A 57,671-nucleotide genomic window follows, 5' to 3' on the forward strand; every position below is an offset into this window, starting at 1 on the left:
GCGGATGCAAAGGTAAGAACTTTAAAGCATATCTTCCAAATATTTTCGGAAGTTTTTTTTCATTTTTTCTTTTTCCTGTATTTTCAAATCCTTTAAACAAGGATAAGAAAAGCAAAACAAGAAAAGTTCTTTTTCTTTGCGAGTCGGACTGCAAAGATAAGGAGAATTATTAATAAGTTCCAAATGTTTTTCGAAAAATATTTTTATCTCTTTTTATTTCTCTGTGTCACCTTCCACACTTCTGTTTCAGTATTTCAATCTTACCACTTTCCTTCTCTTGGAAAGCGGGTGCAAAGGTATAGGATTTAACAATACAAGCCAAACATATCTATCATTTTTTTTAATAAAAATGAAACTTTTTTGTAACTTACTGATTCATAAATGCATTTCGCATGAACAATTTTGAAGAAAGGAAAAAGAGAGAAAATAACTATACATTATATATATACGTGCGCGCGAAGAGCACGAAGAAAGAGAATAAAAACATTTTATAAGCATGCCGGATTGGGTGGTGGCGGTTCTGTCAGTATAGTCGCCGCATCAAAGCAGGGACATTGTTTCACCCACTCTTCCGGCTCTATCTCCCCGTTATGGTTCAGGTCGGGGCTCAGGTCGCGGTGACCGCAAAGCCGGGAACCGGGATAATCCTTCAGCAGCAGCAACACAAGCACATGCAGGGAGTGCTTTTGGAAAAGGGTGCGTGTATCGGCAGGGCGACCGCACTCGTCAAGACCGCCTTCGTAACAGACACCGATGCTACCTGCATTCCAACCCCGGACATGGGCACCAGGCAGGGACAAGGGACGCAGGGACTTGATGTCACCGTTCTTGCGGATATAAAAATGATAACCTGCGCCGGAGAAGCCCCGGCGCAGGTGGTCTGTCGTCAAGTCGTGCTCCGTATAGCAGCGGTCGCAGCGGGTGGCGGAACAATGGACGACGATAAGATTGATGAATCTCATGAGAATTAAAAATTAGAAATTAAAAATTAAAAGTGAAGGAAACCCGCTACACTGTCATGGCATGGGCGCTCAGGGCACCAATAAGCGCGGAGGCTACAGCGATTATCACTTTCAGAATCTTATCCCAAACAGATGATTTTGTACTCATAAAATTAAGGATTAATAGTTAAGAATTAATGGTTAAGGATTAGTGATTAAGGATTAAGGGCTAATGATTAATGGTTAATCATTAGGGATTGATTAGCGATAAGCGATTTGCTTGTGTTCATTAACCATTAATCACTAACCCTTAATCATTCCTTCTTTATCCCAGCGGATTTTCGCCCTGGTCGCCGTCGTCGCCGGAGCCGCCTCCGGAACCACCGCCTTGATTGCCGCCGCCGGAGCCGCCCTCCTCGGGCTTGTCGAGCACAAAGCCCACATTCGCCGGGCTGCGGGTCACGGCGGTACTGCCGTTCACCAGCTTCAGCTCCTTGTCGGGGATAAAGCGGATATTCACCTTCGAGATATTGCGCACCGTACATTTGTCCGAGGCCTCCATGCCGGGACAGCGGAACGTCATGTGGAAAGTGCCCAGCTGGTTCAGCTTCACCTTGTCGCCATTGGCAAGGTTGCCTTGAATCTCCTCCACCAGGGCTTCGATGACGTGCTTCACGTCGCCCTTCGTCATGGCACAGTTTTTCTGAATGGAGGCGGCAAGGACATCGATGTCCACGGTGCCGCAGGTCTTGGGTTTCTGACGGAGATAGTACAACATGGGCGAAGCCGGGTTGCTCACGATTTTACGGCGCTGGAAGCGCTCTACAATTACATCCATAAATTTAAAAAGTTAAGGTTTAAGTTAAGAAAAATGAGTTATAAGAGAGAAGTGGGTAAGGGAAGGGATAGGGCGCCCGAATCAATGATTATTCCTTTTCTTAAGCACATTACAAAGATACAACATTAAGAAGCGGAAGTCAAGTGTTTTGCCATTTTTTTTACTACAAAAAACACGGAGACACAGAGTTTTTCAAGCAATAAGAAAAATCTCCGTGTCTTTGTGTCTCTGTATTCTATAAATTTCCATCCATCACTTTGCATTCCTCGTCAGCCACTCCAATGGTGGTATGTAGTCCACCAGTTTTGTCATGCTTTGGTTATGATGGAAATAGACTTCACCGGTTTTGCCATTACGGTGCTTGGCTATGATGACGATACCCAGGCCATCGGTGGGATAAGTACTCTTCTTATCGACGGTCTTGCCGTAGAGGGCAGGGCGGCAAAGCAGCATTACCATATCCGCATCCTGCTCTATGGCGCCGCTCTCGCGCAGGTTGCTCAGGGTGGGGCGATGGTCTATGCTACCGTCGCTCGCCCGGTTCAGCTGACTCAGCAGCAGTACGGGGATATCCAGCTCCTTGGCCAGCAGCTTTGCCTTGCGGCTTGCCTGCGCCACTTCCTGCTCGCGGTTGCGGTTTTTCTGGTCACTCCTCATGTCACATAGTTGCAGATAGTCCACAATCACCATGTCACAGCGATTCTTGCTCTTCAGCAGGCGGGCGGAAGAACGCACGCGGTCCATGCTCGTCATCGGATGGTCGTCTATCAGTATGGGCAACCGCGACAACTCGGCAGACGCCTCATGCACCTGCCTCACCTCGCCGGGTGTGAGCTGACCGCTACGCAGGTGTTGCGGGTCTACCCCCTCCGTAGCTGCAAGCAGCCAGCGGTCTCCCAGGCGCTCGCCTTGCATTTCGAGGCTGAAGACCACCACATGACGCCCCGCCATGGCAGCGGCACGGGCCAGGTGGAGGGCAAAGGCCGTCTTCCCCACCGACGGACGGGCAGCAAGGATGTTCAAGTCGCCGCGCTGCCAGCCCGCCGTAACGTGGTCCAGAGCGTCAAAACCCGTAGGGATACCCGTAATGCCGTTGCATCCGTGCTCCATACGCTGCTCCACCTCGGCCAGCGTGTCGTCCATCAGCCGGTCTATGGAGCGAAGGTGGTCGGCTACGCCGCTCTCGTCCTCCAGCCCCTCCAGCAGTCGATGGGCTTCCACCAGGATGTCGTCAATATCCATCGACTCGTCGGCACTGAACGCCAGCAGTTGCTGGAATCCCGTACGCATGATACGCCGCGTGTGCAATTGCCTAAGGATGAGCGCATGATACTCCAGATGAGCACTGGAGCTGACCTTCGAGCTGATGCGTAACAGTTCGTAAGGCCCGCCCACGGCATCGAGTTTGCCACGGGCTGCCAGTTCGTTCTTCAGCGTGATGGTATCTATGGACTTTGCGCTGCGATACATCGATTGCAGGGCGGCAAAAATTTCCAGATTCTTCTCCTCGTAGAACATCTCGGGACGAAGTTTGTCCGCCACCAGAGGCATGGCAGCGCGCTCTATCATGCAGGCACCGATGACAGCTTCTTCGAGGTCACTGTCGTGGGAAAAAGTAGTTTCAGTCATCATATTCATTTTCAAAAGATTTGTCCGCCAGATAGGTGGCGGCTTGTTTACAATATTTTTGGTTGTTCAGATGGTCGTAATATTCGTCGATGTTGTCCAGTGCCCGCTGTTTCTCGCCTGCCGTCAATTTTTTCCATTCGCGACGGGCCCGGCCGATGTTTACCTTGGGATGCTCGGTGATGTCATGAAACTTTTCCCAGAAGATGCAGAAGTCCTCTCCCACCCCAGCCACCGGCGCTGCCTTCTTCTTCCGCGGGGCTGCTTTAGGACGGGCATTGCCAGTAAGGAAATCATAATCGGGGATACGGATGTGCATCACGTAGGGGTTGGCCACCCGCTCCACGATGCCGGCGTCGAACATCTTGTTGAAGAAGTAGCGCGTACGGTTGCGGGGCCACCCCAATATCTCCATCCAGCGGGCCAGGGAAAGTACGGACTCGCCACGTACACAGTCGAAAAGGTGTCCCCTGACGTTGCAGGTCACCGTGCTGTAGTTGACGTGTGTCAGCACAAAGACAAAGGCTTCGAAGGCATCGGCGGCTTTCTCTCCGGCTTTCATATTCATTTGTTCCTCAAACAAGGCTTTGGGGAAGAGGAGATAGCCTTTCTTCAGCATCTCCGTTGTCATGGGTCTCATTTCTTTTTCCATTTTTGTCTATTCTTAATTCGATAATGCGACAAAGGTAAGGGACCAGCCAGGGGGATACAAATAAGCAGTTAGAATCGGCTAAAAATTAATGAAATACATAAGGTGGCGAGAGAGGGGTTCACCTCATCCTCCACCACCCTATATAATAATATACTAAAATAATCAGAATGTATTAGAAATACATTCTCTATTTCGCATATTTTTTAGAGACCAGAAGATACGGATTTTTCACGGTCATATCCTTCACGTGGTCGGGCATCCCCCAGTAGCTCAGGAGGATGCCTATCTGTACGGGGGTGAGGTGGGCAGTCCTGGCGGTATAGCCCTGGTCCGTCAGATCCTTCAGCAGGCAAGCGTGTTCCGCAATGGAACGGCGCAGGGCCTTTACAGCCGAGCAGGCATACGCGTAGTTTGGGTAATAGGCCACTGCCACATCTGCAATGCGATGGCATCCCTCGAGCAGCCATTCAAAACTTTGTTCTTTTATCATTTTGCATATATTTATTAATAAAACATGTTGCAAAGTTAGAATGGGAGGGAAAACTGGGAAAGTTCGAGTGGCAATAAGAAAACTTGCTCAAGAAAAATGAATGTGTCAAAACGGTTGATGACACACCCTCACTGTCTTATTGATAAAAGCAACACTTTCATACTATAATAGTAAAGCACACATTTTGTGTATTTCATGCAACTTATCGGTCAGCGATTTTTCTTTAAGAGAGACAGCCATATTATATCTCGCCTGCCTATTAACGAGGAGTTCCGCACTAATCCCTAAGGCTGCTTCTACCATAAGAGCGAAGTCACTGGTTACATCTCCCTCTCCCTCTTGAAGTACCCCAGCACCGTGGCCGGTGTAAGACAGCAGCGTTCTACGCTTTTCAGGCGGCTCTGAAAAGTATATCGGGAGCATAGCACAAGGCAGAACCAAGTATAGTTCAAGCTACGGTGCAAGCGGTGCTGAAGGTGGTCGAAAAAACGGGAAACACGGGCAAAGAAGCTAGCGATACGCTCGCGGGGGACAAAACGGGAAGGCTGTACGGCAGCATTGCGGGAGCGCTTGGCGGCACGTTCCATCTGTGCAAGGGTATACTCCAGTTGCTCGATGTCATTGCGAGTGTTCTCCATGGTTTGTTCCAATTTCTCGCGTCGTGCCTGCTGCTTGGTATATCGTTCTTTTCTGTCAGCGATTCGGTTTTTGAGGTCTTCTGCGGTGAGGTTTATTCCTTTGTTCTGGATTGATTTCATTATAAACGTCTGTTTTATAGTTGTTTGTCTGTATATAAGTTCACGAAAACACATCATCCGTCTGCACCGAATACATAATGCATAAAGGGCAAACGGATGATATATCAGGAGCAAATGTACGATGAATATTGCAGATAAAGTTCTTAATGACCATTAAGTCTTGTTATAAAACATGATATTATCTACTGCAAATTTGGAGATTATCAGAAAACACGTACCTTTGCAATGTGTTTTTCATAGTATTAGATTTAAGGTTAACAAAAGATTGGCTGTCTGGGATAGATAGCCTTTTTTTATGCCCGCACCATTCGATTCATCCAATTAGTATCAATTCACTTTATACAACTTTTTAACCCACCAAAAGTGTTTTTAAACCCCAAAAGTTGTAGATTATAAATACTATGTTTATATTTGCAACATGAAAAAAGCGCTCGAGAAAATGTAGTATCTACAACTCGTCTGTGAAGTAGGTGGCGGTTGTGATATAGACAGCGTTCATAAGACAAACAAGCAAGCAATCTACAACAATAAAAATATGAAAGTTAGACTTATGACGAAAGTTAGTGCTGCAACCCTCATTTCAGCAATTGCCTGCAGCATATTCACGGGATGTACCGAAAAAGACCTATACAATCCCGAACGTGGAAAAACAGAACTAAAGCCGGAGAGCGAATACTTTGACTTTGCAACAACAGCCCAGGTAGCTTTTGACGTGAATTATGGAAAAATCGCAGGAGGCGCATTAATAGAGGTGTTTACAGAAGACCCCATCACCTATCAGACAAACAACCTCTACTCCATCAACGGCGAAGCGGTTTTTAAAATCTTTGCAGATGCAGACGGACGCTTCACCGGCAACGTAGAACTGCCCAAAGCGACAGAAAAGGTATATATCATCTCACAAAGTTGGGGAGCCCCCATGTATGTGGAAGCAGATGTGGAAAATGGCAAAGTGGTGGTAGATATGACCGAAAATAATGCCAACACCCGCTCAACTGCCATGACACGTGCAAAATCCAACCTGACTATCGACCTAAAGGATAGGAAGGAACGGGTATACTCCATCGTTGGATGGGGACAATCTCACGGTGAGATTATTGATAATAATGACATTGTAACTACGGGAAATTTCAATGACGGAACTTTAAAGCAGTTACAACACACACTGTGGAAAGGTTATGACAGCAAACCCAGCAATCTGGACAACAGAGCTTTGGTGAGCGATACAAAGCATGTGAACACCACCATTGCCCAAGCATATATCAACAACCAGGGACAACACGTAACGATTACCGATGCAGAACTGTATCTGACCTTCCTGACCGAACGTGCCGGTTACCTGACTTCCATCGGCTATTATTACTACAAGACCAATGAAATTCCCAACAGCCCTGACAAGGTAGACAAATTCATTATCATTCCCAATGCATCCATTGCAGGAGACGACCCGTATACCGGATGGTCTGGAAGTGGTAACAAATATTCCCGATATGACGCTCCCATACAGAAGAATACAAAAATACAACTTCTGTATCAGGACGAAAACGGTAATGTCTCCACCAAATTCCCGGCAGGATATACCATAGGATATTTCATCATCCCCAATGGATATACCCCCAATAAAGGTATCGACTACTCTATAAATTATATATATTCCAATAAAGAATGGAACAAGATATATGCAGGCCAACAAGCTCGCTTTATCTCCCTCTCCACCAGCAACGGCACGGTAGTCTACGGAGTAGAAGATGGCGATGATACCAGCTACGAAGACATACTGTTCTGTATCGATGCCAACCCCAATGAAGCCATTCAAGACCCGGACCGTCCGGTCATAGACCCGGAAGAGCCTACGGTGACGAGCTCCGAAACAACCTACCGCACGTATGCCTACGAAGACATCTGGCCCAATGGCGGTGACTATGACTTGAACGACGTGATTATCGAACACAAACGGGCCATTTCATTCAACAGCAACAATTATGTGCTGAAGGTGGAAGACACCTTTGTACCCGTACAGCAAAGTGGTGCCGCCACATACTCCAACGCATTTGCCGTGCAATATGTGGCCAGCCAGCGAGGCAGCATAGAACTGCCTGCCGGAGCAGTCGATGAAACAGAGACCTCTTCTGTCATCCTATTCCCCGATGCAAAGTCTGTGCAGGGCAACGAATTTACCGTAACCCGTACATTTGCAGACAACACATTGCCTAAGAAGAATCTGGAGAGCGACTTGAACCCGTTCATCATTGCCCAGTATACAGCCGGAGCCGACAACCGGACAGAAGTGCATCTGCCCAAGAAGAAAGCGACCGGTAAAGCCAACGCAGAGCAAATCGGAGCCGAAGACGATGCCTACTACATCAACAAGGACGGCAAATATCCATTCGCCATCATGCTGCCGGCCACAACCGGCACGGAAGGCCCCATCCGGTTCACTCCGGCAAAGGAAACCGTACGCATCGACCTGGAGTATCCCGATTTCGCCAAATGGGTAGAGTCCAATGGTGCCACCAATAATGACTGGTATCTCTACTACCAGTCGTCCAAAGAGTGAAATCCTACGACATTGCTTAAAGAAGAGCCGCGCAATAGTTGCATTTGCGCGGCTTTTTCATGCATGACCATTACCGTTATGAAATTATTTTTTCTACATTTGCATCCGCTAAAAGGAAACAAAACCGCATCAGGCTGAAAAAAACATGAGGAATACATCACCCGCCGCACCTACCATCCGCTTCCGCCGCTGGAGCAGAAAAGCCTACGCTGCATTTGCCAGCATAGGACGGTGTGTCACCATCGGTTGCCTGCGCAAAAGCGTGGCAGACAGCTCTCTGTCCAAACAGAAGACTGCGGGAACCGCCGGACATGCCGGATGCGGGGAAGAGAGTACCTGGAAAGGAGAAACGGAAGGAAGGGAAACCGACACCGGCATTCCGCTGGGTAGCAGCAGCGTCCTGACAAGTATCCTCACGGAGCCGGGAACGAACCGGCACATTCTTTTTGAAACACAATTCATCCGCCCCTGCGGGAATACGGGCGGACAAGACACATATAGCCTGAAACAAAAGAGAACAAGAGGTACGGATTACCGGAAGCCATGCAGCAGAATGACGAGCTGCACCGCCCCGGCAATCCGTACCTCTGTCTTTATCCATGAACATAACCCAAGAAAGATATGACCCTACAGAAATTAAAGGAACAAGTGCTGCGCGGCAGCCACATCAGTAAGGAAGAAGCCGAATGGCTGGCTGTGCAACCCGACAAGGAAGCGCTATACGAAGCTGCCCACGAGATAACCCGGACCCGAGCCTCGGAGGAGTTCGACATGTGCTCCATCATTAATGCCAAGTCCGGACGATGCCCGGAAAACTGCAAGTGGTGTGCACAGTCGTCGCACTACAAAACCCAGGCAGACGTGTACGACCTGGTGGACAAAGAAGAATGCCTGCGGCATGCCCGGCATAATGAAGCCCAGGGCGTGGCACGTTTCTCGCTGGTGACCAGTGGACGGAAGCCCTCCTCCAGAAACATGGAGAAACTGTGCGAAGCCGCCCGGCACATGCGCCGGCACTCGTCCATCCAGTTGTGCGCATCACTGGGACTGCTCAACGAAGACGAAATGCGGGCACTGCACGACGCAGGCATCACCCGCTATCACTGCAACCTGGAGACAGCCCCCTCCTACTTTCCCCAACTGTGCAGCACGCACACGCAGGAAGAGAAGCTGCGCACCCTGCAAGCCGCCCGCAACGTAGGCATGGACATCTGCAGCGGCGGCATCATCGGCATGGGCGAGAACATGGAGCAACGCATCGAATTCGCCTTCACACTGCGCGAGCTGGAAGTACAGTCCATCCCCATCAACCTCCTGAGCCCCATCCCCGGCACACCGCTGGAACGGCAGGCACCACTCAGCGAGGAGGAAATACTGACCACCATCGCCCTCTTCCGCTTCATCAACCCGACAGCTTTCCTCCGCTTTGCCGGAGGACGCTCGCAACTGAGCAAGGAGGCCGTGAAGCAAGCGCTGCACATCGGCATCAACTCCGCCATCGTGGGCGACCTGCTGACAACGCTCGGCTCGAAAGTGTCGGAAGACAAGGTGCTGATAGAAGATGCCGGATACCGGTTCTGCGGCTCGCAGTTCGACAGAGAGCACCTATGGCACCCCTATACCTCCACCACCAACCCGCTACCGGTGTACAAGGTGAAGCATGCCGAAGGCGCCACCATCACCCTGGAAAGCGGAGAAACACTCGTAGAGGGAATGTCGTCGTGGTGGTGCGCCGTCCACGGGTACAACCACCCTACACTGAACCGGGCGGCAGAGGAACAGCTGGGCAAGATGTCGCATGTGATGTTCGGAGGGCTGACACACGACCCTGCCATTGAACTGGGCCAGTTGCTGCTACCGCTCGTCCCGCCGTCCATGCAGAAGATATTCTATGCCGACTCGGGCTCGGTGGCAGTAGAGGTGGCCTTGAAAATGGCCGTGCAGTACTGGTATGGCAAGGGAAAGGCGAAGAAGAACAATTTTGTGACTATCCGTTCGGGCTATCACGGGGATACATGGAATGCCATGTCTGTCTGCGACCCGGTGACGGGCATGCATTCGCTGTTCGGGGCATCATTGCCGGTGCGCTATTTCGTGCCGCAGCCGCGCTCGCGCTTCCACGGCGAATGGGATGAACGGGATACGGTGGAACTGCGGAAACTGGTAGAGGAGCATCACGAGGAACTGGCAGCGCTTATCCTCGAACCTGTGGTGCAGGGCGCTGGCGGCATGTGGTTCTACCACCCCCAGTACCTGCGCGAAGCGGCACAGATATGCAAGGAACATGGCCTGCTGCTGATATTCGATGAGATAGCCACGGGCTTCGGACGGACGGGAAAACTCTTTGCCTGGGAGCACGCGGGTGTAGAACCGGACATCATGTGCATAGGAAAGGCCATAACGGGCGGATACATGACGCTGTCCGCCGTACTGACGACGAATGAAGTGGCAGATACCATCTCCAACCATACGCCGGAGGTGTTTATGCACGGACCCACCTTTATGGGGAATCCACTGGCATGCGCCGTGGCGTGCGCTTCGGTGAAGCTGCTGACCTCGCCCGAATACGACTGGCAAGGCAAGGTGACTCGCATCAGCCGGCAACTGCAAGAAGAGCTTGAACCGGCACGCCGATTGCCGCAAGTGACGGATGTACGTGTGTTGGGAGCCATCGGGGTGATTGAGACAAAAGAACCCGTAGACATGGCGTGGATGCAAAAACGCTTCGTTGAGGAGGGAATCTGGGTACGCCCGTTCGGAAGATTGGTATACCTGATGCCTCCGTTCATTATAGAGCCGGAACAGCTGAGGAAGCTGACGGGAGGGTTGATGAAAATTATAAGAATGTGCTAATATGCTAATGTGCCAATTGGCTGCGCAATGTTTACGCTGCGCTATCACGCCGCAGGTCATTGGCATATTAGCACATTGGCACATTAGCACATTAAAACCACATTGGCACATTTTAAAAGAATTATGAATGCAATAGAATATATGCAGCAAGAGCTGCAAACATTGAAAGAACACAGCAACCTGCGCCGCCTGCCGCAACTGACACACGAGGGACGCACGGTTATAGCCGATGGCCGGCATATGCTGAACCTTTCGTCCAACGACTACCTGGGCCTGGCTGCCGACCGCCAGCTAAAGGAAGAATTCCTGCAGACACTGACACCGGACACCTTCCTGCCGACTTCCTCCTCCTCCCGCCTGCTGACGGGGAACTTCGGGATTTACGAAGAACTGGAGACGGAACTCGCCACACTTTTCGGCACAGAGACAGCACTGGTGCTCAATAGCGGCTATCATGCCAATATGGGGATTCTGCCCGCCGTGAGCGATGCACAAACCCTAATACTGGCAGACAAGCTGGTGCATGCCAGCATCATCGACGGCATCCGCCTATCCACCGCACGCTGCATCCGCTTCCGCCACAACGACCTGGTGCAACTGGAACGCCTGCTGGAACAACACCATGCAACATTCCGGCAATTGATTATCGTCACAGAAAGCATCTTCAGCATGGACGGTGACCAAGCCGACCTCACGGCATTGGTGCGTTTGAAAAAAAGATACTCCAACGTACTGCTCTATGTGGACGAAGCCCATGCATTCGGCGTAAGGGGACTGCGCGGCCTGGGCTGCGCCGAAGAAACCGGATGTATCCGGGATATAGATTTCCTCGTGGGCACCTTCGGCAAGGCGGCTGCGTCTGCCGGTGCATACATCGCCTGCTGCCGGACGATACGCGAGTATCTCGTCAACCGGATGCGAACCCTTATCTTCACCACGGCATTGCCTCCGACAAGTATTGCTTGGACACTGTTTATCGTACGGAAACTTGCCGGAATGCAGGACCACCGCGAGCATCTGGCAAGAATCAGTCGGACACTGCGCGAAGCATTACAAGCCAAGGGGTACGGATGCCCCAGCGCAAGCCATATCGTCCCACTGATTATTGGCCCCAGTGCCGACACCGTGCTGTGCGCAGAGCTGCTGCAGAGGCATGGCTTTTATGCACTGCCGGTACGCCCGCCCACGGTGCCCGAAGGGACATCACGCATCCGCTTCTCGCTGACGGCAGACATACGGGAAGATGAGATTGGAGAACTTATACCCCTTATTCCCCTAAAGGAAGAGAGGAATACTAACGCTATACGATTCTAAAAACAGATGAAACAAAGTTACATTATACACGAGCATCATCCCCGGCTATTGCTGTTCTTTGCCGGCTGGGGAGCCGATGAGACGCCTTTCAAAATGTATCGTCCGGTAGCCAGCGACTTCATGGTGTGCTATGACTACCGCACACTGGATTTTGACGCCTCCGGACTGGAAGAATACCGCGAAATCAACCTCATCGGCTGGTCTATGGGGGTATGGGCGGCTTCGCAGACCGTGCCACAGCTCTCATCGCCAGGTACGTCCGGCGAAGGTATCCATATGGCAAACAGCATCGCCATCAACGGAACGCCCTACCCCATAGACCAGCATATGGGCATTCCACCCGCCATCTACCACGGGACATTGGACGGACTGACCGGGGCTTCACTGCACAAATTCCTCCGCCGCATGTGCGCCAACGGAGCAGCCTTCAAAGCTTTCCTGGAAATCACCCCCCGCCGTCCGCTGGAAGAGTTGAGAGATGAGTTGACGGAGATTGAGAAGATGTACCACACACTGCCTGCTGCCACCTTCCATTGGCAGCAGGCAGTAACGGGAGGCAACGACCGCATCATTCCACCAGCCAACCAGCTGCAAGCCTGGGAAATACTCGGCACCCCCGTACTGCAAACGGAGGATGCCCACTACCAGGAAGAGTTATTCAGACATTACCTGCAAGACCTATGGACAAGCCACTGAACCCGATGGACAAACAACTGATAGCCGCCCGCTTTGCCAAAGCCCGGAATACCTATACCCGGGAGGCCCGCGTGCAGCAACAAGTCGCCGAGAAGATGATGCAGCTCATAAAGGAACCATACACACGTTTCCGCCGTGTCGTAGAGTTTGGCTGCGGAACGGGAAGCTACTCACGTATCCTCCTCCACACCTTGCAACCGGAAGCTCTGCTGCTGAACGACTTGTGCCGGGAAATGGAGGAGTGCGTCAAGGAACTTTGCGACGGCACTACCGTGCAGTTCGTCCCCGGTGATGCCGAAGCCATCGACTTCCCCGGAGAAACCGACCTGATAACCTCGTGCTCCACCCTGCAATGGTTCAACGACCCAGGTGCTTTCTTCACCCGCTGCCACCAAGCACTGGTGGCAGACGGCCTGCTTGCCTTCAGCACCTTCGGCGCCACAAACATGCACGAAATACGCCAACTGACTGGGCACGGGCTGGACTATCTCTCCGTTGAGGAGCTGCAAGCCCTGCTGTCTCCCGGTTTCGATATTCTTCATGCCGAAGAAGAGGTGATATCCTTGCCCTTCCCCACTCCCCAGGCAGTGCTGAAGCATCTGAAGCAAACCGGAGTCACGGGTACGGAAAAAAGGATATGGACGCGCAGCCGCCTGCAATCCTTCTGCAAAGAATACACAACCCGGTTCAGTGATGCCGCAGGCAACGTAAACCTGACCTATCACCCCATTTATATCATCGCACGAAAAAAAACAAAATAATGGAAACAAAAAACATCTACTTCATCAGCGGCATTGATACAGATGCCGGAAAAAGCTATTGCACCGCCTGGTACGCCCGTGAGCTTATGCAACGCGGCCTGCGCGTCATCACCCAAAAATTCATCCAGACCGGCAACACCGGTCATTCCGAGGACATCGACCTGCACCGCCGCCTCACCGGAACCGGCTACCTGCCGGAAGACAAAGAGGGGCTGACCATGCCCGAGATATTCTCCTATCCCTGCTCTCCCCACCTCGCCGCCCGCATAGACAAGCGCCCGATAGACTTCGAAAAAATAGAGCGTGCCACCAGGGAACTTTCCCATCGCTATGATACCGTGCTCGTAGAAGGCGCCGGCGGTCTGATGGTTCCCCTTACCGAAGATTTCCTGACGATAGACTACATTGCGGAGAAGCAGTACCCGCTTATCTTTGTCACCTCCGGAAAGCTGGGCAGCATCAACCACACCTTGCTGAGCTTCGAAGCCATCAAGAACCGGGGCATCGCGCTCGATACGGTACTCTACAACCTCTATCCCACGGTAGAGGACAAGACTATCCAGGAAGACACGATGAAATACATCAAGCAGTATTTGTCCAAGCACTTTCCCGGAACAAAGTTTGAGGTAGTGCCGGAAATTGTGTAAATTTGCAGCACATAAACGTCCTACTGCACATGGAAGCATTTACATTAGATTCAACTGAAATTATCGTACTCGCTACGGCGGGTGGTCTGTTCCTTATTCAAATTATCTACTACCTCTGTCTCTACAACCGTATTCATGCGCGCAGCCGTGCCGTGAAGCAGGGAGACACGCACTTCACCCAGGAACTGCCCCCCATATCCGTCATCATCTGCGCCCGCGAGGAATCCGAGAATCTGCGCCGCAACCTGGGCGCCGTGCTGGAGCAGGACTATCCCCAATTTGAAGTCATCGTCATTAACGACGGCAACACCGATGAGAGCGAGGATTACCTGACCATCCTCGAGGAGAAATATCCCCATCTCTACCACAGCTTCGTGCCCGATTCCTCCCGCTACATCAGCCGCAAGAAGCTGGCCGTGACGCTTGGAATCAAGGCCAGCAAATATGAATGGCTGGTGTTCACCAATGCCAACTGCATGCCCCAAAGCAACCAATGGCTGCGACTGATGGCACGCAACTTCACATCACGTACCCAAGTGGTGCTGGGATACAGCGGCTACGAACGCGGCAAAGGCTGGCTGCACAAACGGGCGGCATTCGACAATCTGTTCACTTCCATGCGCTATCTGGGATTTGCCCTGGCAGGCAGCCCCTACATGGGCATCGGGCGTAACCTGGCCTACCGGAAGGAACTCTTCTACCAACAGAAAGGATTCTCCGCACACCTCAACCTGCAACGGGGAGACGACGATTTGTTCATCAACCACGTGGCTACCCCGGAGAACACGCGGGTAGAAACGGATGCCAATGCCATTGTGCGCATGCAGCCGCTTCTGCGTACCAAGGACTGGAAAGAAGAGAAAATAGGCTACGCCTCCACAGCACGGCTGTATCATGGAATGCAACGCTGGCTGGCCGGTTTTGAGACCCTGACCCGCCTGGCATTCCACGCATCCTGGATAGCCGCGATGGTCATCGGCATTCTGCACTTCCACTGGCTGGCAGCAGGCGTCGCTTTTCTTTTGTTCCTGTTCCGTTTCACCATGCAGGCAGTCATTGTCAACAAGACTGCCCACGACCTGGAAGAACAGCGCAGATATTACTTCACACTACCGGCTTTCGACCTATTGCAGCCGATACAGTCTTTACGTTGGAAATGGTACTGTCTGTTCCGCAAGAAAAGCGATTTTCTGAGAAAGTGATTCTCTTATTCGTAACGGATGGAAGTTGCCGGATGGATGCGTGTAATCAGGAATGATGGGCCCAGCAACATCAGGACCGAAGCCAGCAATGTGCCGGCATTCAGCAGCAGGAACAGCCAGATATTGAAAGATACCGGAACAGTAGCCATGTAATAGGTTTCAGGGTCGAGCTTGAACAAGCCGGACCAGCGCTGCACGAAATAGAACGCAAGGCCGATTATGTTCCCCCAAAGCATGCCTTTCCCAATGAGGAAGACCGAAAACCAAAGGAAGACTTTACGGATGGTAAAGTTATTGGCTCCCAAAGACTTCAGCACGCCTATCATGGAGGTACGCTCTATGATGATAATCAGCAGGCCGGATACCATGGTGAAACCCGCCACCCCAATCATCAGAATGAGAATGACCCAGATGTTGACATCCAAGATGCCCAGCCAGGCAAAGATTTGGGGATTGAGCTGCTCTACATTACGGACGCAATACTCGGCACCATAGCGGTCGGGATTCTCATCCGTATCGGCAGCTATCTCATAGGTGGTTTCTTCCAGCTTGTCATAATCGCGTATTTCCAGCTCCACACCGCTCACCTGGTCCGGCTCCCAGTTGTTCAGGCGATTCACCAGATAGAGGTCGGTAAGCAGGAATAGGTTGTCGTATTCGGAGAAGTTGGTTTGGTAGATACCTACAATCTTCAGGCGGCGAGCACGCACATCGTCCTGGATGAAGTAGGTGTCTATCTTGTCACCAAGTTTCAATTGCAGCTTGTTGGCAAGAGACTTTGAGATGACTACGCGGTTGGACGAAGCGGAATCGCTGAATTGCGGAAACTCCCCCTCCAGCAGATGGCGGTGGAAAAAGGTGCTGTCATACTCCTGCCCCACACCTTTCAGCACCATTCCCTGAAAGGCATCGGCGGTCTTTATCATCCCCGGCTTGGTGGAGTAGCGTTGTACATGCTTCACTTCGGGATAATCGGAAAGCGCAGCCATCATGCTGTCGCCCACCACCACCGGGCGCGTCTCATAAGAGCGTGCAGCATCCAAGTTGCCTATCTGGATATGGGCACCGAAACCCACGATTTTATCCCTCACCTCGCTCTTGAAGCCGACAATGACGGACACGGCAATAATCATCACCGCCAGTCCGAGAGCAATACCCACCATGGCAATAAGGACAGCCGGACGGGAAACTTGCTTGCCCGGCTCCGAGTTGCGATAAATGCGCAACGCTATAAAGCGAGATAAGTTCATGGGCCATTATTTTTTAGGCGCAGATTACACGGAAGATTTGAAACAAACGTCTTTATCTTAAGTTTTCCGTGTAATCCGCGTAATCCGCGCCTAATGAATTATTTCATTTTATTCGGTTCGTCCCGGATAGGCTTCCAATGCTTTTTGCAATACAAACAAGGCGCGGTTCAAGTCATCTTTCTTCAGTACGTATGCGATACGCACTTCGTTGCGACCGGAACCCGGCGTAGTATAGAATCCGGAGGCAGGCGCCATGAACACCGTCTGTCCCTCGTACTCGAACTCCGACAGACACCAGGCACAGAACTTGTCCGAATCATCTACCGGAAGCTTTGCCACCGTATAGAAGGCTCCCATCGGGATGGGCGAATATACGCCCGGTATACGGTTCAATCCGTCAATCAAGCATTTACGGCGTTCTACATATTCATCGTATGTGTCGCGCAGATAATCCTCATCGGCATCCAGCGATGCTTCTGCGGCAATCTGGCCAATCAACGGAGGACTGAGACGCGCCTGGCAGAACTTCATGACAGCATCCCGGATTTCCTTGTTCTTCGTTATCAGGGCACCGATGCGGATGCCGCACTCCGAATAGCGCTTGGACACGGAATCAATCAGCACCACATTGTTCTCAATGCCCTCCAGATGGCAGGCAGAGATATAGGGAGAACCCGTATAAATAAATTCACGGTACACCTCGTCCGAGAAGAGGAACAAATCGTACTTCTTCACAAGGTCGCGAATCTGGTTCATTTCACGGCGTGTATAGAGGTAACCCGTAGGATTGTTGGGATTGCAAATCAAAATAGCACGCGTGCGCTCGTTAATCAACTCCTCGAACTTCTCTACCTTGGGCAACGAGAAACCCTCTTCGATGGTCGTGGCAATGGTGCGTATCTTGGCTCCGGCAGAGATGGCAAACGCCATATAATTGGCATAGGCCGGCTCGGGAACAATGATTTCATCCCCCGGATTGAGGCAAGCCAGGAAAGAGAACAACACCGCCTCCGAGCCGCCGGAAGTGATGATGATGTCGTCTGCAGTCAGATTGATATTGTACTTTGCATAGTAACCCACCAACTTCTCTCGGTAACTGCGATATCCCGCACTGGGACTGTATTCCAGAACTTTCCGGTCGATGTTCCGTATCGCTTCAATCGCGACTTCCGGAGTAGGCAGGTCGGGTTGACCGATGTTCAGGTGAAATACATGTATACCCCTCTGCTTGGCAGCATCTGCCAGAGGAGCCAGTTTTCTGATAGGAGATGCGGGCATCTCCATTCCGCGAATAGATATTGTTGGCATGAGGTTTATTTACTATTTGACGATTTATGATTTACTATTTAATAGAGTATTTATAGGTGATATTGCTATCACTTTATCATTAAAGTTGCAAATGTAGCGAATTATTTGAAACCAAAAGGAAGGCAAGACCATAAAAACTTTAAAAAACTTATCTATCGTAAAAACTCTATGATATGTAAACAGAAACTTGTATCTTTGAAAAAGCAAACGAGCCAAGTAGAATCAATTGTAAATAGTAAATAGTCAAATAGTAAATAACACCATGGTCATCAACCTTATAACTTTTGCTTCCATACTGCATAAACAAGCATCAGTCCGTAGCTCCCACGAAGTGATATTGACTGAATTGGAAAAATACTTTACCGTCAACTTCATTGATTACAAAGACATAGACAAGTTATCACCCGATGACTTCAGTATTATATTCATTGCCACCGGAGGTGTGGAACGGCTGGTAATCCAGCATTTCGAATCCCTTCCCCGCCCCGCCATCCTCTTGGCAGACGGCATGCAGAACTCACTGGCCGCCGCTCTCGAAATATCTTCCTGGCTGCGCGGCCGGGGAATGAAAAGCGAGATTCTTCACGGAGAGCTCCCCGAGACCATCAAGCGTATTTTTGTCCTGCACAGCAATTTCGTGGCACAACGCAGCCTTTTCGGCATGCGCATCGGCGTAATGGGCACTCCGTCCAGCTGGCTCGTTGCCAGCAATGTGGATTATCTGCTTGCCAAACGCCGCTGGGGTATCGAGTACACAGACGTCTCATTGGACCGCATTTATGAATACTACGGACAGATAACGGACGACGAGGTGGGCGAAGCATGCGCCGGACTGGCAGGAAAAGCGCTTGCCTGCCGAGAGGCAAGCCCCGAAGACATGATAAAAGCCATGCGGCTGTATCGAGCCATCAAGAGGATTGTAGAGGAAGAGCGACTGAGCGCCATTACCCTCAGCTGCTTCCGCCTGATAGACCAAACGGGAACCACCGGCTGCCTTGCCCTTGCCTTGCTGAACGACGAAGGAATCATTGCCGGATGTGAAGGCGATTTGCAATCCGTCTTCACCATGCTGGCCGTAAAAGTGCTGACGGGGAAAAACTCCTTCATGGCCAATCCTTCCATGATAAATGCCCGTACCAATGAAATCATATTGGCACACTGCACCATCGGCATCGCACAAACGGAGCAGTTCATCATACGCAACCATTTTGAGACGGAAAGCGGCATCGGTATTCAGGGAATCCTGCCGACGGGAGATGTAACCATCGTAAAATGCGGAAGCGAAAGCCTGGACGAATATTACTTGAGCACCGGCACGCTTGTTGAGAATACAAACTACATCAATATGTGCCGCACCCAAGTGCGGATAAAAATGAACTCCCCTGCCGACTATTTCCTCAAGACACCGCTGGGCAACCACCACATCATGCTGTATGGCAATTACGAGGATATATTGGAAGAGTTCCTGCAAGCCAATGCCTGCAAACGGATTGAATGATTACTCGTTCGCATCCGGTATCACCACCTCGAAACGCGTTCCTTTTCCCAACTCTGAGGAGACCGAGATAGAACCATGCAGGCGGTCTACGATGGTCTGGCAAATGCTCAGCCCCAAACCGGCGCCCTGCGTAAAGCTGTCTTCTTTGTAAAAGCGTTCGAAGATATGTTTCTGGGCGTCTTCAGAGATACCGCTTCCCGTGTCTTCGACAAAGATGGTGGTATATCCTTCCCGGTTCGTGACATAGCCGAAGGTGATGCTGCCCGTTACCGTGAATTTCTTGGCATTGTTTATCAAGTTGTTCACGACCTGCTTCAAGCGGACGGAATCGGTGATGACCAATTTGTCTTCCCCTTCCGGAATCTCTATACGCAGCTCTACATCCCGAGGCATACTCAGACGCTGGGATTCATGGACCTCCTGCATGATGAACGCCAGGTTGAATGCTCCGAACTTAAAGTCCATCGTGCCCGATTCTATGCGCGAGAGGTCCAGAATATCGTTTATCAACGCCAGCAGCAACGTACAGTTGATGTTGATTGTTTCGACGAACTGCTTTACCTCTTCCGGAGAAAAAGCGTCCAAGTCCTTCAATAAATCCGAGAAGCCGACAATGGCATTCAGAGGGGTACGTATCTCATGGCTCATATTGGCAAGGAACGCAGATTTGAGCTTGTCGGCCTGCAAGGCACGGTCACGTGCGGCAATCAGGGCTTCCTCCGTATCCTTGTAACGCTGGATGCTTTGGCATACTCCCAACACCATGTATGGGGTATCGACCGTCAGGCCGTCATAAGCGGTACTGCGAAACTCCCACCATTCATAGCTCCCGTCCACACTCTTCAACCGGAAACTCATCCGTGAATTGATTTCATTACCCAACAGAATGGCATCAAAATTCCTGCGCGTATGCGGCAAGTCTTCCGGATGTATAAGGGCATCCATCTCATCACGCGTCAGCAAGTCCGTATCACCTATATACCCGAAACGGCGCAGCAATCCACCTGGGAAATGGAAGCGGTTCATACGCATGTTGTACTGCCACGGATAAATGGAGCTCTCCTCCACCGCCATGTTGAAAAAGCGCCTCCGCATCTCCTCTTCGGAGATATTGCGGCATACAATCGCCATTCCCGTCATCTTTTCATTGGCAAAGATAGGTACCACCTCGCCGGAAACGGGGAAATACGTTCCCTGATGGTTCTCCTGCATGAAGGCTTTCTCCGGAATAGGAATAGGGCTCTTGCCGGTACGTACTTTCTTCAACAAGTCCTGCAGGATATTTTCTCCATTCATGTAAATCCTAAAAATGGAGCTGGCCATCTGCCCTTCATAGAAACGGGACGTATAGGTCTCGGAAGAAAGTCCCAGCATCTGTAGCAACGGACGGTTGACAAAATGGATGCGCAGGTCGGTATCATACGTAATCAAGCCGTCGCGAATGGAACAGAAGATATTGTCGAACTCGTCGCGCTGCTCCACCAGGCGGTGCTGTATCAACAAGCGGGTCTGGGCATGTATGCGCTTGCGCGACTCCCTGCGGTTGGCACGGAAAAGCCAGGCAACCAGCAGCACCAATGCCCCGACAATCAGCGAATAGAACAGAATGAACCAGACACGGTAGCGCTCCACCAGCGGTATATTCAAAACGATGCCCTTGCTCTCCGCACGGTTCGTGTCCACACGGAAAAACTGCAACTGTTTGTAATCGAACAGTAACTTGCCCCCAAAGTCCTTTACTCCCAATGAAGCGGGCGACTTGCCCTTCAAAATACTTGCAGCCTGCCGGCCGGCGGCAAAGGCATCCTCTCCGGGAACGGCATCGTACACACACAGAACACCGTTCGTCATAGCCAGGTTCTGGCTGGTAAACACGGGGGCCTTCAACTTCAAGGAAAGAAAGGGAATCCATTTGGGAGCAATGACAATATGCTTGTAGGCATTGTAGTCATAGCAAATGGAAGTGATGATAGAGTTCAAGGACTTGGCCTGCACATTCAGCACTTTCAACTCATGCTCCGGATAGTTGCTCTTTATGCGTTCCCAGGATTCCTCCACAGCCTTAACCCCTTTAAGGCTCAGGAAACTGCTGTCAGACAGACAGACCAACTCCCTGCGGGAAGGAAACATGCGGACAGCCGCATCCAGCAAGACATCGAAATCCGTTTTCGAAACATAGCCGGAGACGTTGGGCATTCTTTCAAAGACCCTCTCATCCGGGTATTTGATACCCGAAACCACTACCGGTATCTGATAAGGCAGGGAATCACCGCAATGGGTCAATGTGAAGAAAGCCTCATCGCTGGAGGTCACAATCAAGTCCGTTTTCCGTTGCCTGGCACGCTCGCAGATGCGGCGCATGATGAAGCACTCGGAAGCGAAAGACCAGTAATCGGCATTCAGATATTCAGTAGTGATATTGGCTTTAACTCCCCCCTTGTCCAGTCCGTTCTCCAAATTTTCTGTCAGAAGGCTGTGCCAAGGAGTATTTTTTGTATAGGACTGTATGAAAAGTACATTGTACGTACGTTCCGTAGCCGAAAGTGTTCCCGACATCAACCACAACAAGCCTGCAAACAATGGAAAGAAAAGGCGTTTCATCATAATATAGATTTTGTATACTCAACGCAAAACTCTTATTCGTCACGCAAATATACAAGTTATATTGAGAATGAGCACAGATTATTCAAAAAAAACTCACTCATCGTGCAATGCTTCGGCAGGCTGTACCTTCATGGCCCGTGAAGCCGGATACCAGATTCCTGCAATCACCATCAATGCCATCAATATCCAGACAATAGAAACGCATATGACAAATCTCCCCCAAGTGGCATCCGTGGCTTCCGTAAAAGTGACATCTGCCATAACCATATTGATACATATCATCAAAGCGGGGATGGAAGCAAGTGCCAACAGCAGCAACCCTTCACCCAGCAATTGCCAGCGTATTCTTCCGCGGCTGCTGCCCATGGCCATGCGCAAAGCAATCTCGCTGCGGCGATGGCGGGTACGGAACCAAAAAGTTCCCATCAGCCCGATGAATACATTGAAAACAAAGAATATCACAATGAGCCTTGCGCTGCGGATATACGGGGTGATTCCTTCGGCAGCATCCCGCTCTATCTTCTGGTCCTTATAGCTCTGTATGTCGAAAAGATAGAATGGAGCGACCTGCAGCTGCGACATCATATCCTGATAAAAACGGGCTGCAAAATTATCCGTATCCGCCTCCGGACGTATCCGTAGGGAGATGAACGGGAGGTACTGGTCCTCATAGAACCAACCGGGGAAAGGAGTCAGGACAAAAGGTCCGTAACGGGCATAGTCATCCGTCTTCTGCAAGGCACAGACTGCAGAGACACGGTAACGGAGACCTCCGCTGTAATAATCCAGAAACTCGCGGCCCACCGCCCCGGCACTTGTCTGAAAAAGACTGTCTGCCAAATCACGGGTCACCACGGCAGGCAGAGGACTGGCAGTGGAATTCCAATCCGAGACATTCCCCTGCAACAGCGGAATGCGCATGACGTCGAAATATTCGGGAGACACATAGCGCACTGTAGTCTCGACAACATGCACGCTGTCCGTCGTATACCCCTGGTAAACACGCCCGCGGGTATAAGTATCGGTACCCAGCCACGTGGCAGCACTTTCCACTGCAGGATATTGCCTGATACGCCGGAGCACTTCCTCCATCGGCTTGAACCAGAAGGTCTGCAGGCTGTCTTCCGACGTGCACGGCACTATCTGTGTGGGATTGCAGGAAATCCTTATCTTATAGACATGCTCCAAATCATACCCCTTAGGCTGCCGTTCTGCATGGGCAAAGCCATAGAGTACATCCACACAATACCACATCAATGTAAATACAATCAACAGCTCGGCAAACAGCCAGCCGTTACTGCGGCGCTGGTTCCATATCTGGTGTAAAATAGAATGTATCATACTCGTTACTGTTTTAATTGGGATTCGTTTATCCGCTCATTCTCCGCCAAGAACCTCGGCTATAGGGCGACGGGTGGCATGCCAGGCAGGAATAAACACAGAAAGCAGGTTGAACAACAGACACACCACCAATACAGCCACGAAAACCGCAGGACGGAGGAAGAGCCAGACGCTTACATCAAAATTCGTTCCGGGAGCACCATCGCCAAGCATCCAGTCCTTACCCAGCCATAGGAATATGCACGAAAAGAGAAAACCGAGCAATGCGCCGGCAAATGCCAAGGCCAGGTTCTCGCGGAGCAACTGCACCATCAAGGTAGAACGGCTGGCGCCGTATGCTTTCCTTACCGCAAGCTCAGCCATGCGACGGGACATTTGCGAAGATATAAGTCCGCTGACATTGATAGCGGGCACAATAAGCAATATCAAACCCAGGATGATGCAGGTTACGGCAGGACTCATCGTGTCATTACGGAAGAACTGCCGTTCCGTATAGGTGCTGAGGTCGGGAAGCTCCAGTTCATATTCGACCAGTATCTCGTTGAAGCGGGCAAGCGACTGTTCTATCTGCCGCTTGAGTTCCTCTCTGCCGACACCGGGCTTGACAAGGGCCACAGCCTCGAAATCTCCCCGTAGCCCTTCACTGCCCAGACCGGAATCCCGGGTGGAATAAGGCATCCACAACTCTCCATAGGCAAATGTGAACAGAGAGCTCACATCCTTGGTGACCCCGACAATGCGCTTAGGGCGAAAGTTGACAAAATAATTTTTGCCAATGGCTGCTTCGGCAGACCCGAAAGCTTCGCGAGCAAGCTGTTCGCCTATAACCACGACATCCCGGCAAGCATCGAACTCTTCGGTACTGAAAAGACGGCCCGCCACAAGAGGGATATCGTAGACACGCCAATAGTTCAAATCCACCTGACGAACCGTACGGCGCATTCCCCGCACGGGTGAATCCCCACAGTATCTAAGATAGGTAGGTCCCAGATAGGTGACAAGTTCCGCACCCGGAAGTTCTGCGAAAATAGCGTTGACAGCCCGATAAGACATGCCCGTATTGGAATTGCTGTGGTCGGACTTGCGGTAAGAGTATCCATAAGAGGAATATACCATACTACTGCGGCGCGACTCGGGAGCTAAGTCAGCCGTCTGGATGTCATACACCATGTAAATGACCATGACAAAGGTGATGCTCACTGCCGTACCGATGACGGAAACAGCACTGAAAAAGGGATTCTGGCGGATAAGAGCTAAAATTTGTTTCATAGCTTTCTATTCATCGTGCAATGCTTCGGCAGGCTGCACCTTCATCGCCTTGCGGGCGGGAATACCTATACCGATGACAATCATTAGGGCAATCAGCACAAAGCTGATGGCGGCACATAGCAGCAGGCGGTCCCACTCCAACGTCGTACCGTTCCTCCAGGAGTTCAACTCCAGGTGTGCAAGATTATAATCGATGAGCAATGCAACGGGGGTGACAATTGCCAACAACAATATCCCTTCACTAAGCAGCCGGCTGAAGATGGCACGGTCTGTCGCTCCATGCGCTTTGTGCAGTGCTATCTCCGAACGGCGTTGCTGCGTACGGAACCAGAATGTTCCGAGCAAGCCGAGGAAAATGTTCAGCAGCAGGAATCCCATACCCATCACATAGTTACGGATGTCATTGGTCCATGCCTGCTGGTAGTTGCGACGAATATCCTTGAAAGAACGTATCTCCGAAATGAAGATATTGCCTATGCGGAACTGGCTCTCACTGTCTGCCTTCAGCCTCTCAATGAAGTCATTGTCCTGCCCTTCACGGACGCGGACACAAAGTTCGAGACCGATATAGTAGAAACTCTGCTTCACCATCATGGAATATGAGCTTCGCGCCTGGTCATAATCGTGATAGCGTACATTTTGCAGTGCAGCACCCAGCCGGTAGGTCTTCGTAGTATCACCAAAAAGATAGAACCGCTGGCCTACGAGATCTGTCATCCGGCAGTCGTATTTCCGGTAGAGGTTATCCGAAGCCATAAACTCCCCGCGCTCCAACATTTCAGCCAATTGTTCGGGTGTCTCGCCACGCGTGCCCCGATAGCGGAATACACGGGGAAAGTCCGGTGTCACTAACCTGCGGATGGTCCAACCGGGAGAACGCAAAGTGTCATAGCTTACTTCAGCGCCTGAATTGCTTCCGTTGTAAGGATACGAATTCTGCGAAAGGCTGACCGCTTCTATCTCCGGCCGACGACGCAGACGCTCCAACAACTCGGCTATGTCATCGTGGGTCTGCTGAGAGGTATGCCCGGCTATGTAGTCGGGACTTTTGGGTGTCAGTTCCCCCAACTCTATAAGGTAGCAGTGCTCTATATTAAAGCCTCTCGGCTCCAGATAGGTGGCGGCGCGCGTGTAGAGATAGTCTACCACGTACCACATCACTACACTCACTACCAATAACTCCAACACCAACCATAGGTTTGAGAGCCATTCATTCTTTATCTGTGTAAGAAGTTTCTTAGTCATTTTCTTCAATGATTAATGTTTTGTGATGGAGTTATTTATGCAAACGTCCGCCCAATGCATTTACAATCCCTATTCTTGATGCACGCCATGCGGGAATACCGGAACTTAGTAAGTTTAGCACAAAGCAGAACAACAACGCCCAGCCAAAGGTGGAGCCATGCAGCAATATGCTCGCATCCACTGCCGGAGGACTCAGCGTCTGGCTGAATTCCTGCGCAAACAGCAGTGTATTTCCCAAATAAGCGAATGCTACACTCAGCAACAATCCCATCACCCCTGCCAGCAATGTCACCACCAGATTTTCTGCAATGATTTGCCCCATCAGTTCCAGTCTCGTTGAACCGAATGCCCGGCGCACACCAATCTCTGCCACACGCTGGCGCAGACGGCTCTGCGTCATCGAGCTGAGGTTGATGGCAGGAACAATCAGTAGAATGATGAAGATAATGAGACGCTGCCTGCGTGCCTGGTCCACGTCCGGTTCGATGTTGGCAGCCATTCCTGCGGCATTTTTCTCCTGGTCATAAGGACGGTTACGGTAAATCAACGAATAACCATTCTCGCCAATTACAGTGTCGTACTCCTGACGGCGGCGTTCCGTCTCCTCACGAATAGCGGGAAAATCATCACGGCTTTTCGCCAGAATGGTAACGCTCATCATCCCCATATGCTCATCACTCCATGTGCTTTTCGTTATCTCAGTAGAAGTATAGGGCACCCATACCTGCGCATAGGCAGTGTTGGCCAAAGTAGAAACATCCTTCACTACACCGGACACTGTATAAGGAGCATGGTTCAAAAGGAATTCGCGACCAACAGCCTCCGTTGTCTGGAATAACCTGCGCGCTACACTTTCCGTAATTACCGCTACAGGTAGTCCGGCATCGAATGTAGCCTGGTCATAAGGTTTCCCGGCAACAAAAGAGAAATCAAACACACGCCAGAAAGTATCATCTGTCTGCAACAGGTCGATACCCGTTGCAGGTTGTCCCGGCAGATTCACGGGGGTAGAAATGACCATACAGGTATAAATCGTTACTGCTTCGGGGGTCTTCAGCGATTTGAAGCACTCAAGCGCAGTCTTTATCCCCATCGGTCCGTTGGAACTGTTTCCCTCTCCCCAGCTTTTGTTGGTGATGCTCATATAATGCACATGTAGAAAGCGGTCGCGGTTGCTCTCCGGAGCAAACGGAGCTACCTTCACCTGCTGCATCATCACCACCAGCATGATGAGGAAGATGGCAAGTGCCGTACCGGCTATGCTGACGGCACTAATCATCGGTTGCTGCCGCAACTGTGCCCAGGCTTGTGTGAAGTATTGCTTTATCATATTGATATTTACGATTAGACGATTTACTATTTACGATTGGTGTTACCGCTACTCAACGGCCCACCTTCAGGTTACATGTATTCACTCCGCCTATGCCTCCTTTAGAAATGTCAGCATGCCCGGCAGTTCCGCTCAAAGTGACGTCACCCACACCACTCATTCTGGCAGTCAAATAATCGCAGACTACATGAATATCGGCGCTACCTACTCCGCGCAAAGCAACTTTCAGCTCGTCACACGTCAAATCGGATACATTCACTTCACCCACTCCCTTTACTTCAAATGACACCTCATCCAGTTTCAAGGGCTTCTCACAATTGAACTCCCCTACACCGGTAAACTCCACCTTCTTCAAATCAGGAGCCGAAATCCAAATGGTCACGCCATCTTTCTGATTTCTCATGCTCTTGTTTTTCCTATCCTTGAAGCCTATCAGCAGACAGCCGTCCTTCACTGTGGTTTCTGTATTCTTCACGTGCTTCTCCTTACCTTCAATCTTGAAAGAATAAGTGTCACTCTGTGTAAAATAAATTGTTCCCACAGACGTTATCTCAATGGACGAAAAGGCATCCACTTTGCGCACTTCACTCACTTTGGTATCTTGTGCATAAACACTCAGCATACCTACAAATGTCAATATCAATGCAATGATAATACCTACTATATTAGTTTTCATTTTTCTTCTTTTTTATTGTTAATCCTCTATTGTTTTTCATACTACTCTTCATGCAACGCCTCTGCCGGCTCAATCTTCATAGCCTGCCGTGCCGGAAACCATATTCCAATCACTACCATCAGAGCTATCAGTAACCAAGCCCCTAGAGAACCTGCAAGGAAGCGTATCACACTCCACTCTATCGGCCAAGTGGATATGAGAGAGGTACGTCCTATAGTAAATTCCGCCATCCCCACATTGTAGCATACAACCATGGCAGGCAATGTCACTAACGCCAATAACAGTAATCCCTCACCTATCAGTAAACGAAACACACCGCCACGCGTACTGCCCATCGCCATCCGTAGAGCTATCTCCGAACGGCGGCGGCGAGTACGGAACCAAAAGGTGCCTATTAACCCCAAAAATACATTCACCAGCAGGAAGAGCACCACCACAGCCTGACTGTTCACCTTATCCGTATCGCCATTCATCACCTCGAACTGCAACTGTTGTTCAGTATAGGGAGCGGCATCTGCCACAAACGCATTGTCCGTGTCCAGTTTAGGCGCTATTTCGCGCAGAAACTTCTCCCGATAATCCGGTCCGTCGGCAGCAGGCTTCACGCGGAAAACAATCTGCGACCAATTGTCGGCAAACTCTGCCTTAATCATATTCTCTCCCAAATGATAAAAGAACCAAGGTTCCTCAACTCCATAACGATAGGAACGGAAAGCACCGGTCTTCCCCATCTGCTTGATGATTGTAACAGAATCACCATTACCTAACGGCGTAGTCTGCGAAAACTCCGGCATTTTCTTACGAAAACGTTCAAAAGCGGCATTACTCAGTGTCACATTGTTCCATCCTGCGGGAGTGTCCCGGAACGGGTGACGCGGGTCCTCACTTATCCGGAAAACATCCATATATCCTCCAGTCGTATAAATACAGCGTCCTTGCACCCAGGAAGTATCTTGCACAACCAACGCATTGTAACTATTACTGCCACTCATCGGAAGGCTCCAATAACAAAGGGCAGCTGCCTCTACGGAAGGCTCTTGTTCCAATTTCGCCAATATACCCAGATATTTATCGGCATCAGTCAGACTCGTATCCCGACTTTCTCCACCTACAACGGTGGATAATTTATAGACATGTTCAATATTATAACCCAGCGGACGGTAGAAAGTATATTTCATGCATCCCAGTGAGTCACAGAGGAACCACATCACGATGAATACCAAGAACAATTCAGCCAATACCCAGCCGTTACTGCTGAAGCGTGCCTTTATCATACGTAAGTTATGTATCGTAAATTTCATATCAAGTACCTCCTTCTATTTATCATTCAAAGAATCTACAATAGTGTGCCGTGCCGCTATCCATGCAGGCAGTGCCGCACTCAACAGATTGATGACCACACAGAAAACAAATGCCAGCAGGAATACCCACGGACTAAACAGCGCCTCCATGTTCAAGCTGAGCTCGCCCGACGTACCCACATTCTGATTATTGGTGAACAGCCACATACGCATGGCATATACTGCCAAATAACTGAAAAGCAGTCCCACTACTCCACCCAGTAATGTCAACATCAGATTTTCGTTCAGTATCTGCCGCACAAGCACGCTTTTCGTTCCTCCAAAAGCCTTACGTACACCTAATTCGGTAATACGTTGCTGCATGCGGCTGTTACTCAAGCCACACAAATTGAGTGACGGTACCAACAAAATGATAAATAAAGCTACGGCATATTGAAGATAAAGCATTGTCAAGTCTGGCCCTACATTAGCCCATACGTGGTTGACGTGCGCCACGATATTGTCCGGCTGTTCCATGATGTCTATCTGTTTGTTGCCCAATCCGGCATTAACACGTTCCACCTGCTTGGCAATGCCCTCCCGGATGGCAGGAAAGTCATCAGATGTACGTGCCAATACAGCAATCTGCATGCCTCCCAAATAACTGTGGACTCCGGTAATTTTCAGTTCGTCGGCACTGTACATACCCCACACTTGTGCGTATGCATCCTTAGCAGTGACGGAAACATCTTTCACCACTCCCACGATACGTGCAAGTTCCCGGTTCAGCAGGAATTCCTGTCCCACTACATCTGTACTTCCATACAGTTTCCGCGCTACAGACGCACAGACTACTACAGCCTTGCTTTCTCCAGCACGGTCGGCTTCGCTGAAGCCGCGTCCGGCAAGAAACTGCATGCTGAACACTTTCCAGAAGTCGGGATCTGTCCGCATAGCATCCACTTTCACCCGATTGTTACCGTCAGTCAACGAAGCCAACGACAAACCGGCTGGGGAAAATGCCGTACAGTATTCCACTTCGGGCACCGGCTGCACGCATTCTTTCATAAATGCCGCCGAAGGATTACTCCAATTATTATTGCCGTCCTTTTCCTTGTCGTATACGTGCATAGCGGAAAAGTAAAGACACCGACTGCGGTTCACTTCCGGTTCCAAGTCAGCATATTTTGTCTGCCAAGTAATCACAATAGCCATAATCATGGTGATAGCAAAGGCCGTACCCAATATGGAAATCGTACTTAGCAGCGGATTCTGCTTCAAGATTGTAAAAGCTTGTCTTACGGTTTGCATTTCATTTATTGATAGTTGATAATTAATAGTTGACAGTTGGCTGTTAAGCAGTAATTATTCCACCTGACGTCCGTCGAAGAAGCGGACGGTACGTGAGGTCTGTTTGGCCTGCTCTTCATTGTGGGTCACCATCACGATGGTACGTCCGTCTTCCTTGTTCAGTTGATGCAACAGTTCCATGACTTCGGCACCCATCTTGGAGTCCAGGTTACCGGTGGGCTCATCGGCGAGGATTATCTCCGGGTTGCCGATAATGGCACGGGCAATGGCTACACGCTGGCACTGACCGCCGGAAAGCTGTGTAGGCATGTGACGCATGCGGTGGCTCAAACCGACCTTCTTCAATACCTCTTCCGCCAGATGACGGCGTTCCTTGGCAGACACCTTTCTATACAGCAAAGGCAGCTCCACATTATCCAGCACATTCAGCGAATTAATCAGATGGAAAGACTGGAACACAAAACCCAGCTTCTGGTTACGGAAAGCAGCCAGCTCCTTGTCCTTCATGCCGTCCACTTTCGTACCGGCTATTTCGATGGTGCCGCTGGTAGGTGCATCCAGTAAACCCATAATGTTCAGCAACGTAGATTTTCCACAACCGGAGGGTCCCATGATACTGAGAAATTCTCCCTTGTTCACTTCGAGGTTTACATTTTCCAATGCCACGGTTTCAATCTCGTTTGTACGATAAATCTTGTTGATGCCAGTTAACTTAATCATAATGGTAAGTATTTAATTGTTATTATTCTGTTCCGTTTCTATTCCGCACAATTTCTGTTTCAAGAGGTCAAAAGTTGTGCCAAAACCGTTTATTATTGATTATCTGCTATTTATACATGCAGTAAGGTGTCCGAAAATGAACACTTTGTCCGTTTTCATCTATTCGTCACGCAGAGCTTCCGTAGGTGGAATGCGGCTGATGTTGCGCGCTGGGATATAGATTCCCACCAACACTACCACCAGCAGTATCAGAAAGATGACGAGCGACACGAGCAGATAATGCGAGGTGAAATCCGACACCCAATAGCTCTCTGTACTCTCCACCCAATTCTGTCCTTTGGCCAGCCCTTCTTTCAGTGCATATTGCAAATAAAGCAGAAAACCAGTCAGTGAAGCGACCACGGTCAATACCGTGCCTTCGCCCATCAGCAGGCGGACAATGTCACTACGTGTAGCTCCGAACGACAGCATCACTCCCACTTCCTCGCGCCTCGTACGTGTCTGCAACCAGAAGGTACCGATGACACCCAGGCAAAGATTCACCAGGAAGAAAGCCGCCATCGCCAGATTACGGCGGTAAATCGGTGTGGAATTGCTGGCTTCGCTCTCCGTTATAATCTGCTCATAGGAACGGACACTGCGAGCAAACAGATTGCCCCGCCTCATCTCCTTCACCATCCAAGGACGGAAATCGTGCAGAAAACGCTCCATGCTGACACCCTCTTTGAGACGTACCAGGATATGGGCACTTTCAGGGATATAACTTGTATCGATGGTAAGCATCGGCATAAATGCAACGGGGACGGGACGCCACTCGCTATACATCTTCATGGCTCCTATCGTACCGACAACTGGCATGTACAAGGTATCTCCATGGTCTCTGCTTATACAGCGTTTGCCATGCGCGTCTTTGGTATGGAACAACTGTTCGGCAGCATTCTCCGTCAGTACAATGTCATTCGGGGCATAGGCGTAGTCGGACAGCTGTCCGGGTGTCCGCCCCTTACCGGAACGGAAACCATACGTATCGAAAAAGTTCGTATGAGGCAGAAATTGTATCATCATAATAGATAAGGGAATCGTATCCCCTTCGGCAAACAATTGACTATTCGAACTTCCCGAAGAATTGGGATAACAGAATCCCAGCACGGGAGTGGCCGATTCCACACCGTCAAAGTCCTTGACATAACGCACCAAATTATAATAGTTGTCCACCAACGTAGCAGAGTCCTGCGCTTCGGCATCGTATCCCGGTGCCTGGGGCTGCAATGCGCCCAATGAAATGAGGCAAAGCCGCTCCGCATCATAGCCCAACGGGATATTACGATCGTGCGTGACCACAATCACCGGGTCCAATACAACCCAACTGATGATACTCACCAATATCAATTCGGCCAACAACCATCCGTTCTTGCGGCGGCGCGCCCAAAGATTCTTCCATATTAACTTAAACATACCAACCTCCCGTGTCTTATCGTTTTTCATTCAGTGAGTTCACAATCGGTTTCCTCAAGGAATACCACGCCGGTATAAGGGCCGACAACAGATTCAGCACGACGCACAGCGCCAATGCGGCGAGAAAAACCAGCGGAGCAAACAGCATTTCACCCGATACGCGGACCTCCACTCCTTCGGGTACCATATTCGGCCAGCTGTCGAATACCGTAAATATCCACTCGCGTCCCACGTAAAGTGCCAGCCATGCCAGCAGCAAGCCCAATGCTCCGCCCAGTGCGGTCAGCAGCAGGTTTTCCCACATCACTTGTGAAAGCAGTATCTTACGTCCGGCTCCAAACGATTTCCGCACGCCCATCTCTGCCAGACGTCCCTCCATACGGCTCGATATCATGCCGCTCAGATTCAGGGCAGGCACCAACAGCAATACGAGCAGGACAAGCAGAAAGTGGCGCACTGTGGCCCAAAGGTCAAACTCCATACTTGCATAAGTCTTGAAGACACTCAACAGATGGGAGGTGGGCTGCTCCCAGAAATCTACTTTCCATTCATCGGGATGCATAAGATTCTCCTTGCGGCAGATTTCCTTTATCTCAGCCCGCAGAGCATCTCCCTGCTTACTGTCCTGCACCAGAAAGGTAGCACTGAAAGCTCCCAGATAGGGAAGGTCGTACTTGGGAGTGCTGTAATCGGGCGACACCGTATAAGGTATATAAAGCTGTGCATAGGATTTAGAGGTGAGGTAACTGGCACTGCGCACCACCCCACAAACCCGATAGTCGATATAGTTCAGGCTGAACGAGCGTCCTACTACCTCTTCCGTCGTACCGAACAAGCGGCGTGCCAAATCATCGGTAATGACAGCAGTGGAAATGCCACTTGCCAGGTCGGATGCCGTGAATGGACTACCTTCCAGGAATTGGAAAGAATATATCTTGAAAAAAGCAGGGTCTGTCAACTTTACCATAACCGGAAAATCACCGCTGCGGTCGGCAGGCTGTATATAACTGTTTTCCGACAAATCATTATGCAGCTCGGCTGAAACGACAAGAGCATTCTCTACGGGATAGAACCAGTCTTGCAGCGCCTTGTAGGAAACAGCCCATTGCATGGTCCTGGTATTGTTGCCGCTTCCCTGCGTGAATTTTGAATTGCTGAGGTAAAGCGTATTCATGCGGTTTGCCTCTGGATAGACGGGCGCAATCTTCACATAATACACCACCGCCATAATCATTGTCATGGCAATGGCCAGCCCCGTACCCACAATGTAGAGCATGCTGAACAGTTTATTCTGCTTCAACAGCTCCCAGGCTTGTTTCAAGTAAACCTTTATCATTTTAGCTTCAACTTATTCTTGTTCTTATAGTTACTCATATCGCTCACCACCACTTCATCACCCGGTTGCAAGCCACTGACCACTTCTACAAACTCAAAGTTGGAATCGCCCAGCTGCACCTTGCGCTTTACAATTTCCTTGTCGGAATTGCGTACAAAAAGTTCATACTCCCCACGTCCCACATAATAGCTGGCATTGGCTATGCGCATCACGTCTTCCTTCACTGCATTCATCACATAGACGTCGGTTTTCAGACCGGAACGCAGTCGGCGGTTGTTGTCCTCATTCAACTGCACGGTAAAGGAGATGACGCCATTCTTTGAAAGCGGAGTAACACTGCTTACGGAACCTTCCAGCTTTTCGCTGCCAATCTTCACAATGGCCTTGCCGCCGGCAGCCACACGGTCACCGTAAGTATCGGCAATCTCGCCTTCCACCTTGAAGTGACTCAAGTCGGAGATGACGGCAATCTGTGAGCCTTCGGGAACCTGGGCACCAATCTGATTGTTGATATAAGTAAGGATGGCCTTCCGGGGCGAACGCACCTGCGCATCGTCGAGCGTACGTTTGGTTTCGGCCAGTGTCTTTTGGAACATGCTGAAATCCAGTTCCTGCACTTGGTATTCTGCAGCCAGCACTTCCTTCTCGTTGGCATACTGCTGCTGTAATTGCTCGTATTCCAGTTGTGCTACATTGTAGCTCAGTTCGGCTTGGCGCACTTTGTCGGTGGTGCCCGAACCGAGGCTATCAAGGTACTGCTCGTTACGCAGTTCCACCTTCATGCGGTCCAGCTTCATGGCGGAGACTTTGATTTTCATCTGAAGGTCGGTCAGCTTGGTCTGGTTGTCAAGTTTCAGCTGTTTCAGCTTGTAGCTGCGCATCTGCTCTTCATCCAGCATCTTTTTGTAGTCGGTTTCGGCACTCTGTAAGTCCAGTTTCAGGATAGGGGTACCGACATCCACACTATCACCACCTTTTCTGTACACTTCCAAAATGCGGGTATTAATAGGCGAATTTATAATTTCCTCGAATGCAGGAACCACTTTTCCGGAGGCACTGACACTGACTTCAATCGTACCCTTGCCTACTTTGGAGAATACAAGGTCTTTCTCCTTCACTCCCGTACGCATCAATGAAATGAGTACACTGACCACTACGATACCTGCCACGCCGATAGCACCGTAGCGGATGATTTTCTTATTGCGTTCTTTATTACGCACTTCTTTCGGAATTTCTCTATCCATATCTTTAAATTTTATTGTTTGCGAACATAACGCTTAATATATACTAAATCCATGCCAAAATCATAAACCACTGAAAGTAAGCGAAAAGGCAAAAAAGAAGGGTGTCCGTTTTCGGACACCCTGTACATTTTCGGATAGCTTCTTTATCTTAATCTCAAGCGGTCTCCCACCTCGGGCACGTATTCCGCATCCTTACGATTCATCTTATAAAGGTTCTTCAGACGAATACCGTACTTTTGGGAAATGGAGTGCATGGAATCGCCGTCCTTCACAATGTAGACAGTATGGGGTTTGGCAGCTTTCTTGCGCTTTTCTTTCAAGTAGATGATGTCTCCCACCTCCAGTGTATATTCTTTATGGAGGTCGTTGTATTTCACCAGTTTCTTCCAGCTGATGTCAAACTCCTTGCCCAATACCTGGAAGGTGTCTCCGTCGCGTGCCACGACATAAGCTATATCGTTGGCAATGTACACCTGATGCGGATTGGCCAGCCAAGGTTTCTTTTTCAGTTCCTTCTCCCAACTGCGGACATCGTGTTTGCTCATGCCACGGCTGTCGTACTTATACAGTTCATAGTCCTCAATAATGGTTATCAGGCGGTTGGCATACGACGGGTCGGTAGCATAGCCGGCCTTCTTCAAGCCGCGCGCCCAACCCTTATAGTCCGTAATCTTCAGTTTGAAAAGAAAAGCATAACGTGCTCCCCGTTTCAGGAAATCGGAATGGTCTTCATAAGAGTCTTTCGGATTGCGATAAGCGCGGAAACATTCATTGCGGGTATCGTCATCATGCCTCACCGTCCGTCCGCGCCAGTTGCCTCCACACTTGATGCCGAAGTGGTTGTTGCTCTTACGCGCCAGCTCGCTGTATCCGGCACCACTCTCCAACAGCCCTTGGGCCAGCGTGATGCTGGCAGGTATCTTATGACGTTGCATCTGCTCCACGGCAAGGGGAGCATACTGTTTGATATACTCATTGTAGCGGGCATTCCGGCGTTGTGCCTGCACTGTTGTAATGGAAATAAAAAGAAATGCTATGATAGCAGTCAGTCTGAAAATCCGTTTCATGCTTAAAATGTTGAGTTCTGCACAAAAGTCCGTAAAAGAATTGAAATAACCAATCTCTTTTCTATCTTTGTAACATTAATTACAATATAACCCTTTGCCTTATGAAAGAATTAAATATCGAAATCGCCGTCAAGATATACGACTATGAAGAACTGGATGCCGCCGACCGCGAACTGATGGATGCCGCCCGCGAGGCTACCAACCGCAGCTATGCCCCTTACTCCCACTTCTCGGTAGGAGCTGCAGCCAGACTGGCAAACGGTATTGTAGTGACCGGCACCAACCAGGAAAACGCCGCCTATCCTTCCGGGCTGTGTGCAGAACGCACCACCCTATTCTATGCCAACTCCCAACATCCCGACCAGGCAGTAACCACCCTCGCCATTGCTGCACGCAACGAGCACGACGAGTTCCTGGAGTCTCCCATCCCGCCCTGCGGCGCCTGCCGGCAAGTGATGCTCGAAACGGAGAAGCGCTTCAAGCAGCCAATGCGGGTGTTGCTGTATGGCAAAAAGGGAATCTACGAGCTGAAGAATGTGGGAGAATTACTGCCACTCTCGTTCGATGCTTCGGCCATGAAGTAACAGAACCAATAAAGTATTAACATCGTGTCTGCAGGAAGTTAATTTCTTGCAAACACGATATTAACTTCTTGCCGACACGATATTAATATCGCAAAAAGCCTTTGTTATTCAGTGGAAATTATTACCTTTGCGCCCACTAACCAATTAATTCCACCGATGAGAATATCCGACTAAAGACAACACATTTCGGTAAACATCACTATCAACATGCTTTTTCAGACTGAACGCTGAGCATCACCTATATAGATGTTTAGCCAATACTGTGTTTGTCTGTACCCCTCCCCTTCGAGAATTTCAATTTCGGGGAATGCTTGCATCCCCCCTATCATTCTTACTTCTAAAAACACAGTAGAAACTTATGAGCTTTATCATTAAAGACCTTAGCTATATCCATGCAGATAAGGAAATCTTGTTTTCACACCTCCACTTGAGTATCAACTCCGGAGATAAAATAGCCCTGACCGGAAATAACGGTTGCGGCAAGTCTACCCTCATGCGCATTTTGGCAGGAGACTTGTCACCAAGTTCGGGAACGGTGCTACGCCCCGAACATCTGTACTACGTGCCCCAGCACTTCGGACAATACGACCGGCAGACAATAGCACAAGCTTTGGGAATCAGCCACAAGCTATCTGCCCTGCATGCCATCCTAAGCGGTGACGCTACCGAAAAGCACTTCAATACGCTCAATGATGACTGGAACGTGGAAGAACGCGCCCAGACTTCTCTCGACAGCTGGGGACTGGACGGTATCCCACTCTCCCGTCCGATGGAAGGACTTAGCGGCGGCGAAAAGACCCGCATCTTCCTGGCAGGCATGGAGTTGCACAACCCAACAGCCATCCTGCTGGACGAACCGACCAACTATCTGGACGCGGATGGACGGGAACGTCTGTATAACTTGATACGACGGACATCGGCTACCGTGCTCGTCATCAGTCACGACCGCACGCTACTGAATCAGTTGCCTGCCATCTGCGAACTCTCCTCCCAGGGATTGACGTATTACAGCGGAAACTACGACTTCTACAAAAAACAGAAGGCCCTGCAACAGAAAGCCCTTACCCAACAACTGGAAGAGAAGCAGAAAGCCCTGCGCCTTGCACGCAAAGTGGCACGCGAAGTAGAAGAACGGAAGGCCAAACAGAATGTGCGGGGAGAAAAAAACTCCATTAAAAAGGGGATTCCCCGCATCATGATGGGAGCACTGAAAAACAATGCGGAAAACAGCAGCAGCAGACTCAGCAGCATTCATACGGAGAAAACGGAAAAATTGCAGGCAGAAATGTCAGGCATCAAAAGTTCACTGCCACAGACAGACAAACTGAAAACAGACTTCAATGCCTCTCATCTGCATGTGGGGAAAGTTCTGGTCAAGGCAAAGGACGTCAACTTTCATTATCCCAGCCTCGCGGCTTCTCCTATGGAGACAACCCGTCCGGAGGCAGTAAAGGAGCTCTGGTCTTCCTCCCTCACCTTCCAGTTGAGAAGCGGCGACCGCCTCAGCTTGAAAGGAAAAAACGGCAGTGGAAAAACAACCCTGCTGAAACTCATCATGGGCGAACTGCACCCCACCGGCGGAGTGATGGAGCGTGCCGACTTCACCTCCGTCTATCTGGACCAGGAATACTCCCTCGTCCGTAATGAGCGCAGCGTACTCCAACAAGCAGAAGCTTTCAACCACCGCCACCTGCCGGAACATGAAGTGAAAACCATCCTCAACCGTTACCTCTTTCCCCGCGACGTGTGGAACAAGCCGTGCGGCAAACTGAGTGGCGGCGAAAAGATGCGCCTCTCCTTCTGCTGCCTGATGATTGCCGACAATACCCCGGATATGTTCATTCTGGACGAACCCACCAACAATCTGGACATCGAGAGTATAGAAATAATAACGGCAACGATACGCGACTACGCCGGCACCGTAATTGCCATCAGCCACGACCGGGAGTTTCTGAAAGACACCGGCATCGAACGGGAGATACTTTTGGAATGAATCAGTAATTTAGGTAACAACAACCGTAATTTGTATACTGCCATTCTCATAAAACCTGCCTATTTTTGCAGCACGTAATCATTTACTAACTAACGAACAACGAATATGAGCAAAAAAGTATTAATCCTCTCCTCCAGTCCCCGCAGGAATGGAAACTCCGACCTCTTGTGCAATGAATTCATGCGCGGTGCCGCAGAGGCCGGACATCAAGTAGAAAAGATTTTCCTGAAAGACAAGCACATCAACTACTGCACGGGATGCAGCGTATGCAGCATGTACGGCAAACCCTGCCCGCAAAAGGACGATGCCGCCGAAGTGGTGGAAAAGATGATTGCCGCCGACGTCATCGTCATGGCAACCCCCGTCTACTTCTACACCATGAGCGCGCAGATGAAGACACTGATTGACCGTTGTTGCGCACGCTACCTTGAAATAAAGGACAAGGAGTTCTACTTCATCATCGCCGCCGCCGAAGAAAGTGTCCCCATGATGGAGCGTACCATCGATGGTTTCCGTGGCTTCCTCGACTGCCTGGAAGAGCCCAAAGAATGCGGCACCATTTATGGCGTGGGTGCCTGGAAGGTGGGCGAGATAAACGACAAGCCTTCCATGCACGAAGCCTACGAGATGGGAAAAAAGGTATAAAGAACGAATACTAATCGCTATACAATACATTTATGCTACGTACCATCAGACTGACCCTTGCCGTCATCTTCTTCGCACTCATCACGCTGTTGTTCCTCGACTTCACGGGAACACTGCATGCCTGGTTCGGATGGATGGCGAAGATACAATTCCTGCCGGCCGTGCTGGCACTGAACATCGGTGTAGTACTGTTTCTTGCAGTGCTGACCTTGGTATTCGGACGCATCTACTGCTCCGTCATCTGCCCGTTGGGAGTATTCCAGGACATTGTTTCCTGGCTCTCCGCCAAACGGAAGAAAAACCGTTTCCGCTACTCGTCCGCACTGAAATGGCTACGCTACGGTGTGCTGGGAGTATTCGTACTTGCCATTATCGGCGGACTGAACTCTTTTGTCGTGCTGCTGGCCCCTTACAGCTCATACGGGCGCATCGTTTCCAGCCTTTTCTCCCCACTCTACCAGTGGGCAAACAACGGACTGGCCTACCTGGCCGAACGTGCTGACAGCTATGCCTTCTATGAAACGGATGTATGGATGAAGAGTCTCCCTACCCTGCTGATTGCCACGGTCACTCTGGTAGTCCTCATCGTGCTGGCATGGCGAGGTGGACGTACCTATTGCAACACCATCTGTCCGGTAGGTACAGTGCTTGGCTTCCTCTCGAAGTATTCCTTGCTGAAACCGGTAATTGACACAAAGAAGTGCAACAGTTGCGGACTTTGTGCCCGCAACTGCAAGGCATCGTGCATCAACATCAAAGCACACGAAATAGATTACAGCCGTTGCGTGGCATGTATGGACTGTATCAACAAGTGCAGGAAAGGTGCCATCACTTACACACGCCGCAAGCCGGCCTCCGCTGCAGTCTCCCAGGAAACCTCCGTGGCACCGGAGCAGGTAAACGACGCCCGCCGCGCATTTCTCTCTACAACTGCCGTGTTTGCTGCTACGGCAGCCCTCAAGGCGCAGGAGAAGAAAGTGGACGGTGGACTGGCTGTCATCGAGGACAAAAAAATCCCCGAGCGCGCCACTCCCATCACTCCTCCGGGCTCACTGAGCGCCCGCCACTTTGCACAACACTGCACAGCCTGCCAGCTCTGCGTATCGGTATGCCCCAACCAAGTGCTCCGTCCTTCTTCGGACTTGACAAAACTGATGCAGCCGGAAATGTCCTACGAACGCGGTTACTGCCGCCCCGAATGCGCCAAGTGTGCGGAGGTGTGTCCTACCGATGCCATCCATCTGACGAGCCTCGCCGAGAAATCGGCCGTCCAAATCGGTCATGCCGTATGGATTAAGGAGAATTGCATCTGCATCACAGACAAGATGGAATGTGGGAACTGTGCCCGCCATTGTCCGGCCGGTGCCATACAGATGGTTCCTTCAGACCCGGAAGACGAAGCCTCCATCAAGATACCGGTAGTCAACGCCGAACGCTGTATCGGATGCGGAGCATGCGAGAACCTTTGTCCGTCGCGTCCGTTCAGTGCCATTTATGTGGAAGGCCATGTGATGCACAGAACTGTCTGAAGCAACTTTATCACCCTAATATCCATTTATAATTTCAGTCCTATCACAATGAAAGAAGACAATAAGAACAAGATAAACCGCCGCGATTTCTTCAAACTCGCCGGTGCAGGAACGCTTGCCTCGGCAGCAGCCCTATACGGCTGTTCGGGCAACAAGAACAACGGGGAAAGCGAATCGGCCGCACTGGGCGAGATACCAACCGGCAAGATGACCTATCGTACCAACCCCAACACGGGCGACCGGGTTTCTCTGCTGGGATACGGATGCATGCGATGGCCCACCCGGAAACGCGCCGATGGGAATGGAGACGAAATAGACCAGGAAGCCGTGAACGACCTGATAGACTATGCCATTGCTCACGGAGTGAACTATTTCGACACCTCTCCCGCCTATGTGCAAGGTCTGTCGGAGCGCGCCACAGGCATTGCCTTAAAACGCCATCCACGGGAGAAATTCTTCCTTGCCACAAAGCTGTCCAACTTCAGTCCCAGCACGCACAGCCGCGAAGAGTCCCTTGCCATGTATCACCGCTCCTTCCGCGACCTGCAAGTGGACTACATCGACTACCTCCTGCTGCACGGCATCGGCATGGGCGGCATGGAAGCCCTCCGTTCCCGCTATCTGGACAACGGCATGCTGGACTTCCTGCTGAAAGAGCGCGAAGTCGGACGCATCCGCAACCTCGGATTCTCCTATCATGGAGACATCGAAGTCTTTGACTACCTGCTCTCCCGCCACGACGAACTGAAATGGGACTTCGTACAAATCCAACTGAACTACGTGGACTGGCGACATGCCAAAGAAGTGAATACCCGCAACACGGATGCCGAATACCTATATGCCGAGCTGGTGAAGCGCAACATTCCCGCCGTTATCATGGAGCCGCTGCTGGGCGGACGCCTATCCCGCCTGAACGACCACTTGATGGCACGTCTGAAACAACGCCGCCCGCAAGAGAGCGTGGCTTCCTGGGCCTTCCGATTTGCAGGTACTTTCCCCGATGTGCTGACCGTACTGAGCGGAATGACGTACATGGAGCATCTGCAAGACAACCTGCGTACCTTCTCCCCGCTTGTTCCATGTACGGAAGAGGAGTTTACCCTACTGGAAGATACCGCCCAGCGAATGCTGCAATACCCCACCGTGCCGTGCAACGACTGCAAATACTGTATGCCGTGCCCCTATGGGCTGGATATTCCAGCCATCCTGCTGCACTACAACCGCTGCATCAACGAGGGCAACGTGCCGCAGAACAGCCAAGACGAGAATTACCGCGAGGCACGCCGCGCCTTCCTGATAGGCTATGACCGCAGTGTTCCCCGTCTCCGCCAAGCCAACCGTTGCACCGGTTGCGGCCAATGCAACCCGCACTGTCCGCAAGGCATCGACATCCCGGCGAAACTGCAGGAAATAGACCGGTTTGTGGAAGCACTGAAGCAGGAAACCCTTTAACGGAGTTATCTTCCACATCCGTTTTCATTTCGAGGATTACCAATCATATACAGATTCTTCTTTTTGTATAACTTTGCAGAAAGAACCATAGATAAACGATGAATAAAAAGATTTTAACGGCTATTTTAATAAGTATTGCCCTGCCAGGGGGCATGCTGTCCGCACCTGCCGACAGCCTCCGGCTGAAAAGCTACAAGCTTGATGAAGTCGTGGTGACCGGGACAAGAAATGAAACAGACATCCGCCACCTGCCAATGGCCATCTCCGTAGTGGGTCGTCGGCAACTGGAACAGACCTACCAGCCCTCCATCCTGCCTGCACTGACCGAGCAGGTGCCCGGACTTTTCACCACAAGCCGCGGCATCATGGGCTACGGCGTATCCACGGGAGCCGCAGGAGGCATGAGCCTGCGCGGCATAGGCGCCGGGGTGAATGCCGCCGGAGGACCTACGACCAGCCTGCTGGTGCTGATAGACGGACATCCGCAATACATGGGCCTGATGGGGCATCCCATCGCCGACGCCTACCAGAGCATGATGGCCGAACGGGTGGAAGTGCTGCGCGGTCCCGCCTCCGTCCTCTACGGGTCCAATGCAATGGGCGGGGTTATCAACATCGTCACCCGCAAGATGCAGGAGGACGGGGTGAAAACCAATGCGCAGATAGGATACGGTTCCTACAATACCCTGCAGACGGAAGTCTCCAACCGCGTGAGGAAAGGGCGTTTCAGCAGCGTGGTGACCGGCTCGTACAACCGTACCGACGGACACCGTGACGACATGGAGTTTGAGCAGTATGGCGGCTATGCCAAACTGGGATACGACTTCAACGACACCTGGAAGCTGTGGGGCGACGTGAACATCACCCGCTTCAACGCCTCCAATCCCGGCGAAGCCGACAATCCGTATATAGACAACGACTCGCGCATCACACGCGGCATGACCTCCTTCGCACTGGAAAATCGTTACGACCGTACTTCCGGCGCCGTGAGCTTCTTCTATAACTGGGGCCGGCACAGGATTAACGACGGCTACCACCCCGGAGAAGAGCCCCAGAAGTCGCACTTCAACTCCAAGGACCGGATGCTGGGCATATCGTGGTATCAAAGCGCCACGCTCTTCACCGGCAACCGCCTGACCGTAGGTTTCGATTACCAGCACTTCGGCGGAGAGTCCTGGAACAAGGTTGTCGCCATCGACGAGGCAAAACCCGGACAGCAGATTGGTGACCGCATCCCCGGCGTGGACAAGCAGATGGATGAATTTGCAGGCTATGTGGATTTCAGGCAGGACATCAACAGTTGGCTTTCACTGGACGCCGGTGTCCGCATAGACCACCATTCGCACGTAGGCACGGAATGGATTCCCCAAGGGGGACTGGCTTTCCATCTGCCGCGGCAGGCAGAACTGAAAGCAATGGTGAGCAAAGGATTCCGTAACCCCACCATCCGGGAGATGTACATGTTCCCTCCACAGAACCCCGATTTGAAAGCGGAGAGCCTGATGAACTATGAACTCTCCTTTACGGGGCAGCTTTTGGGAGGGCCCATGTCCTATGGGGTGAACCTCTACTACATCAACGGGGACAACATCATCATGACGGACCCTGCCCTGCGCAAGAACGTCAACTCCGGCGAGATAGAGAACTGGGGTGTGGAAACCAACCTCGGATACCGCATCAACCGCCACTGGCAGATGAATGCCAATTATAGCTGGCTGCACATGGAGAATCCGGTACTGGCGGCTCCCGAGCACAAACTCTATGCCGGTGCGGACTTTACGCAAGGACGTTGGGGCCTATCTACCGGTATACAATACGTGAAGGGTCTCCATACCTCGGTCACCCCGGGTAAGGAGAAGCAGGAAAGCTTCGTACTCTGGAACCTGCGTGCCAACTACCGTCTGTGCAGTTTTGCCGACGTCTTCGTCAAGGGTGAAAACCTGCTGGCACAACGCTATGAAATCAATGCAGGCTTCCCCATGCCGAAAGCTACGGTGATGGGAGGCGTAAATATCAACTTTTAATACATTACAACTACATGGAAACAAAAACAGTTAAACTCTACTCGCTGGATTACAATAATGTGAAGACGTATCTGGCAGCCTCGCTATTCATTCTTGGCAATCTGGCTCTTCCCCAGCTCTTTCATCTCATTCCCCAGGGAGGGATAACCTGGCTGCCAATCTATTTCTTCACGCTGGTGGGCGCTTATAAATTCGGATGGAAAGTGGGGTTGCTGACAGCCGTCCTGTCGCCCGTCCTCAACTCCCTGCTATTCGGAATGCCACTTCCCGCAGCACTTCCCGCCATTCTGTTGAAGTCTGTATTACTGGCTGTGGCGGCGGGCTGGGCAGCACACCGTTTCCAGCGCATTTCCCTGCCTATCCTGCTGGCAGTAGTTCTTTTCTATCAGGTAGCAGGTACTTTGGGAGAATGGGCCATGGTGGGCAGCTTCTTCCGGGCTGTACAAGATTTCCGTATCGGCGTGCCGGGAATGGGATTGCAAGTGGCAGGCGGATATTTACTGCTGAAATATAGCCTTCAATAAGCACGCTTTCAGGGCAAACCTTATTTCAGTAATTCCGCAAAGGGGTGTATTCCGCCCGATAAATGCGGTCGAAGAATGGTGCCCACTCATTGTCCGTGATGCCAATCTGCAGACCGTAGAAGTGTGTACCAGCTTCCCGACAACGGCGAATCTCCTCCATAAAGGCAGGTGAAGAGTGAGGAATCTTGAAATCGCTGACCCAAAGCACATCGGCATTCATATACTCCTTGCCTTCTTTGAGCAGGCGGAACGTGGCTTCTAGCATACGGGTGGCATCTGTATCCCCGCAAGCTGTCTTTGAGAAGAATTCGAGCAGCCTTGCCCGCTCTTTCCTTACGTCAATCGGATGGATGGAGACGGAAAAGGCTATCAGAAAGCAGTTCCGCCGTTGACGGTCGGCTATCTCCAGGAGCTTTATCAGCAGGGAGTGGGCAATCTTCTCCGGCTTGCCAGCCATGCTTCCCGAGGTGTCCAGACAGACAATCATCGGACCTTTGGGACGGGCGGGCTTGGTTTCGATACGCCGGGCAGGCTGCATGATTTCCGATTTATAGCGGAAGGTCTGGAGCTTGCGGGTGAGGTATTTGTAGACGAACAAATCTTCCAGTTCGCTGTCGGCGGAATGGGCAAGCTCAATGGGAAGCAGGGTATTGAGGTCGTTGCCGGTACTGATGCCCAGGATGTCACATTTGGAGGAGTGCTCCATTTTGTAGACGTTTCCCTCGGCAACGCGGATTTGCTCACGTCCTTCGTCGTCTGCCATACGCCCCATCTTGCGGGCCACTTTCACTATCTCGGGGCAAGAGCGCTGGATGCGCACGATTTTCCGTATACGCTCAAAGTCGACAGTATTCCACAAGCCGCTCATCATGCCCCAGGTCTGGAAGAATTCGTCCTTATCCACCCGGTTCTGGCGGATGTACTCGGGGATGTCTTTCAGATTGGAACGGAGCCTGCGCTCGAGGGCATCTTTGCGGAAAGCAATCTCTTTCTCCTTTTCTTCGTGCATCTTCAGTTGGAAGGCGTCTTCCCAGTCGTCCACCATTTTCTCCCAGACTTCATCGTCCGCATATCCTCCTTCTGTACCGAAGTGGCTGCGGTAGAAACGGGAGTCGAAGCCGTACTCCCGGTATTTGTCGGAAATCTGCTGGAGCAAGGCTTGCCAGCCGTCTTTCCGCTTTGCCATGGACCATTCCAGCACGAGTTTCATCCCGGTCCGTTCCGACTGGCTTTTCCGGAGGTGGTACCTCTCCTTCTCCAAGTTCAATTGGATGAACTGAATCATGGTGTCGTAAAAGATACGTGCACAGACCTCATCGCCCAGCACCTGCACCTTGACCATGGAGTCGTTCATCACAGAGAGTAGATAGGCATACAAGGGCTCGGTATCCGTCTCTGCGCACTCTCCGGTGGCAACGAAACGGTCCAGTGCCTGCACATAGAAGGCGGTGTCATATCGGGTGACGGTGGTGTTCATCTTCTTCTTGGTTACTGGAGGATTATTCGTCTCCATATCTCAGTTTGCGCATGTCCACACGCGCCCAGGCTATTTCCTTGCGGACGATGGAGACGTATTGAGCTACGCTCTTTTTGTCTTCTTCGGAGACGAAAAGGTTGTCGGACAAATCTCTTACCAGGCGGTCTATGCTGGTGGCGGCGGCGTCCAGTTCCGTCTCGTAGTCACGGTCGGTGACGGAGAGGTTTCCCAGCCAGAGTTGTTGCTCCTCACCTCGTTGCAGACGCCGCATGGGGAAGCGCACACCGTTGATGTAGAGATGCTTGTCGTCGCGGTAGAGGGTGACGCGTTCGGTGCCTTCCTCTTTCACGGCGCCGGTGTCGGCAAAGGCGCGGATGATGGTACGCTTGGGATTGATGGGGTCGGCATACATTACGCCCAAGGTGGGGGCATCTTTGGCGCTGTACTCCTTCAGATTTCTGTAGTCCACGATAAAGATGTAGGTGTTGCCCGTACCATGTTTCTCCACCTGGTAGTAGAAATGTTCCGTTATCAGCAGGTCATCGTCCCTACGGTCGCCGGCAAGGCGGGCTTTGTCGAGGGCTTCGCGCACACGGCTGACTTTCAAATCGGATTTCAGCGAGGAGGCGATACCGGCAATCTGTTTTGTGTGGGACACGAATAAGGCACGGATAACGATGTCACGGATGGCAACGCTCTCATCAGGCTCACTCCATAGACAGTGGTAGACGGGAAGCAGGTCGGTCATGGAGACTTCCGTGCGGCCGTGGACGAAGGCGGAGGTCTTGAGCAGCTTCACGATGTTCTTCCAGCGGCGGTCGCTGACGTAGACATTGCGGCGCAGGTCGGAGTCTTGCATCTCTACGCTTGTCAGTCCGTGGCGAATGGCTGTGATGCAGGAAAGAACATCGAGAGGCAAGGTTACGCGGCGTATCTCAGCTTGCCATTCGGCATACTCGCGGTCGGAGATTTGCCATTCGCAAGCAGTCGTTTCCGGATGGTCGGCAGAATCGTCCAGCAGCATTTTGTAGAAAGATTCTTCCTGCTTGACGCAGGTGCAGAGAATGCGGATAAGGAAACGGTCCCATAGGGCTTCTAGTCCCTCGCCTTGAGCGGGCAGTTCGTTGCTGGCGGCTACGAGCAGTTTGAGGGGGAGATGCAGTTCCTTGTCGCCGTTGCGGAAAAGTTTCTCGTTGATGACGGTTAGCAGAGTGTTCTGTATGGCAGGGCCTGCTTTCCATATTTCGTCCAGAAACACGACATCGGCTGTGGGCAGATAGCCGTCGATGGCACGTTCGTACTTGTCGGATTCTTTCAGTCGGCTAATGCTGACAGGACCGAAAATCTCGTCGGGCGTAGAGAAGCGGGACATCAGGTATTCAAAGGCACGGGCATCTGTAAAAGCCGACTTTAGCCGCCTGGCTACCATTGACTTGGCTACTCCCGGAGGTCCCAGGAGCAGGATGCTCTCGCCTGCCAGAGCTGCCAGCAGGGAGAGGTTTATTTCAGTTTCTTTTTCGTATACTCCCCGGTTCATTTCGGAAAGGAGGAGACGAATGCGTTGGGTTATTTCCACAATATGATTTATTTATAGTCAGTACTCATGTATAAAGAAAAGCGTGTAAAGATACCAAATAGTAGGGAAATCAGAGAGATTCTTATTAAGATTCACTATCTTTGGAAAACAAATACACACAGACACGCACACACACGTTGTGATTTGCTTTCATTTCCTATATCTATTACCATTTCTACCTGGAGACAAATTGTCCCCAGGTAAGTGACCAGTCCTTCATCGGGTCAGTCCCTATTATTGGGGATTTAACAATCCCCCCTCTTTTGCCGAAAACTAAAACTTTCCTCCCCAAACACTACCCTTCGTATCACAATATTTTATACCTTTGTTCACTAAGAAATAATCGTCCCATACCCATTTCTGTTTCGTCCGACAACTGTCGGACGATAATTAAACAACTGTTGGACGATAATGCAACAGTTGTCGGACGATTAGTTTTTAGGAAGAAGAAAATTAATCTGCTTAGCGACAAAAATAATTCCCCGAAGCGACGAGAACTGTTTATCGCTATAAACAAAAATAAATATCTTATGAGCGCGTATTACGACCTTTACGAAACGCCTTCGCCCGACGGGAAAGAAGACAAGAAATCACTCCATGCACGTATCTGCCCGAAAAGGACTTATACCCAAAAGGAGTTTGTGGAACATATCGCAACTTTCCAACATCTGCCCAAGAATGTGATAGGGGCAGCATTGGATGCCTGCATTGACGAGCTGTGCGATTTGCTGGCCAACGGAAACATCGTGGAGCTAGGAGAACTCGGATTCTTCAGCACTTCACTGAAATGCTTGCGCGAGACCGACGACGAGAAAAAGAAAATCCGCTCCGAATCCGTCCAATTCCAAAACGTACACCTGCGCATCAGCAGCACGTTCCGCAACAACATCAAGAAGAAAATGACGTTGGAACGTGTACACTCCACTACCAAGAAATCGAAAAAAGTAGTAGAGACCACCGAAGAAACAAGAAAAGCCGAACTGGAACTGTTCCTCAAGCAGAATGTATGTATCAACAAGAACGAATACATCCAGCTAAGCGGACTAACCAGACATGCCGCCATAGACGAACTGAACAACTTCATCCGGCAAGGGTTCCTGCGCCGCCGCGGAATGGGAAGGTCAACGGTCTATGTGCGACAAGAAAAAGACACAGCAAACGAAATTTAGGGGGGCAAGCACAGAGACACAGAGACATAGAAATTAATTTGAAAAGAATCTCTGTGCCTTTGTATTTTCGTGTTCATCCCCCCCAAAATAATAAAACAACAAACAATGGAAAAATCAACAGAACCCCAACCCTGCACGCAGTGGTTCGTCTTCTTCAAAGACCAACTGCTGCTGAAAAAAGGATATACAGACAAAGGAGAAATAAAATACAGCGTACCCGTCAGTATAGAGCCTCCTCTGACACCGGAAGCCGGAAGTAATATACACGAAGTGTTCCCCCCCAACGGCAAGCAAGTACGTGCATTCGCCTTGGAACAGCCCGTGGCCGAAACCGACGAATGGGTCATGATAGGCCTGCGCGCATCGTACGACTACATCTCGCCGGACGAGTACCGTTCTGCAGGAAAGGCCTTCCAGATACTCTATTGGGACGAGCACAGCCACTTCTGCCCCGTGTGTGGTACCGCCATGGAGCACCAGACCCCCATCATGAAGAAGTGTCCCAACTGCGGCAATGAGATGTACCCTCCCGTTTCCACCGCCATCATCGTACTGATACGCAAAGGAGACGAAATCCTGCTGGTGCATGCCCGGAACTTCCGAGGAACCTTCTACGGACTGGTGGCAGGCTTCCTCGAAGCCGGCGAGACACTGGAAGAATGTGTGGAACGGGAAGTTTTTGAGGAAACGGGGCTGAAGGTAAAGAACATCACCTACTTCAGCAACCAGCCCTGGCCCTACCCCAGCGGATTGATGGTGGGTTTCATTGCCGACTACGAAAGCGGGGAGATAAAACTGCAGGAAGATGAGCTGACCGCTGCCGCCTTCTATTCCAAAGACAACCTGCCCGAAATTCCACGAAAACTGAGTATCGCAAGAAGGCTGATAGACTGGTGGATGGAGAACAATTAAAAATTAAAGAATTAAAAAGAGGGGGGGAAGAAATTTTAAAAAGCAGATTGCGGAAAACACACACTCACAAACGAACAACTACGAATGAAACGACTCTCATTCACATCAACCAATCGGTGTGTAACCGCAATCTGCCTATACTTAACTTCCCTGCAAACGTTTTGTTCATCAACCATCGGGTTTAAGTCTTTATTTAAGTTTTCTTTCAACACAGAAGCAAAAGGAAGAGGCGCAGCCCTCACGGGTTACGCCTCTCCGAACACTATATACACATTTTTTCCTCTTTCCTATCAAATGCCGAGTGACTTGCGCACTGCCTCCACTTTCTTCTCAGCTTCGGCATCGGCGCTGGTATAGCATTTCGGACAACCCATCTCGCCCTTCACCTCGATATAGAACTTAATCTTCGGTTCCGTACCGGAAGGACGGACAGAAATCTTCGTGCCGTCTACAGTGAAATATTGAAGTACATTGGAAGTCTCGGGCATATCCAGCTTGCTTACGTTGCCCTGGGCATCAGTAAGTTCCAGCGTCTTGTAATCCTTAATCAGACTGACAGCCGAACCGCCGATTTCCTTCGGAGGATTGGCACGGAAGTTATCCATCATCGCCTTGATTTCCTCGGCACCGCTCTTACCCGGTTTCACCACATTCACGGTGGTTTCCTTTGAGAATCCATATTCTACATAGATTTCCATCAATACGTCATAGAGCGTCTTACCCTGGTCTTTGGCCCAAGCACAGATTTCGGCCAGCAAGGAGCAGGCAGAAACCGCATCTTTATCACGGACAAAGTCTTCGGCCAGGAAGCCATAGCTTTCTTCACCACCACCGATATACTGCTGCTTGCCTTCGCTCAGACGGATTTCGCGAGCAATCCACTTGAAGCCGGTGTAGCAGTCGCGCATTTCAATCTTGTTCTTGTCTGCCACAGCCTTGATGAGTTCAGTGGTCACGATGGTCTTCACGATGAAGTCGTTCGGCTGCATCTTGCCCATTGCAATACGGTTCTTGATGATGTAGTACAAGAAAATGAGACAAGTCTGGTTACCATTAATAAGCACCCACTCGCCCTTATCGTCCTTGCAGGCCATACCGACACGGTCGGCATCCGGGTCACTTGCCATCACGATGTCAGCGTCAATCTTCTTGGCCAGCGCAATGGCCATGGAAAGGGCTTCGGCATTTTCGGGATTCGGAGAAACCACCGTCGGGAAATTGCCGTCCTTCACCATCTGTTCGGGCACGCAGTTGATATTCTCAAATCCCCACTCCTTCAATGAGTCCGGAATGAGCACGCGGCCTGCGCCATGAAGCGGAGTATACACAATGCTGAGGTCTTTCTGGCGACGGATGACTTCGGGGTCGATGGAGATGGAGTGAACCATGTCCAGATAAACCTTATCCACTTCCTTGCCGATAATCTGAATCAAGTCCTTGTTGCCGTTGAACTTGATGTCGGCCACCGTCACCTTATTCACCTCGTCTATGATGGCTGTATCGTGCGGAGCGAGCACCTGCGCACCGTCATCCCAATAAGCCTTGTAGCCGTTGTATTCTCTGGGGTTGTGGCTGGCTGTAATGTTGATACCGCTCTGGCAGCCGAAGTGGCGAATGGCAAATGAAACTTCGGGCGTAGGACGAAGGTCATCAAAAAGATATACCTTGATGCCGTTTGCAGAGAAGATGTCGGCAGAAATCTTTGCGAACTTGTCGCTATTGTTGCGGCAGTCGTGCCCCACAACAACGGAAATATCCTTCTTTCCGGCAAAACATTTGTTCAGATAGTTGGACAAGCCCTGTGTTGCGGCACCTACGGTGTAGATGTTCATGCGGTTTGTACCGGCACCCATGATGCCGCGCAGACCGCCCGTTCCAAATTCCAGGTCTTTGTAAAAACTGTCTATCAATTCGGTTTTATCTGGATTTTCCAACATGCGTTTCACTTCTGCCTGAGTTTCGGCATCATATGCCGGGGTAAGCCATTTTTCGGCTTTCTCAGTCACCTGCTTAATCAGTTCCTGATTTTCCATAAGACTGTTATTGTTTTAAGGGTTAATATAAACTTTTTTGTAAGACACAAATGTAGAAGAATAAGTTCAAATATCCTAATTTTATTCAGGCATTTTATATCTGTCTCCCGTCTGCTTAACATACTCTTCAAGGAACTCCTTCGGGTATCCCGGGCGGATTACGCCTGCCGGCTGGCCGATGGAATTACGTTCGAATTGACCGTTTTTCATACGTTTGACAACGCCGTCATTATACTTTACGACAAGAAACTCGCCAAGACGTTTCCAAGTATCGAAAGTGCTTTGGGCAGTCATGTTCGTATAGTTGGTAAGAAATGCCTTTGCTTTGGCAGGATCTTTTTCCAGCAGTTTGGCAGCAGCAGCCTCAACGCCTTCCTGCGCTTCGTTGAAGGTTGTCTCCAACTCTGTCTGAGTGGCACGCACGTCGCCCATCATCAAGTCATAACGGGGATAAACCATATTGGCCACCCAGTTGAAAATCCAGAAAGCGGAGTTCCAGGAGAAAGTGATGTAATCGGCGCCGTCCACACGGGTGTAGCATACGGGAACCTTGTCCGTACAGCAGTATACGGGCGTAAATACCGTCATGTTGGCATCATCTGTGCCGAACCACAATACTCCACCGATAGGATCGGGCAACTCGGAGCGCATCTGTGCCACGAATACGAAACCGCTCTGCTGGGTGGAGATGGGACGTTCATTGAAGTATTCCTGGTCACCCACCTTGAAAGAGAGTGGAGAAAGGCGGTACGGGGTATGATACGGGCCTGCGCCGAAATCTTTGCTGATGTCGAGAGGAGTACCTTCATAATGGTCGCGCATGGCGTTCTTCACATCCTGCACGGAAACCTTGCGGTTGGGCTTCACAAACAGAGGCATCGGAGTGTCCGTCTCACCCAATATATAAGGCAGGAACTCGTTGCCGCGGTCGGTAAACATATTGAAATAGCTCCATACGCGTGCCTCGCAATAGCGACGGGCACCGAAATCGAGCGGAGCATAGGCATCGGCAAAGCTGAAATCCTTGTTCACACCGTCAAAATAGCCCTTCTCGCGTGCAAAGGAGATGACATCGGGGGAGTACATACAGTTCTCCTTGTCGTTCATGTTGAACTGATGAATGCGGCTCTGGTTGGCATGAGCGGAGATACAATCATCGGGCACGCGGACAGCTACCCATACGGCACCGCGCACACCGGGTCCCTTGCCAATCATCTCCATAATCCATATTTCGTTGGGGTCGGCGATGGTGAAGGACTCGCCACTGCTGTAATAGCCATATTCCTGCACCAGTTCCGTCATCACTTTGATGGCCTCGCGGGCGGTGCGTGAGCGTTGCAGACCGAGGTAAATCAGGCTGCCGTAGTCGATGATGCCGGTGGTATCCACCAGCTCGGGACGTCCGCCGAATGTCGTCTCACCGATAGTGAGCTGGAACTCATTCATGTTGCCAATGACATTGTACGTCTGACGCGCCTGCTCTATCTGCCCAAGGTATTTGCCGGTGTCCCACTCGTGTATGTCAATCAGCGTACCTTTCTTGTGCATACCAGCAGGATAATGATACAACTCGCCGAACAAACCATAAGAATCGGCAGAATAGGAAACAATGGTAGAACCGTCCGCGGAGGCGTTCTTGCCTACGATAAGATTGGTGCAGGCCAGCGCATTCGCCACGGCTGCCACAACAAACAAGACGGAAAGAGTCAGTCTTTTACTTTTCATACTTCTAAATTATAATGTTACTAAATATTTCAGTCTTTACCATACAAAATCAAACTGTTCGGTAGTACGGTTGCCACAGCCATCCGTCACCGTCATCTCCACCACATGCTTGCCGCCTTTCTCCACATATTTCGGGTCGAGCTCGCACACCAGGTTACCACTGATGGAATTGGGCTTTCCAAACAAGGCATACTTCCCGTCAATCGTACCCCGATAGGTGTTGATGCCGGTTTCCTTGTCCTTGGCCTTGAAGATGATTTTTCCCGTACGTCCCCACTGAGCTTGGTTCACGGGAGTTATCACCGGCGGAACCGTATCCACTGCCACGGTATAAGTCCCCAAATCCCGTATACGCACTTTCATGACACCATCCTCATACTTACCGCCGATGCGGTATTTTCCACCGCGCGCCGTTACGCCCGCCACATAATATTTGGTCATATCCTCTACTGGACGCCGGCGCAAGCCGATACGCAAATCGCAGGCATTGTGCATAGGAATACGGGTATCGTTTAGTTGATAGGTGAAAGCGATGTCGCCACTATCAGCCCGCACGGAGTAGTTCAGCAAGACGTTATCGTAGAGCATTCCTTTCGGGATAACCAACTCCAGCCCCGGCTCCTGCAGATAGTTCACCTTGTCCCATTTGAGGGTATATTTCTCACGATGTTCCACCGGAGCAATTATCGTCTTCTGTCCCTGGACTGTAAAGCGGACTTTAGAGGTATTTCCCAGCGCATCGCTCAGTGTATAGACAAATCGGTAAGGGCGTTCTTCGTTGATTTCCACCAGTCCGCGATTGCCGTTGGATGCCTGCAGCATGCGAAGACGGTTGCCCGGCTCTATAAAAGACTTCATGTACTGACCGTGTGTCCACGAATTGATATAGCGGTTCTCCTCATAGGCAAAGCGGTCTATCGTACTGCGGAAGACTTCCTCACCGTCCACTTCGAGAATCACCGTCTTCACGCCATATTTATTCTGCACTCCGTCCATATAGTCGTAGGCACGGATGCCTGCACCAATCAGTCCCCAGGCGGTAATGGGTTTCGTTGGATGTGCCGGAAAAGCCCGTCGCGTCTGCTTGCCCTCCACCACTCCTTTTCCCGGCTGTGGAAACAGCATGATACCTTCGGCACGCGGGGCAGTCTTGTCTTTCACCTTGTTCATGAAGAAAGGCAGCGGGTCGATATATTCGTCCGTAGCCGTCTCTATCATATCCAGATGCAGGTGCGGACCGAAAGAGTATCCGGTGTTTCCGCTCAAAGCTATTATCTGACCGGCCTTCACGGGATATTCATCGGGTTCGGGAGTAATTTCCACCTCCCAACTTTCTTTCTCGTACTGCAAGTCTTCAACCCGGCGGGCCACATCGCCCACAAAGGCACTCAAATGGCGGTTTATCGTCGAATAACCATTGTCATAAGCCACATCGAGCACATAGCCCGAACCGTGGGTAACGCGGATACGCGAAATATATCCGTCGGCCAGAGCGCGTACCGGCTTGCCTATGGTTCCACCGGTCTTGAAATCCAGTCCGCCATGAAAATGGTTGGCACGTATCTCGCCGAAGTTACCGGAGAAAGTGATGGGAAAATCAAAAGGCGGGATGAAGGAGGGCTTGTCTGTACCGGTTTCTTGGGCATAGCCGCTTTGCACACTACCAATAAAGAACAAAAGAGAGAAAAATATAGAATATTTCATATTTTGTACAGTCAATATTATTTTAAATGCATGCAAATATAAAAAGAATAGTTCTCTCTACCTACAGAAAGCTACAATTATCATTGATTAAAACATGCATAAAAATTCTGTTGAAGAACATAGATGCACCGATAACATCCAAGCCGGGAAATCGCTATATTGCGCCATGTTTAACCCCCCAATTAAAACTTTAAGGTTATGATTATCGGAGTACCTAAAGAAATCAAGAACAACGAGAACCGCGTGGGAATGACCCCTGCCGGAGTAGCCGAATTGGTGAAAAAAAGTCATACGGTGTATGTGCAAGCCACAGCAGGCGTAAACAGCGGTTTCTCCGACGATGACTACATCGCCGTAGGTGCAAAGACTTTACCGACCATTGAAGACACGTATGCCGCAGCCGACATGATTGTCAAGGTAAAGGAACCTATTGCACCGGAGTACAAACTGATTAAAAAGGGACAAGTGGTATTCACCTATTTCCACTTTGCAGCCGATAAATTGCTGACCGAAGCCATGATTGAAAGCGGTGCCGTCTGCATCGCCTACGAAACCGTGGAAAAAGAAGACCACTCACTTCCGCTACTTACTCCTATGAGTGAGGTGGCAGGACGCATGGCTACCCAAGTAGGAGCCCGCTTCCTTGAAAAGCCACAAGGCGGCAAGGGAAAACTGATGGGCGGAGTAACGGGCGTACGTCCCGCACGCGTACTTATCCTTGGAGGTGGTATCGTGGGCACCAATGCCGCACAGATAGCTGCCGGAATGGGTGCCGAGGTACTGATTGCCGACATCAACCTTCCCCGCCTGCGCTACCTGAGTGAAGTGATGCCGAAAAACGTAAAGACACTCTATTCTTCCACCCATAACATCAAGATGGAATTGCCGAACATCGACTTGGTAATCGGTTCCGTCCTCATCCCCGGTGACAAGGCCCCACACCTCATCACCAGCGAAATGCTGAAGATGATGAAACCCGGTACGGTACTCGTAGACGTAGCCATCGACCAGGGCGGTTGTTTCGAAACCTCCCACCCCACCACGCACAGCGACCCTACCTACATTGTGGACGGAATTGTACACTACGCCGTTGCCAATATCCCCGGCGCCGTACCCTTCACCTCCACCATGGCACTGACAAATGCCACCCTGCCCTACACTGTTTCCCTGGCATGCAAAGGCTGGAGACAAGCCTGCAAGGACGACCCGGCTCTGGCGCAAGGATTGAACGTAGTGGAAGGCAAAGTAACATACAAAGCTGTAGCCGACGTCTTCGGGCTGAAATATGAGGCGATTGAGTTATAAGTTATAAGTTATAAGTGATGAGTGATTTGTTGGTATTTTCCTTTCAGCATGGTAGCGCAGCACAATTACCAACAAATCACTCATCACTCATAACTCCCCCCCAACAAAGAATCCTTCTTCCTCGCATACTCCCACCACATAGCGAGCAGTGTGATGCAGAGGTTGAAAATAAACGGAAATTCCTTGGAATTAGTGTGGAACAAGGTCTGAAAGAAGTCTGTAATGAACGGGGACAATAGAATCGCCAGATAATTCATTACCATTACAAAGGCCAGTGCCAAAGTTGTTTTTTCCGGTATAGCCGTATCTACTGTCTCGTCATAAATCAGCGGTTGAATGACACCATATCCCAAACCAACCAACATACATCCCGGTATTATCAGCCATTCTTTAGGCGAAATCCATATCAAAAGCAAACCCGCTGCAATGGACAAAAGGCTGTAAAACTTTGTGTGTTTCCCCATCCACTTCACGATATGCCCCAGGAAGAAACCCGGAGCCATAATGGCAAGGAAGAATAAGGAGATCATCAATCCGGAATTTCCGCTGGAGAAGTGATGGGCCTCCATCAAAAAAGGCAAGTCAAAAGTAACCGCCAGCACTACATACGTAGTGACGCCATAAAACAGCATCAACTGTAGCAGATGGCGGACATGGATGCCGTATTTACCGGGAATCGCACGCTTGGATTCCTCCGGAACAACGGTAGCCGTATCTTCTGTTTTCTGCGGCTGACCGGTATCTCCCTTC

General features: G+C 50.7%; 47 protein-coding genes (1 of these 47 running past the window's edge). 19 read left to right on the forward strand and 28 right to left on the reverse strand.

Annotated elements, in window-relative coordinates:
- Nucleotides 1–488 precede the first annotated feature (488 nt).
- From DWX62_RS19645 to DWX62_RS19675, 7 genes are all read right to left on the reverse strand, one after another.
- Nucleotides 489–962, reverse strand: a complete 474-nt coding sequence (locus DWX62_RS19645) for an N-acetylmuramoyl-L-alanine amidase (RefSeq protein ID WP_005831100.1) — start codon at nt 960–962, stop codon at nt 489–491.
- 46 nt (nt 963–1,008) lie between these two features.
- The gene (locus DWX62_RS22075; RefSeq protein WP_005837396.1) at nt 1,009–1,110 is read right to left on the reverse strand and encodes a smalltalk protein; all 102 of its coding nucleotides are present in this window, start codon (nt 1,108–1,110) and stop codon (nt 1,009–1,011) included.
- A gap of 156 nt (nt 1,111–1,266) precedes the next feature.
- A complete protein-coding gene (locus DWX62_RS19650) occupies nt 1,267–1,779 on the reverse strand; it encodes an HU family DNA-binding protein (protein WP_005837397.1) in 513 nt (170 codons plus the stop codon).
- A gap of 252 nt (nt 1,780–2,031) precedes the next feature.
- Nucleotides 2,032–3,411: a replicative DNA helicase gene (gene dnaB, locus DWX62_RS19655; protein WP_005837398.1), complete on the reverse strand. Its 1,380-nt coding sequence runs from the start codon at nt 3,409–3,411 to the stop codon at nt 2,032–2,034.
- Entirely contained in the window at nt 3,401–4,057 is a 657-nt protein-coding gene (locus DWX62_RS19660; protein WP_120173110.1) for a hypothetical protein, read from the reverse strand. The genes dnaB and DWX62_RS19660 overlap by 11 nt, the downstream gene beginning before the upstream one ends.
- Before the next feature lie 187 nt (nt 4,058–4,244).
- Entirely contained in the window at nt 4,245–4,547 is a 303-nt protein-coding gene (locus DWX62_RS19665; protein ID WP_005831107.1) for a DUF4248 domain-containing protein, read from the reverse strand.
- Between the two features lie 320 nt (nt 4,548–4,867).
- Nucleotides 4,868–5,305 (reverse strand): hypothetical protein, encoded by a 438-nt coding sequence (locus tag DWX62_RS19675; RefSeq protein ID WP_005837401.1) that lies wholly within the window; start codon nt 5,303–5,305, stop codon nt 4,868–4,870.
- 535 nt (nt 5,306–5,840) lie between these two features.
- On the opposite strand from DWX62_RS19675, the gene DWX62_RS19680 reads away from it, so the two are divergent.
- The 8 genes from DWX62_RS19680 (at nt 5,841) to DWX62_RS19720 (ending at nt 15,335) form a co-directional block, all read left to right on the forward strand.
- Nucleotides 5,841–7,862 (forward strand): LruC domain-containing protein, encoded by a 2,022-nt coding sequence (locus DWX62_RS19680; RefSeq protein WP_005837402.1) that lies wholly within the window; start codon nt 5,841–5,843, stop codon nt 7,860–7,862.
- Nucleotides 7,863–8,007: 145 nt separating this feature from the next.
- Nucleotides 8,008–8,487, forward strand: coding sequence for a hypothetical protein (locus DWX62_RS19690; RefSeq protein ID WP_005837403.1), 480 nt, complete (start codon nt 8,008–8,010; stop codon nt 8,485–8,487).
- Nucleotides 8,484–10,715 carry an adenosylmethionine--8-amino-7-oxononanoate transaminase gene (bioA, locus tag DWX62_RS19695; RefSeq protein ID WP_120173111.1) on the forward strand — a complete coding sequence of 744 codons (2,232 nt, stop codon included), beginning with the start codon at nt 8,484–8,486 and terminating at the stop codon, nt 10,713–10,715. Before DWX62_RS19690 ends, bioA begins: the two co-directional genes overlap by 4 nt.
- 123 nt (nt 10,716–10,838) lie before the next feature.
- A complete protein-coding gene (locus DWX62_RS19700) occupies nt 10,839–12,029 on the forward strand; it encodes an 8-amino-7-oxononanoate synthase (RefSeq protein ID WP_008666186.1) in 1,191 nt (396 codons plus the stop codon).
- 6 nt (nt 12,030–12,035) lie between these two features.
- On the forward strand, nt 12,036–12,725 hold the full coding sequence (locus DWX62_RS19705; protein WP_057282102.1) for a pimeloyl-ACP methyl esterase BioG family protein: 690 nt from the start codon (nt 12,036–12,038) through the stop codon (nt 12,723–12,725).
- Nucleotides 12,710–13,486, forward strand: a complete 777-nt coding sequence (bioC, locus tag DWX62_RS19710; RefSeq protein WP_098032710.1) for a malonyl-ACP O-methyltransferase BioC — start codon at nt 12,710–12,712, stop codon at nt 13,484–13,486. The genes DWX62_RS19705 and bioC overlap by 16 nt, the downstream gene beginning before the upstream one ends.
- Nucleotides 13,486–14,133 carry a dethiobiotin synthase gene (gene bioD, locus DWX62_RS19715; protein ID WP_098032709.1) on the forward strand — a complete coding sequence of 216 codons (648 nt, stop codon included), beginning with the start codon at nt 13,486–13,488 and terminating at the stop codon, nt 14,131–14,133. Before bioC ends, bioD begins: the two co-directional genes overlap by 1 nt.
- 29 nt (nt 14,134–14,162) lie before the next feature.
- Nucleotides 14,163–15,335, forward strand: a complete 1,173-nt coding sequence (locus DWX62_RS19720; protein WP_008664728.1) for a glycosyltransferase — start codon at nt 14,163–14,165, stop codon at nt 15,333–15,335.
- Between the two features lie 5 nt (nt 15,336–15,340).
- Here the strand turns inward: DWX62_RS19720 and DWX62_RS19725 are convergent, their stop codons facing one another.
- Together DWX62_RS19725 and DWX62_RS19730 are read right to left on the reverse strand one after the other, a co-directional pair.
- Nucleotides 15,341–16,585, reverse strand: a complete 1,245-nt coding sequence (locus DWX62_RS19725; RefSeq protein ID WP_008664730.1) for an ABC transporter permease — start codon at nt 16,583–16,585, stop codon at nt 15,341–15,343.
- A 108-nt stretch (nt 16,586–16,693) separates the two neighbouring features.
- Nucleotides 16,694–17,893, reverse strand: coding sequence for a pyridoxal phosphate-dependent aminotransferase (locus DWX62_RS19730; RefSeq protein WP_008664735.1), 1,200 nt, complete (start codon nt 17,891–17,893; stop codon nt 16,694–16,696).
- A 262-nt stretch (nt 17,894–18,155) separates the two neighbouring features.
- Here DWX62_RS19730 and DWX62_RS19740 point away from each other — a divergent pair, with 262 nt between their 5' ends.
- Nucleotides 18,156–19,391 carry a fucose isomerase gene (locus DWX62_RS19740; RefSeq protein WP_005831144.1) on the forward strand — a complete coding sequence of 412 codons (1,236 nt, stop codon included), beginning with the start codon at nt 18,156–18,158 and terminating at the stop codon, nt 19,389–19,391.
- On the opposite strand, the gene DWX62_RS19745 is transcribed toward DWX62_RS19740, so the two are convergent.
- The 13 genes from DWX62_RS19745 to DWX62_RS19805 form a co-directional block, all read right to left on the reverse strand.
- The gene (locus tag DWX62_RS19745; RefSeq protein ID WP_120173112.1) at nt 19,392–21,995 is read right to left on the reverse strand and encodes a PAS domain-containing sensor histidine kinase; all 2,604 of its coding nucleotides are present in this window, start codon (nt 21,993–21,995) and stop codon (nt 19,392–19,394) included.
- A 93-nt stretch (nt 21,996–22,088) separates the two neighbouring features.
- A complete protein-coding gene (locus DWX62_RS19750) occupies nt 22,089–23,336 on the reverse strand; it encodes an ABC transporter permease (protein ID WP_005831148.1) in 1,248 nt (415 codons plus the stop codon).
- Between the two features lie 36 nt (nt 23,337–23,372).
- A complete protein-coding gene (locus DWX62_RS19755) occupies nt 23,373–24,605 on the reverse strand; it encodes an ABC transporter permease (protein ID WP_055288606.1) in 1,233 nt (410 codons plus the stop codon).
- A 6-nt stretch (nt 24,606–24,611) separates the two neighbouring features.
- Nucleotides 24,612–25,850, reverse strand: coding sequence for an ABC transporter permease (locus DWX62_RS19760; RefSeq protein WP_008664742.1), 1,239 nt, complete (start codon nt 25,848–25,850; stop codon nt 24,612–24,614).
- Between the two features lie 31 nt (nt 25,851–25,881).
- On the reverse strand, nt 25,882–27,180 hold the full coding sequence (locus DWX62_RS19765) for an ABC transporter permease (protein ID WP_005831154.1): 1,299 nt from the start codon (nt 27,178–27,180) through the stop codon (nt 25,882–25,884).
- A gap of 52 nt (nt 27,181–27,232) precedes the next feature.
- On the reverse strand, nt 27,233–27,856 hold the full coding sequence (locus DWX62_RS19770) for a DUF2807 domain-containing protein (protein ID WP_005837414.1): 624 nt from the start codon (nt 27,854–27,856) through the stop codon (nt 27,233–27,235).
- Nucleotides 27,857–27,897: 41 nt separating this feature from the next.
- Nucleotides 27,898–29,157, reverse strand: coding sequence for an FtsX-like permease family protein (locus DWX62_RS19775; RefSeq protein WP_005831158.1), 1,260 nt, complete (start codon nt 29,155–29,157; stop codon nt 27,898–27,900).
- A gap of 15 nt (nt 29,158–29,172) precedes the next feature.
- Nucleotides 29,173–30,447, reverse strand: coding sequence for an ABC transporter permease (locus tag DWX62_RS19780; RefSeq protein ID WP_009038276.1), 1,275 nt, complete (start codon nt 30,445–30,447; stop codon nt 29,173–29,175).
- A 54-nt stretch (nt 30,448–30,501) separates the two neighbouring features.
- The gene (locus DWX62_RS19785) at nt 30,502–31,167 is read right to left on the reverse strand and encodes an ABC transporter ATP-binding protein (RefSeq protein WP_005831162.1); all 666 of its coding nucleotides are present in this window, start codon (nt 31,165–31,167) and stop codon (nt 30,502–30,504) included.
- A gap of 159 nt (nt 31,168–31,326) precedes the next feature.
- Entirely contained in the window at nt 31,327–32,622 is a 1,296-nt protein-coding gene (locus DWX62_RS19790; RefSeq protein WP_008664747.1) for an FtsX-like permease family protein, read from the reverse strand.
- A gap of 16 nt (nt 32,623–32,638) precedes the next feature.
- Nucleotides 32,639–33,958, reverse strand: a complete 1,320-nt coding sequence (locus DWX62_RS19795; protein ID WP_005837418.1) for an ABC transporter permease — start codon at nt 33,956–33,958, stop codon at nt 32,639–32,641.
- Nucleotides 33,955–35,202 carry an HlyD family efflux transporter periplasmic adaptor subunit gene (locus tag DWX62_RS19800; protein WP_005831166.1) on the reverse strand — a complete coding sequence of 416 codons (1,248 nt, stop codon included), beginning with the start codon at nt 35,200–35,202 and terminating at the stop codon, nt 33,955–33,957. Before DWX62_RS19800 ends, DWX62_RS19795 begins: the two co-directional genes overlap by 4 nt.
- A 143-nt stretch (nt 35,203–35,345) precedes the next feature.
- Nucleotides 35,346–36,269, reverse strand: coding sequence for a glucosaminidase domain-containing protein (locus DWX62_RS19805; RefSeq protein ID WP_120173113.1), 924 nt, complete (start codon nt 36,267–36,269; stop codon nt 35,346–35,348).
- Between the two features lie 101 nt (nt 36,270–36,370).
- Here DWX62_RS19805 and cdd point away from each other — a divergent pair, with 101 nt between their 5' ends.
- From cdd to DWX62_RS19840, 7 genes are all read left to right on the forward strand, one after another.
- Entirely contained in the window at nt 36,371–36,853 is a 483-nt protein-coding gene (cdd, locus tag DWX62_RS19810) for a cytidine deaminase (RefSeq protein ID WP_005837423.1), read from the forward strand.
- A gap of 358 nt (nt 36,854–37,211) precedes the next feature.
- Nucleotides 37,212–38,846 carry an ABC-F family ATP-binding cassette domain-containing protein gene (locus DWX62_RS19815; RefSeq protein ID WP_117681028.1) on the forward strand — a complete coding sequence of 545 codons (1,635 nt, stop codon included), beginning with the start codon at nt 37,212–37,214 and terminating at the stop codon, nt 38,844–38,846.
- A 105-nt stretch (nt 38,847–38,951) separates the two neighbouring features.
- Nucleotides 38,952–39,491, forward strand: a complete 540-nt coding sequence (locus DWX62_RS19820) for a flavodoxin family protein (protein WP_022400806.1) — start codon at nt 38,952–38,954, stop codon at nt 39,489–39,491.
- A gap of 32 nt (nt 39,492–39,523) precedes the next feature.
- Complete coding sequence (locus tag DWX62_RS19825) at nt 39,524–41,020, forward strand: 4Fe-4S binding protein (protein WP_022400807.1); 1,497 nt, start codon at nt 39,524–39,526, stop codon at nt 41,018–41,020.
- 48 nt (nt 41,021–41,068) lie between these two features.
- Entirely contained in the window at nt 41,069–42,472 is a 1,404-nt protein-coding gene (locus DWX62_RS19830; protein ID WP_005831172.1) for an aldo/keto reductase, read from the forward strand.
- 98 nt (nt 42,473–42,570) lie between these two features.
- A complete protein-coding gene (locus tag DWX62_RS19835; protein WP_120173114.1) occupies nt 42,571–44,496 on the forward strand; it encodes a TonB-dependent receptor in 1,926 nt (641 codons plus the stop codon).
- 14 nt (nt 44,497–44,510) lie between these two features.
- Nucleotides 44,511–45,020, forward strand: a complete 510-nt coding sequence (locus DWX62_RS19840; RefSeq protein ID WP_035448758.1) for a membrane protein — start codon at nt 44,511–44,513, stop codon at nt 45,018–45,020.
- Nucleotides 45,021–45,045: 25 nt separating this feature from the next.
- Here the strand turns inward: DWX62_RS19840 and DWX62_RS19845 are convergent, their stop codons facing one another.
- Entirely contained in the window at nt 45,046–46,497 is a 1,452-nt protein-coding gene (locus tag DWX62_RS19845) for a hypothetical protein (protein ID WP_120173115.1), read from the reverse strand.
- Nucleotides 46,498–46,519: 22 nt separating this feature from the next.
- Nucleotides 46,520–48,073, reverse strand: a complete 1,554-nt coding sequence (locus DWX62_RS19850) for an AAA family ATPase (RefSeq protein WP_117922791.1) — start codon at nt 48,071–48,073, stop codon at nt 46,520–46,522.
- 530 nt (nt 48,074–48,603) lie between these two features.
- On the opposite strand from DWX62_RS19850, the gene DWX62_RS19855 reads away from it, so the two are divergent.
- Both DWX62_RS19855 and nudC read left to right on the forward strand, forming a co-directional pair.
- Nucleotides 48,604–49,242, forward strand: coding sequence for an HU family DNA-binding protein (locus tag DWX62_RS19855; RefSeq protein ID WP_005832241.1), 639 nt, complete (start codon nt 48,604–48,606; stop codon nt 49,240–49,242).
- 105 nt (nt 49,243–49,347) lie between these two features.
- A complete protein-coding gene (nudC, locus tag DWX62_RS19860) occupies nt 49,348–50,154 on the forward strand; it encodes an NAD(+) diphosphatase (protein WP_009038266.1) in 807 nt (268 codons plus the stop codon).
- Nucleotides 50,155–50,444: 290 nt separating this feature from the next.
- Here nudC and DWX62_RS19865 read toward each other — a convergent pair whose 3' ends face one another.
- The 3 genes from DWX62_RS19865 to DWX62_RS19875 form a co-directional block, all read right to left on the reverse strand.
- The gene (locus tag DWX62_RS19865; protein ID WP_005831188.1) at nt 50,445–52,187 is read right to left on the reverse strand and encodes a phospho-sugar mutase; all 1,743 of its coding nucleotides are present in this window, start codon (nt 52,185–52,187) and stop codon (nt 50,445–50,447) included.
- Between the two features lie 81 nt (nt 52,188–52,268).
- Nucleotides 52,269–53,912, reverse strand: a complete 1,644-nt coding sequence (locus DWX62_RS19870; RefSeq protein WP_005831190.1) for a C69 family dipeptidase — start codon at nt 53,910–53,912, stop codon at nt 52,269–52,271.
- A gap of 36 nt (nt 53,913–53,948) precedes the next feature.
- Nucleotides 53,949–55,631, reverse strand: coding sequence for a M23 family metallopeptidase (locus DWX62_RS19875; protein ID WP_034526063.1), 1,683 nt, complete (start codon nt 55,629–55,631; stop codon nt 53,949–53,951).
- 183 nt (nt 55,632–55,814) lie between these two features.
- Here DWX62_RS19875 and ald point away from each other — a divergent pair, with 183 nt between their 5' ends.
- Complete coding sequence (ald, locus tag DWX62_RS19880; RefSeq protein WP_005831193.1) at nt 55,815–56,921, forward strand: alanine dehydrogenase; 1,107 nt, start codon at nt 55,815–55,817, stop codon at nt 56,919–56,921.
- Between the two features lie 83 nt (nt 56,922–57,004).
- Here the strand turns inward: ald and DWX62_RS19885 are convergent, their stop codons facing one another.
- Nucleotides 57,005–57,671, reverse strand: partial view of an MFS transporter gene (locus DWX62_RS19885; RefSeq protein ID WP_005831195.1) — the 3' portion only. The gene runs 557 nt beyond the window's last position; 667 of the gene's 1,224 nt are visible here — the last part of the coding sequence; the start codon falls outside the window, past its right edge; it ends in the stop codon at nt 57,005–57,007.

It is taken from the genome of Bacteroides sp. AF20-13LB (genome assembly GCF_003603065.1).
In the GTDB taxonomy this organism is placed as follows: Bacteria; Bacteroidota; Bacteroidia; order Bacteroidales; family Bacteroidaceae; genus Bacteroides; species Bacteroides uniformis.

Excerpts from the sequence above, each read along its gene's own strand:
- DWX62_RS19650 (WP_005837397.1), bottom strand. The coding sequence starts at position 1,779 with ATGGATGTAATTGTAGAGCGCTTCCAGCGCCGTAAAATCGTGAGCAAC.
- DWX62_RS19780 (WP_009038276.1), bottom strand. The coding sequence starts at position 30,447 with ATGCAAACCGTAAGACAAGCTTTTACAATCTTGAAGCAGAATCCGCTG.
- DWX62_RS19665 (WP_005831107.1), bottom strand. The coding sequence starts at position 4,547 with ATGATAAAAGAACAAAGTTTTGAATGGCTGCTCGAGGGATGCCATCGC.
- DWX62_RS19855 (WP_005832241.1), top strand. The coding sequence starts at position 48,604 with ATGAGCGCGTATTACGACCTTTACGAAACGCCTTCGCCCGACGGGAAA.
- DWX62_RS19815 (WP_117681028.1), top strand. The coding sequence starts at position 37,212 with ATGAGCTTTATCATTAAAGACCTTAGCTATATCCATGCAGATAAGGAA.
- DWX62_RS19870 (WP_005831190.1), bottom strand. The coding sequence starts at position 53,912 with ATGAAAAGTAAAAGACTGACTCTTTCCGTCTTGTTTGTTGTGGCAGCC.
- DWX62_RS19825 (WP_022400807.1), top strand. The coding sequence starts at position 39,524 with ATGCTACGTACCATCAGACTGACCCTTGCCGTCATCTTCTTCGCACTC.
- nudC (WP_009038266.1), top strand. The coding sequence starts at position 49,348 with ATGGAAAAATCAACAGAACCCCAACCCTGCACGCAGTGGTTCGTCTTC.
- DWX62_RS19770 (WP_005837414.1), bottom strand. The coding sequence starts at position 27,856 with ATGAAAACTAATATAGTAGGTATTATCATTGCATTGATATTGACATTT.
- bioD (WP_098032709.1), top strand. The coding sequence starts at position 13,486 with ATGGAAACAAAAAACATCTACTTCATCAGCGGCATTGATACAGATGCC.
- DWX62_RS19785 (WP_005831162.1), bottom strand. The coding sequence starts at position 31,167 with ATGATTAAGTTAACTGGCATCAACAAGATTTATCGTACAAACGAGATT.
- DWX62_RS19840 (WP_035448758.1), top strand. The coding sequence starts at position 44,511 with ATGGAAACAAAAACAGTTAAACTCTACTCGCTGGATTACAATAATGTG.
- DWX62_RS19680 (WP_005837402.1), top strand. The coding sequence starts at position 5,841 with ATGAAAGTTAGACTTATGACGAAAGTTAGTGCTGCAACCCTCATTTCA.
- DWX62_RS19725 (WP_008664730.1), bottom strand. The coding sequence starts at position 16,585 with ATGAACTTATCTCGCTTTATAGCGTTGCGCATTTATCGCAACTCGGAG.
- DWX62_RS19705 (WP_057282102.1), top strand. The coding sequence starts at position 12,036 with ATGAAACAAAGTTACATTATACACGAGCATCATCCCCGGCTATTGCTG.
- DWX62_RS19790 (WP_008664747.1), bottom strand. The coding sequence starts at position 32,622 with ATGTTTAAGTTAATATGGAAGAATCTTTGGGCGCGCCGCCGCAAGAAC.
- DWX62_RS22075 (WP_005837396.1), bottom strand. The coding sequence starts at position 1,110 with ATGAGTACAAAATCATCTGTTTGGGATAAGATTCTGAAAGTGATAATC.
- DWX62_RS19745 (WP_120173112.1), bottom strand. The coding sequence starts at position 21,995 with ATGATGAAACGCCTTTTCTTTCCATTGTTTGCAGGCTTGTTGTGGTTG.
- DWX62_RS19820 (WP_022400806.1), top strand. The coding sequence starts at position 38,952 with ATGAGCAAAAAAGTATTAATCCTCTCCTCCAGTCCCCGCAGGAATGGA.
- DWX62_RS19675 (WP_005837401.1), bottom strand. The coding sequence starts at position 5,305 with ATGAAATCAATCCAGAACAAAGGAATAAACCTCACCGCAGAAGACCTC.
- DWX62_RS19645 (WP_005831100.1), bottom strand. The coding sequence starts at position 962 with ATGAGATTCATCAATCTTATCGTCGTCCATTGTTCCGCCACCCGCTGC.
- ald (WP_005831193.1), top strand. The coding sequence starts at position 55,815 with ATGATTATCGGAGTACCTAAAGAAATCAAGAACAACGAGAACCGCGTG.
- DWX62_RS19865 (WP_005831188.1), bottom strand. The coding sequence starts at position 52,187 with ATGGAAAATCAGGAACTGATTAAGCAGGTGACTGAGAAAGCCGAAAAA.
- DWX62_RS19805 (WP_120173113.1), bottom strand. The coding sequence starts at position 36,269 with ATGAAACGGATTTTCAGACTGACTGCTATCATAGCATTTCTTTTTATT.
- DWX62_RS19755 (WP_055288606.1), bottom strand. The coding sequence starts at position 24,605 with ATGAAACAAATTTTAGCTCTTATCCGCCAGAATCCCTTTTTCAGTGCT.
- DWX62_RS19830 (WP_005831172.1), top strand. The coding sequence starts at position 41,069 with ATGAAAGAAGACAATAAGAACAAGATAAACCGCCGCGATTTCTTCAAA.
- DWX62_RS19690 (WP_005837403.1), top strand. The coding sequence starts at position 8,008 with ATGAGGAATACATCACCCGCCGCACCTACCATCCGCTTCCGCCGCTGG.
- DWX62_RS19775 (WP_005831158.1), bottom strand. The coding sequence starts at position 29,157 with ATGAAATTTACGATACATAACTTACGTATGATAAAGGCACGCTTCAGC.
- DWX62_RS19730 (WP_008664735.1), bottom strand. The coding sequence starts at position 17,893 with ATGCCAACAATATCTATTCGCGGAATGGAGATGCCCGCATCTCCTATC.
- DWX62_RS19845 (WP_120173115.1), bottom strand. The coding sequence starts at position 46,497 with ATGAACACCACCGTCACCCGATATGACACCGCCTTCTATGTGCAGGCA.
- DWX62_RS19720 (WP_008664728.1), top strand. The coding sequence starts at position 14,163 with ATGGAAGCATTTACATTAGATTCAACTGAAATTATCGTACTCGCTACG.
- DWX62_RS19660 (WP_120173110.1), bottom strand. The coding sequence starts at position 4,057 with ATGGAAAAAGAAATGAGACCCATGACAACGGAGATGCTGAAGAAAGGC.
- cdd (WP_005837423.1), top strand. The coding sequence starts at position 36,371 with ATGAAAGAATTAAATATCGAAATCGCCGTCAAGATATACGACTATGAA.
- DWX62_RS19760 (WP_008664742.1), bottom strand. The coding sequence starts at position 25,850 with ATGACTAAGAAACTTCTTACACAGATAAAGAATGAATGGCTCTCAAAC.
- DWX62_RS19765 (WP_005831154.1), bottom strand. The coding sequence starts at position 27,180 with ATGATAAAGCAATACTTCACACAAGCCTGGGCACAGTTGCGGCAGCAA.
- DWX62_RS19800 (WP_005831166.1), bottom strand. The coding sequence starts at position 35,202 with ATGGATAGAGAAATTCCGAAAGAAGTGCGTAATAAAGAACGCAATAAG.
- DWX62_RS19750 (WP_005831148.1), bottom strand. The coding sequence starts at position 23,336 with ATGATACATTCTATTTTACACCAGATATGGAACCAGCGCCGCAGTAAC.
- DWX62_RS19740 (WP_005831144.1), top strand. The coding sequence starts at position 18,156 with ATGGTCATCAACCTTATAACTTTTGCTTCCATACTGCATAAACAAGCA.
- dnaB (WP_005837398.1), bottom strand. The coding sequence starts at position 3,411 with ATGATGACTGAAACTACTTTTTCCCACGACAGTGACCTCGAAGAAGCT.
- DWX62_RS19795 (WP_005837418.1), bottom strand. The coding sequence starts at position 33,958 with ATGATAAAGGTTTACTTGAAACAAGCCTGGGAGCTGTTGAAGCAGAAT.
- bioA (WP_120173111.1), top strand. The coding sequence starts at position 8,484 with ATGACCCTACAGAAATTAAAGGAACAAGTGCTGCGCGGCAGCCACATC.
- DWX62_RS19835 (WP_120173114.1), top strand. The coding sequence starts at position 42,571 with ATGAATAAAAAGATTTTAACGGCTATTTTAATAAGTATTGCCCTGCCA.
- DWX62_RS19700 (WP_008666186.1), top strand. The coding sequence starts at position 10,839 with ATGAATGCAATAGAATATATGCAGCAAGAGCTGCAAACATTGAAAGAA.
- bioC (WP_098032710.1), top strand. The coding sequence starts at position 12,710 with ATGGACAAGCCACTGAACCCGATGGACAAACAACTGATAGCCGCCCGC.